We start from the raw sequence: 57,671 nt of genomic DNA on the forward strand, positions 1-57,671 counted from the left end.
TATCTATTTATCTTTACTTTGTTAAAATAATTATACATCCAAACTAAAAGAATACCATCAGATAGAATGGTAAAATTACTTAAATACCCACAACCCTTGCTCTTTAATATTCCAAATGAATAAGGATTTACAAAAGTAAATAATTTATACTCATCGGAATCAAGCATGTGCTCAGTGAAATTTTCAATCTTCAAATCATTCTCCACGGATGAAATTATTATAATCAATCGTATGATACAATAAATAGAATACAATTAAAATTGGTTAATTTATCTCTAGTTTGTCACTCGTTTAATATGAAAAAAACCTGGTTTCATAAAGTACTTAACTTTTAGTTTTTTATAGTTTTCAAATCTAATTTCTTCATATAACTTTGTATCATAATACTTCCATCCTGTATCTTTTTTAAAAAGAGATGGTTCAGGAGCAAGAAAGCGACCAAATGACTCAACCCCAAAATATCTTATAATATCAACACCATTAGCAGTGTTGATTTGAATGAAATCAAGTAGAGATGGTAAATAAATACAATTTACATCGACCTTCCATAAATATTCGCATGCGGACAAATTAAAACAATAATTGTAATAATCTGCTAGCGAACCATTATCAAGTAATTTTAACTCCGAAGCATAGCTATCTCCAGCACGAGCTAATATGTGATCATATTTATATACATGTACAGGACAACTTAAAGAGTTACTACCAATTAAAGCTGAAACTCTAGAAAGAGTTTCATCTGTAGATGCGTTATCTATTATGATAATTTCACTACAAATACTCTCGACAGATCTAATGGTATTTTCAATATTCGAAGCTCCATTCTTCACTCTAATTATAGCTGCAATTGAAGGCGATACACTTAATTTCTTTTTGTCAATCAGTTTAACTTTAAATTTTTTAACCTGGAAGTCAAAAAGACTTCTTGATATATCCAATTTAAAATCATTAACAGAGAAGAAAACTTTAGATATATAATAAAAATAAAACCTAATCAGTTTTTGTTTTAATAATTGCATTTTTATCAACCACCCTTAAGCATTTAGAACTGTTTGCATAATTAAATTTAGGGTTAGGAATCATAAAATCATCTCCATACCTATATGATAAATGCTCCTTTAAATTTCTTGGTGCTGATAACTTTAAACCTTTATAGACAATATTAGAAAAACCGTCGCAAGGTAAAATCAACTCTCTTGTATGGTAATTACCATTAAACCTATCGCTTTCATCAACCTCACATATAAAATCATACGTTCTTATAGCTGGAAATTCATGATAATTTTCAATAATAGTACAAAAGAAAAAATCAACACTTACACCATTTCTAACAAAAGAAAGCTCAAAAGCATCAGGGTTATCAATAGACATTAATTGATGTTTAAACTCAAATTCAATTTCATTCATCATACGAATAACTTTATTGATATCTAATGATGATAAAACACCAATATCAATATCTAAATCATGTTTAATAGGTCCGTTATCTCGATATAGCCCAAGAAGAGTCCCAAACAAAGGAAAAAAAACCTCTCCTTCTTTAAGAAATACTTTATTTATATCGCAAAGCACCTTGTGAAAATTACGCTTTAAAACAAATGATTTATATTTAAAATAAAATGATTTAAATAACAACCTATATATAGATCTAGTTATTAAAAAAAATTTAGACTTCATTAAATTACAACCTTACATTCAAATGCATCAAACAAACCTTGACATTATAACAAATAACACACGAACAAATTGAAGTGGTGATAAAATTACAGCAAAAAAAACTAATAGATATGAATACAATGCATTTACACTCTTAGATTTCAAAATTAACTTATTTGATAAGATATGTGTTCTTTGTAAAACACTATAGTATTTACAATCTCTAGGACTATAAGTATATTTTCTTTCATCTACATTGCTAATTCTTTCAAGTATATTTTTCTTTACTACAAAAATGTGGCTTAATAGCTGAGATGTATTGTCAACATTGCTTACACTAGAGTTATTAATTCTATTAAAAAAAAGAAATTCTGGTAATGTGTATAATTCCATACCTAATCGGTTGGCTCTAGATAAGAAGTCAAAATCTTCCGCTAAATACACACTATTATATCCATCCAAAGTAGACATTACAGTTCTTCTCATTAGCCACGTTGGGTGTGGTAAAGTTGAGCCAAATATTAACTTTTTCCTATGTTCTTCAGAACTTACTGGTGGCTTATATTCTTCTAAAAAATCGCCATTTGAACTAACTCTTATTACATAACAACCAACCAAATCAATTTCAGAATTTAACTTTAAGAAATCCATTTGTCTTTGTATTCTGTCCAAAGAACAGTAATCATCAGCATCCATTCTTGCAATAAAATCACCGCTTGATAAGCTAAAAGCCAAATTCAAAGATGCAACTAGGCCTATATTGTTTTCATTTAGTACAAAAATAACATTCTTATCTAGTGAGTTAATTAATTCAACTACATCTGTTCTACTTGGATGATCAATAATCAATATTAATTCAATGTTATAACCATGAAGCTTTTGTTCTAATATAGATAAGACAGCCTGCTCTATCCACTCAATAGGCTCCATGTAACAAGTCATTAACACCGAGACTTTTACATTATCACTCATAATTAAACTTAAACTTATTATAGGTTTCTTTCATCATTAAACCCGCAACAAAAAAATAAATCGGATCCCAAGGTTGAACGAGAGACAAGCCGACTATAAACATAGATATAAATATAAAAAACACAGATGGATTAGCTTTACATATAACACTCCAAAACAAAAAGTATAAAAACAACCCAATAACACCAAATTCACCCAATAGAATATATATCATTAAATGTGCATACATATACCCTGGAATCAAAGAATACACATAAGAACCAATATTTGAACCAAATCCAAACAATGAGTTAATTAGTTTTAAGTCATACATTTTAGTCCATAAAAACAGGCTTTCAATTTTTGATAAGAAACTCTTATCCGTTACTAACAAATTATTTACAGAATCACTTACAACAAAAACATAAGACAGAGCCGTAATTATTAGTAACAATATCAAATTTAAAACTAAAATCCGGACCTTGCTATTAAAGACATAACAAAATATGTAAAGCAATGAAATCACAAGTTGAGTAATAATTGCAGCTCTACTTAATGACATATAGATAAAAAATGTATATATAAGCAGGATGGAAAATCTTTTCTTGTTATTAATAACGACATTTCTAAATGTAATTAATGAAAAGACAAAGAGAAGCAATGCATAATTACCCGTATAATTAGAATCAACATACATCAAAGAGCTGAACTTATATTTATACAGAAAAAGTTCACTATTATCTCCCGCCATCATACTTGTAAATCGTTCGTATTGTGATTCATTCAAAAACATATCTGGATGAGAAAATCTCAAATAGCATTCAACAGAAAGGAGAACTATAGATATAAAAAAAATATAGCGTCTAAGTATAATGTTTTCGTACCAATTGAAATGTTTTAATGCCACATAGAAAGAAATATAACATGGCAGAATGTAAAGCACACTTCGAATAAAACTAAAATCAACACCTTGACTAATTAATATTGAATTTTGAATTAGCAATAAAATCAACACACTAATCAAAATCAATAAAAATCTTCTATCAATCTCTCTTGAAAGGAAAGTTAAATAAAAACCTATTATCACTATAGTTATACGTTTAAATACTAAATAATCACTTTCAAAAAACCCATGGAAATCGGTAAAAATGAGAAAGCAAAAAACAACTGTCAATATATTGAACATTATGCGCACTTACAAATCATCCAAATAATTCTATTAACAACACTTCTAGAGAAAACTCGCTCGGTTATATAATGTCTAGTTTTAAACTCTTTATGGCTAAAACTAAAATCTTTTGACTTGTTCTTATATTCACTTGACTTCTTAATTAATTGAATTTTGATTAAGTGTAGTAATAAACAACATGCAAGTTCATTTAAGCATAATTTCTTTACTATATTTTTTTTTATTCTATATTGCTCGTTTATAAATGCTTTCATCGTTGTTGGATTCAAACTTTCATTCTCATCAACTCTTAAAAAACCCAACCTCTTATTAATTTCAACCTGTCCATATAATCGCAAATAATCAAGATTGAATAGAAAGTCAGAAACCGGATATTTGTCATCATCGTAACCACCTACAAATAAAGCTTTCTCTCGATTAAACATAATGGCTAAAGAAGCAGAGTAAAACCTATCCGATATAACATCCTCGACATTTACGTCTCTCACTTTTAGTTTGTTTTCTCCTGTACTTTCAATATCTGGAATCTCTTTATAAAAGCTCTCTCTTTCAAAGCACACCATCTTATCCAAAGCTAAAAATTTAAATGCACTATTCAAAAAATCTTTATGCAAAATATCATCATCATTTAAAATGGTTAAGTCCACACCTCTTGCCAATTCAATACATCGATTCCAGTTTCCAAACATACCAATGTTTTGCTCATTTTTAAAATACCGAATGTTAGCGTTTGAATATGATGAAATGATATTTAGTAGTTCATCCTCATATTCACCATCAGCATCATTATCAATAATTACAACTTCAAATTTAACATTTGTTCTTTGATTAACTGCCGAATATATTGTGTCTTTAATTAAATGTGGTCGTTTGAAAGTTGGTATCATAATTGAAATTGTAGGTTTAGAATCCAAACAACTATCAAAAACAAGAATTGACTTAATATGTTCGTGTTTTTTAAAATTATTGCACTTAGTGTCTAGAACAAGTTTATTTGTCATTTCTTAAGTCCTTTAATACTTGTAATGGCCAGTACCAGTTGTTATATAAAAGTTGGATTGTAAATTGAGAAAACACAACCCCAACAAGACCAAGTGTTGATATATTAACCACCAACAAACTAACAAACACAATGAAAATACCAGAAATTAAAGACGCATATAAAAATGGGACTTTATTTAATGTAGTTAAATAAGTTGCGCTCATAGAGTGGTTCAACTCTAATCCATACATAAAAAGCATGAGAAGCAATATATTTTTCGGCACAAGCTCAGTATTTGTTGACATATAATCCAAAAGAGGCACGCCAATATAGACAAGTCCAAAAGCCCCAAAAACATATAGCAATGCAACTATTAAGAATGACTTTTTTACGATGCTTTTTATTTTCATCTTATCTTTTAAGCTTTGTAACGAATTTATCTTTGGCAAACTTAATGTAAAGTACATTGCGCTAACAGATGACAAAATACCAATAATTTGAATTGTTAGTCCGTAACTTGCTGCAACTGACAAGCCTAAGTAACTAGACGTTATAAATTGATTTGCTCTTAATATTAAAAAAGCACCAATACTGGTACCCCCTAGTTTCCAGGCAGATAACCAAACTATTTTTGTTTGTGATGTCTTTTCTTTTTTTATTGATGATAATTTTTTGACATCTTGTTCTTTCTCGTTATTCAAGTATTTGTATAATAAAAACCGTGTAACTAAAAGTGATGTAAAAGTTCCAACAGCCATAGACATTAAGCCATAATTTAAAACTAACAAAGGAACTGAAACTAATAGCATTAATAATTTAGAAAGCGCTGTAATTCTATACAGCACTGATTGTTTTCCCTTTCCAATAATTAGACCATTTAAATATGTGAAATAAAAATTAATGATGGTTGAAAGTGAGAAAACTAGCCACGCAACCAACTGTTCTTGTTTAAATTCTTCAAATGAGTTGAGATAATACGTCCCAACGCTCAAGAGTAATACTGCAACAGCGATTGAAACATACCGATATATGTTTTTTGAAGCAGAGACTAAATCATATAAAAGTTGATAATTAATTTCTTTCCCAGTTTCAGGTATACCTTCTGGGATCAATTCCTTTGCTCCTGAGTACACATAAGAAACCATTCGACTAATTGTAGGTTGAAATCCAAATTCAAGAAGTTGAGCTAGGCCTGCAATAGCTATAAATAGATACCAAAAACCCATATCTTCTGTTGTTAAATATATTATTGCTACTGGTATTATGATGACACCAGACCCAATGTTTAGAAATTGAGCTAAATAACCCCAGATTAGATCCTTTTTTGATATAGATTTAATCATAAACTGCATTCATACCACTAACAAAACTCTGATCACTCCAAAGGTAATCCCACTCACCAAATCGACCACAAGTTTTAATATTTACACTTTTAAGGTAATCTAGAATTACTTGCCTTCTATCTTCCATACCATGATCAAATACAACATTACCGAATGGTAAATGTTTATGATGCACAAAAAGAATATCTTCATTATCACAAATTTTATCCGCTAAAAGTTTCTCTACAATATTATTTTTTAAAACTTCTGGGTCAAACTTTTCTTTAGTGGACAAATTATAAATTTCAAATTGAAGTGATGACTTACCATTTGGTGCATTATCTCTTGATTTCCAAGATGGTGAATACGCTCTTGCAGCTAAGTTTTCTTCATCATAGATGTAATACCAAAGATATGGAGGTATATTGTCTTTACCAAAACCTATAGAGATCAAGTCAACTGTAGTCCACAACAGGCTCGTTGCTGCTTGTTTTACATTTTCTGGTACGGTATCTAATAGGCCAATTAGAGTTGGTAATGGTAATGTGCTAATTAATTTTTCATATTCATCACTCGTTTCATCTAAGAAATATACGGTTTGAGTTGACGTGTCAATTTTAGTTGCTTTTTTATTCATCTGAATATTACATTGTTCTGAAATCGTTCTTACAAACTCAAAATAACCACCAGTTTGAGGATAACGCATTTCTGACGCATAATAATGGTTATCATCTCTTTGTTCAAAAGCACCTCTTAGCAATTCAGTTATATCAGCTCGTCTTACTCTATTTCCTATCCAAGTAGTAGATAGTTTTCCAGCTTCTATCCCCCAGTATTTATCTGTGTATTTTTTAGGGTATCGATTCGAGATAGCATAGCCATACTGATGTTCTAGCCAATCTGCATAATTATTTATTTCATTCGATGGTCTTGCTGAAAATGAGCTAAGAAGTTCAACTTTCTCATCCGTTGTTAATGGAAATAGATTGTTTTGAATTGGATGCTTAAACCATTTACTATTTTCAATACAATAGGCGTTAGGTTTATGTGAATAAAACTTTGTTTTACAAAATAATTCTTTTACATAATCATTAGTTGTAAAACTTAAATGGATGGCATTATCAAACCTAAAGCCATCCACCATAAAGTTTGCTATTAACCCACCAGCTTTACTATTTTGTTCATAACAATCAACGTGATGACCCGCTTTTATTGCATGATATGTAGCTGATATCCCTGCAATTCCAGCACCTAATACTATTATTTTCTCCATTGTTCTTTCACTTCTATCATACTTTTAACAAAACTATCTAACTGACAGGGACTAGGAGTATATATACTATCGTCATTAACCACCTCTAATTTATAGTCACCTAACTCTTGCTTTCCTAATACCTCAACATTGATATTAGTATCGCCGTATTTACCAACTATACTCCCAATAATTCTAGCAAAGTTGGCAATCGACATCTCCGTTTCACCAAAAGCATTAACTACTTTTTCTTTACCAATTAAATCAAGACATTGTATAACATCATTAATTGATACAAAGTTTCTATACTGCTGACCACTACTATTTATAGTGATTTTTCTATCTAAATATGCAGATTTTAAAAATTGAAAAGGAACTAAACTCCAACGATTAAAACCTTCAAAATCACTAGGAGTACCGTAAATATTTGTTGGTCTAATTATCAAATACTTGAACGATCCTCCATTGCTTTTTGCTCTAATTATTTCTTCTGATAAATAATGCGTCAATCCATAATCATTAATCGGATTTATTTCACACTTCTGACTAATAATACCTTTTGTTACACCATACACATGGAAAGTACTAATATAAACAAAACTCTTAACATTTATTTTTTCAGCTAATTCAGTTAATTTACGTGTAAGCGTTACATTTATTCCGTATGTTATATCAATTGATTTATTAATATCAACTTCATTAACCGCAGCACAGTGAACAATTGTATCAATATTACCAACTTCAGTAGCTAATTTATCAATATCTAAGGTCAATAAATCTACAATTATGGTGTCTGTATTAGATCGACCAATCGTAATGACATCATTACCAGTAGCTAAATAGTACGCTTTGATTTCTTTACCAAGAAACCCAGAAGCTCCTGTCATTAGTACCTTCATACAAATGGACTCTCATAATTTTCTAATGTAGGAAATGATAAGTCTCTATCAGAAACAATAAGTTCGTTTAATTTGAGATTTTCAACATCCAATCCGACACTTGACCATAGAATACCTTTATCTTGTTCCGGAGCATATACATGATCAGTTTTATATAACAGAGTCGCCTGTTCTGATAGCGTTAAAAAACCATGAGCCAGACCTTTTGGTAGGTAAAGAAGTTGAGGTATTTCAGAACACAACTCAATTGAAAGCAGGCTACCGTATGTATTTGATGATTTTCTAATATCAACAAAGAAGTCTAATACTTTACCCTCTAAGCAAGTAACCAGCTTATTATGCGCTACTGGAGGCTCTTGAAAATGAAGTCCACGCAGAACATTTTGCTTTGAGACAGAGTAAAACTCTTCTTTAAGATTAAACTCGGAGATCGGAGTAGTTTCAAAATGGTTGGGGTGAAACGTTTTAATAAAAGCACCACGATGATCTTCAAACTTAGGGAGATCGATGAGGTAGCATCCTAAAATATCTAGTTGCGTTACATTCATAAAATAAAGCCAATGATTTCTCATTGACTTTCCATTTTCACTAATTCTTAGAAACTTACACCAAAAAACTCTTCAAACTTCTCAATCACAAAGTCTAAATGCTCATTAGTTAATCCTGGATAAACACCAATCCAAAAAGTCTGATTCATAATGATATCCGTATTGGTTAACTCACCAACTACGCGATATTCGACATCTTTGAAGTACGGTTGGCGTGTTAAGTTACCTGCAAACAATAAACGAGTACCTATCTTGTATTGGTCCATGAACTTTAAAAGCTCGACACGATCAATACCACTTTCTGGCTTTATTGTGATAGGAAAACCAAACCAAGATGGGTCAGACTTTTCTGTTGCTTCAGGCAAAATAATGAACTCTTCACAACCTGCTAAACCATCTTTAAGGTATTGATAATTAACTTTGCGTTGTTCAACAAATTGTTCAACATTGTCCATCTGTGCAAGACCACACGCAGCCTGCATATCAGTGATTTTTAGATTATATCCAAGGTGTGAGTATGTGTATTTGTGGTCATAACCCTGTGGAAGTGAACCTAACTGCTGGTCAAAACGTTTTTTACAGGTGTCGTCACAACCAGGTGCACAATAGCAATCACGTCCCCAATCACGGAAAGACTCAATTAACTTGCGTAATTCATGGTCTTTGGTAAATACCGCGCCGCCCTCACCCATTGTAATATGATGCGCTGGATAGAAACTTACTGTCGAAATATCACCAAACTGACCAACCATCCTACCATCATAAGTTGAACCTAAAGCATCACAACAATCTTCAATAAGCCACAGATTGTACTTGTCAGCAACACGGCGAGCTTCTGTTAAATCAAACACATTACCTAGTGTATGAGCTACCATAATCGCTTTAGTTTTATCGGAAACAGCTGCTTCAATCATTTCAGGCTTGATTTGATATGTTGGAATGTCAACATCCACAAAAACAGGCACTAAACCATTTTGTATTGTTGGGTTTACCGTAGTAGGAAATCCGGCAGCAACAGTAATGACTTCATCGCCTGGTTTAAGCTGGCGCTCGCCAAGCTTAGGTGACGTTAACGCAGTCATTGCTAGTAAATTTGCCGATGAGCCTGAAGTTGTAGTCAATACATAAGGAACACCTAAATATTCACCTAGACGCTTTTCAAACGCATCATTGAATCGACCCGTTGTTAACCAACCATCCAATGAGGCTTCAACCATCATTTTCAGTTCATTCGCGCCTAAAACCTTACCTGACGGTGGTACAACTGTTTCGCCTGGAATAAACATTTTTGGGGCAAATTCTATTGCAGCATACTGGTCAACCAAGTCTGCGATCTGTTTTCTAATTAACTCTTTTGACATTTTATTTTCCTGCTCTTGCTGCAATGTATTGTTGAATTTCTAATATAGTATGTTGCTTTATATCTTTACCACTTAGCCAAGCTTTTTGCCAATCGACTATACGCTTGAGAGTTTCTTCTAGTCCCCATATCGGTTGCCAATTCAATCGCATTTTAGCCTTAGAACAATCCAGCTTTAGATAATGTGCTTCATGCGGATGCTCACCTTCTGACAAGTACCAACTCGCATCATCTCCCCAGTGCTGCACGAGCTTTTCAACAAGCCACTGTACGGGTTGTGCATCTTCTTCACTTGGTCCAAAATTCCATCCTTCCGCAAATTTAGGGCCGTGCTCATATAAATGCTCAGCGACCGTGATATAACCCGATAACGGTTCAAGTACGTGTTGCCAAGGGCGAATTGCATGCGGGCTGCGAATTTCTACAGATTTAGAATTTGAAAAAGCATTTAGCATATCAGGGATTAAACGGTCTGCCGCCCAATCGCCACCACCAATTACATTTCCAGCTCGAACAGATGCAAGGGCACAACCATGTACATGATATTTTTCGGCATTAAAAAAGGATTGACGATATGAAGAAGCAACTAATTCGGCACAGCCTTTACTATTGCTATAAGGATCATAGCCCCCCATAGCTTCATCTTCACGGTAACCCCAAACCCATTCTCTATTTTCATAGCATTTATCTGAAGTGATGTTTACAACTGCTTTAACGCCACCAACTTGTTTCACAGCCTCAAGCAAATAAACAGTTCCCATCACGTTAGTCGAATAGGTTTCCATTGGTTCATCATAGGATAAACGCACCAGTGGTTGAGCTGCCATGTGAAATACTATTTCAGGTTTAAATTCAGAGATCACTTCTCTAAGGTGTGGGAAATCTCGAATGTCACCTTCTTCTGTCGACATACCAGACCACACTTTTGCTTCTTCAAACAAACTAGGAGAGGTTGGAGCAGGCAATGAATACCCTTTTACTATCGCTCCCATTTCCTGAAGCCACAATGACAACCAGCCACCTTTAAACCCAGTATGTCCGGTAATAAATACTTTTTTTCCTTGCCAAAAACTAGGGTTCATCATTTACTCCCAAATTTTCCAAGGTGCTTTGCCGTCTTGCCAAAGCTCTTCTAAATACACTTTATCTCTTAACGTATCCATCGGTTGCCAGAAACCATGATGCTCATACGCCATCAATTCGCCATCTTCTGCTAATTTGTTTAGTGGGTATTGCTCCCAAATACAACTGTCGCCATCAATCAGCTTTAACACCTCAGGTGATAATATAAAGAAACCACCATTGATCATTGCTCCATCACCTTTAGGCTTTTCTTTAAAGCTTTTTACTTGACCAGCGGCAATATCTAACGCACCAAAACGACCAGGAGGGAACGTTGCTGTTAATGTTGCGTTTTTACCGTGAGACTTATGAAACTCGATTGTTTTTGCAATATCTACATCACCAACACCATCACCATAAGTAAAACAGAATGCTTCTTCATCTTTTAAGTAATCAGCAACACGCCCTAAGCGGCCTCCAGTCATTGAGTTATCACCAGTGTCTACTAACGTTACTGTCCATGGTTCTGCACGTTTTCTGTGTACTTTCATTTCGTTGTTCTTCATATCAAATGTCACATCTGACATGTGTAAGAAATAGTTAGCGAAGTATTCTTTAATTACATAACCTTTATAGCCACAACAAATAATGAAATCATTTACACCATGCGCTGAATATTGCTTCATTATATGCCATAAAATGGGCTTACCACCGATTTCTACCATTGGCTTTGGCTTTACTGATGTTTCTTCACTTAAGCGTGTTCCTAAACCACCAGCTAAGATGACTGCTTTCATTATATACTCCAACTAACTCTAAAAATTATTTTGCTGGTGTAAATGCATCTGAAAAAAATGCATCCACCGGAAGATCATATTGTAAGAATAGGGCTTTCGCAGCCTCTATCATACTGAGGGAACCACAAGCGTAAACTTCAACATCACTTAATGAACTAAAATCTCGAACAACTGCATTTTGAACATAACCTTGTTGATAATCAGGCAGTGGTTCAAGCTCGCGTGATAATACTGCGGTAAATGATATATTCTGATTCTGATTGGCTAATGCGACTAACTTATGACAATATATCTCTTTCAGATATTGCATTCCCCAATAAATATAAATGTCACGCTTATCTTCTTTTGCTATGAGTTCTTCTACTATAGCTTTTACTGGAGCAATACCTGTACCTGTTGCTATTAAAATTAATGGCTTAACGTTATCTTTTACAAAGAAAGTTCCTTTCGGCCCTTCTATGCGCATTAATTGGTTTTCTTTTAGTTCACCAAATAACAGCTCTGACATTTGTCCGTTTGGTACCTTTCTAATGTGAAGCTCTAGCTCTTTTAATTCAGATTTAGCATTTGCGATTGAATAACTTCTCTTTACACCTTTAAAACTTAAGTCAACGTATTGGCCTGGTAGATAATCAAATTTAGCGGTTGGGGGAAACCGGAACTTAATCGATACGATATCTTCAGTAACATATTCAAAACTAGCAACTTTACATGGCATTGTTTGCTGTTTTATATGTGTAAGTTCTGGATAGTACTTTGCTTTTAGAACAACATCTGATTTTGCTTTTGATTGACAGGTAAGAATATTCCCTTGCGTTACTAGCTCACCATTTTCGTTTTCCACTATTCCTGAAATAACGTTAGCATTACAAGCACCACAGACCCCTGTCTTACAGCTATGCTCTAGCGGTATCGATTCTGATAATGCATCATCTAATATATTACCTTCCGATTTAAATTCGATATTACTTGGTAATAGTCGAATGTTTTGTTTGCTACTCATCCTTTATAAAACTTAACTAGAGTGTTTTTTTTATGCATTTCTTCATAACAAGATAAATCTGATAGTGAGTCAATTTCAAGCCAACCACCTTCCACTAATTCAGCTTTTACATTCCATCCAGAATCAATTAAAAGTTGAAGAAACGTTGTCATATACATATTATAAAAATCATTACCATCATAGATTTTTGCACGATCTAACGCCTGATAAAATTCAATAAACTCCGGAATTTTATCAGCTTTTACTTTAATTAATCCAGTGTACTGCCCTTGAATTTCCTCATAACAGCTAGGCTTTTTTCCTAATTCTGTTACGTAACCATTATCATTCATAATAAAAGTTTCTGCATCTTCAAGAGGATTATCTAAACGAAGTGACCATAATGATTTCCAATTTTTATCAACCATTAAAACGATATCGTCATCACACGATAACAATTGCTGTAGATTTTCTTCTTGATATACAATATCACCATAACTAATGATCAGATCTTCTTTACAGTTACGTATAAACTCAATAGCTGAAAATAAACTTTCTACCATGTTTGTTGATTCAAACCGTTCATTATAAGAAGTATTGAACCCTAATGTCACAATTTGTTCTGAACAGTATCCGGTTGCAATATGTATATCTCTAATGGAATTCAAAGTAAGTATATCAACCTGGCGCTCTAAAAGAGATTTACCCATTAAAGGAACTAAACATTTTGGTTTGTCATTAGTTATGGGACGTAGGCGAGTACCTTGACCCGCAGCTAAAATAAGTGCTTTTGTCATAATAAAATTTTTTTCATCAAATTTAAATCTAAAGGATCAAAGCCAATTACGCGCTCTGGATGCCACATGATACCAGCAACCTTCTTATTTGGATGCCAATAAGCCTCAATGTTTCCTTCAATATCTGTTGCAATAGGCTGAAGTTCCCTTCCCAATTCATCTTGAGAAATAGCCCAACTATGAAAACTATTTACTATTTTGGGTAATTCTATTATATCTTCAACTGGAAGTATTGGATGCTGTATTGCAACATGCCCCTCTACCGGATGCAGTTTCCCTCCAAAATAGTAATTAATAATCTGCATTCCTCTACACACACCAAAAATCGGCAATTCATTTTTCACAGCATAATCAATAAGAAATAATTCGAATAAGTCTCTTTCTGGTGCTCGGTCTACAGCATCTCCATCTAAGTGACATAAGCTATTTCCTCCAGTAAATACAATTCCATCTAGCCTTAGACTCTCAATCATCTTAGCCGCATTATCTGGTTGTAAATTAGGTAACAATATCGGTAGCATTTCCATGCTTAACAATAATGAATACCAATGCTGGTCTACAGCATCACGCCTTTCACCATACTCAGCAATGATGTCAACTCTTTGAGTTAAACCTACTCGTTTCATTCGATTATTCTCAAAATTTGTCCTAAGCAATCTAATTCAATCCGTGTAGCTGTCAAAAGGGAATCATATAACTTTTCTCCTACGCCGATTGCTGCAGGAAGTCCAATTTCAGCTGAACGAATAGCCATATGTGAATTAGCACCACCATACTGGGTAATAAGCCCAGCAATATCATGACCAAATAACCAGTCATATCCTGGGTCTGCTTGCGGGATCATAACTATTTTCCCAAAAAGGCGTTCAACATTGGTATTATCAATTATCGCTACATCTGAAATTATTTTCTCAACACCAATAAAATTTGGCATAGAAGAGTGACGTTCAAAGCTATAGAAATGTGCTGTACTATCAAGTATTGAAGGTAATTCAATAACCTTAGTTAATTGATACTCATCAATTCTCATGCTTATATTATCTTTAAGCGCATTTTTACTCAGCATATTAAGTTTAAGATGCTCAAGATCACTATAAGTAAGGAATGATATTTCTTGTCTCGATAATTTGAACTCTTCACCTATTATTACGCAATAATCTAATGCTTTACTCAAGTTACGAGTAAATTCAAATTTTACACGCTCACGCTCTTGAGTCGCTTTAATAAGGTAGTCAATAAATTCAGAAACACTAACCTCTGCACCTAACTGAAATAGGAGGCTTTTTATTGCATCAGACTCTTCATTAGTAAAAATCATTAAATTTCGGTCATGAAGGCTTTTTTTGTGTTCATTTGGAATGAGGTATTGTTCAGGATCTTCCCAATAAGCAGGGGTGGTTACTTCATAAGTTCCCGGCCTCAAATGGCCGTACTTCGTAAGCAAGTCTTCCTTAGTCACTAAGCCAATAAGAAAATCTGATTTATCTTTTTCGAATTCTCCCGCAACCGTATCGAAACTATTCAAAAACTGCATACGTCGAGCTTCAGTTAATCGACCACTGTTAACTAGGCTCTTCAACAATGTTGTTGCAACAAAACCAGCTCTTGCTGCATGAGCAAACGCTAGAGTTCCAAACTGTTTGCAATCATCAAGTAATGCGTAAATTTTATCTATAGTGCAAAGTTGAGAAGAGCAAATTAAGTCTTTTCGATGCCGTAATAATGCAACGGATGAAATATCAGACTCAAGCCTTGTTAAAGCTTCTCTTGTAATTACTTTTAGTCCCTCTTCTAAGAGGACTAAATCTGACTCAGTAACTCCGTAAGGAAGTAATCGTTTCTTGGCAGTTACCATGAACTCTGGAGTCCAAATTGTAAATGCGATATCAAATTCGATTTTATCGTGAAACTGTGGATTATCAGAAAGAATGTCTAAATAAGCATTTACTATTCTATCTGCTGAATCTGCAGGTAAAGTTGCAGGGATAAAAGAGTTAAAGCTTGCTCTAACATCAACATAAGGCTGCCCTGAAAAAGAGATAATTAGAGGATAAGGTCTAACATCTCGGTAGCCAAATTCTTGACGTTGTTTAGCCCAAATATCATTGGTTATCAATTGCTGATAAAGACTGAATGCCAGTGGTTTGGGTCTAGCACTAATAATTTCAGCAGGATTCCAATCTGGCATATTAGCAAACAAAGTTTTATCACCGCTAACGAATGGTAATTTCTTTTGCAGTGCTTGGTACCTATTAACGTCAGACTGTATCGAAGCTCCGATTTTTAAGATGTCCAACTCATAATTATCATGGTTAACTACAACTGGTCTAACCTGAAATATATGAACTTTCCCAACGGAATCTACAGCAAACTCAATGTCCAGTTTATCAAATCCGAGAAGCTGCTCAAGTTCTTGAATGGCTGTAAGAACGTCTTTTAATTCGGGGGCAATATTACTAATAGAGTGAGGCTGTAGTTTACTGACTAAAACCGTTCTTAAATCAGAATGAGTTCCAGCTGTAACAGATTCGGTTGATTTAGTGGAGTCATCAAAATTGAAGCGATAATAGGGCGCTCCTGATTCTAAAGTGCAGGTAAACACAACCCCAGCCATAGCCACATCTTGTAAAAACTCTTGAACAAGAACCTGATCACTGCCAACTACTGGAGTACCATAAGAGTCAACAACTTTGTCTATAGCCTCAGAAAGCTCCACTTTGTCTAAACATGTGACATTCAAAATACTTTCAAAGCCGCCAGCATTAGAAGAACGCCAATTATCCTCTGATTTTGAGCTACTTCTTACTACTAGCTTAGAACTTCCAAACTGGCTTTGTATTCGTTCAACAACACCATTCTGATTATTTTGCCAATCATGGGTGGTAAAGCTTTCTTGTCTTCCTATGTAACTCTTTTTAACAATGTTTTCTAGGCGTGCTAGAGTATCTGCTTTCGTGCCAAGAATAAAATTAGCTATATCAACTGGTGAATTAAACTCAGCCCAATCGCCCTCAACATCTTTATATGTAATAAGAAGATCTTTCGATTCGAAATACGAAATGATATCAAGCAAGTGATTTCCGATGGGTTTAGCGCTGCTATCATCAATTAGATTAATCATCTGAGCAACAGCATTTTCTCGTAGGTAAATCAATCCCGTGAATTCAACTTCTTTATTACCTACTGTTAACACTTCAGCTTTGCTTATGTCTTCAGGACTACGTGAAGCATATCTTTTGAGCCATAAACTATCTATTACAATAGTGACATCTGACTGAGATTCAAGTAAGTCATTAACATACTCTTTTCTAAATAACGTGTCAGTGTATGATATTACGACGGGCTTACCACTAAAAGGGGCATGTAGTAATGTATCAAGCGCTGTTGATGTTTCCCAATCAGGTATAATTGTAAAGTTTAAATCTGGGTATGCTTTTACTACATCGTCTACGTGATAACCGCCAAGGAAGTACGTACTTTTTGAAGGGACTGAATCTTCAAAACTATGAAGCTGCCAATCCATTGCTTTAGTGCTATTGGCAATGTGTTTTAATGCTGCGGGCTTGTTGCCACTTTGCGGTTTTCCTGCACCGAGGAAGTATAACTCTATGCCCATTTATCTTTCCAAAATTTAAATTATTCACGATTTAATCTCAGCATTTCAAACCAAGCTGAGACACTTTTAATCCATTTTGAGACACTCTAATCCGACTATCTCACTGTAATAATTTGAAAAGGCCTATTTTTGCAAACCCGCCCCAATAGGCCTACTATATAATCGAATGCACGATAAAATCTATCGGGCCTTTGTTTAAGGTCAATCAAGCACGCTACCGCCCTTAGGTTGCAACCCCTAAAAGCTGATGATTTCACCATATTGTTTTGTTCACCGAATCTCGGTTTAGTTTGCAATTTGTGCGATTGTCGACTCTCAGTCTAACTTGCTTGTTTAACAGTTAAATGAGCAAGAACTGTGTTGATCGCTTTCAGGCTCTAAAAAAATGGCAGCGATAATTTCATAGCTACCATCATTTATAATGACCTGGTTACCACCATGTAACGTTAAATCGATAGCGTTATTTTTTGAATTTTCATTTCTTCAATTGAGCAATCTAACACCATCTTTGGCTTGCCTAAAAATTAACGAAGTCATATACACCAAAGGTATTGTTTACTTTTGATACGTCACTTAAGATATATCTAAATAACCCCAAATATAGCCAGAAAACAACACTTACTGTACTTCAGCACTGTTTTTCTGCGAATCGTTTTTAAAACATCAATGGTCGGTAAGTAAGAGGTAATTATTTGATTACTAAAATTCAAGCTTGCTCGTTGTTCTTACTTCGATTTGCAACAAACATACACCAACATTTATAACCACCTGATGTCAGCGCTTTACCTGCTTTACCATGCTCGACATCACGTTGCTTGCCATTTTCAAGCTTACTATTATTAATAGTGTACTTGCCTCTCAAAATCATTCACGTACTGAGCTATTAATTAAAACGATACACTTATAAACTCCCGCATAATTTTACATGAAACAAAATTAAAAGGCTACCTCCCTACCTTTACCAAAAACAAGAAAAAACAAAAAAACCAATTAAAATCATAAACATAACAAAATCCCACTATCAGGTTTAGCTAATCAGCGCTACAGGCCATTGATAATGGTATACTTTGATAAATTATAAAACTTATGGGTAATTCTATGATCATCGTAACTGGCGGCGCTGGCATGATTGGCAGCAATATTATTAAGGCTCTAAACGAAAAAGGCATCAATGACATCTTGGTCGTCGACAACCTTAAAAATGGCAAAAAATTTCAAAATCTAGTTGACCTAGACATCGCTGATTACATGGATCGCGATGACTTCCTCGTGCAAATTATGTCAGGTGAAAATTTCGGCCCTATCGAAGCTATCTTCCATGAAGGTGCGTGTTCTGCGACGACTGAGTGGGATGGCAAATACATGATGCTCAACAATTATGAGTATTCAAAAGAATTGCTTCACTACTGTTTAGAGCGTGAAATTCCATTCTTATACGCTTCATCTGCAGCTACCTACGGCGAAACCGACACCTTTATTGAAGAGCCACAATATGAAGGCGCGCTCAATGTATACGGCTATTCGAAACAACAATTTGATAACTATGTTCGTCGAATCTGGCAAGATGCCAAAGCTCATGGTGAAACGCTTTCTCAAATTACCGGTTTCCGTTACTTCAACGTTTATGGTCCACGCGAGCAGCATAAAGGCTCGATGGCCTCTGTTGCTTTCCACTTAAATAATCAAATGAATGCGGGCGAAAACCCAAAACTGTTCGCTGGAAGCGCAACTTTCCAACGTGATTTCGTTTATGTTGGCGATGTTGCAGCAGTAAACTTGTGGTTTATGGAAAACGGCGTGTCTGGGATCTTTAACCTAGGAACTGGCAATGCGGAATCTTTTGAGGAAGTCGCTAAAGCGGTGATCAAGCATCACGGTAAAGGTGAAATGGAAAACATTCCATTCCCTGAGCATTTAAAAGGTGCATATCAAGAATTTACCCAAGCGGATTTAACTAAACTTCGCGCGGCTGGTTGTGATCATGAATTTAAAACGGTTGCGGAAGGCGTTGCAGAATACATGGCGCTGATTAATCGTTAATATCGATAGTGTAAAAACCGTTACTAACCGTAGAGGATCGAACAGTGAAAGTTGCTATCACAGGTACAGGCTATGTCGGCCTATCAAATGCAATGCTATTGGCGCAAAACAATAATGTTGTAGCTCTGGATATCATTGAAGAAAAGGTTACTTTACTAAACAAAAAACAATCTCCAATTGCTGATAGTGATATTGAGCGTTTTTTGTCAACCAAAGAACTTAACTTCAAGGCAACAACCAACCAAGAAGAAGCTTATAGAGATGCTGATTTTGTTGTTATTGCAACCCCCACTGATTACGATCCTCAAACGAACAACTTCAACACATCATCAGTTGAGGCCGTTATTCGTGATGTAATTGCCATCGCTCCATCAGCGGTGATGGTTATTAAGTCAACCGTACCGGTCGGTTACACAGAGCGTATCAAACAAGAATTGAACTGCCAGAACATCATCTTCTCTCCAGAATTTCTTCGTGAAGGCAAGGCGCTATACGACAATCTGTACCCATCACGAATTATTGTTGGTGAGCAAAGTGAGCGCGCAAAAACTTTTGCTAACTTACTTATTGAAGGAGCGGAGAAAGACAACATTGAAGTTCTGTTTACCAACTCAACAGAAGCGGAAGCCGTAAAGCTTTTCTCAAACACCTACCTAGCTATGCGTGTGGCCTACTTCAACGAACTAGATTCGTACGCGGAAGCGCACGGCTTGGACTCACGACAAATCATTGAAGGCGTAGGGTTAGATCCTCGCATTGGTAATCATTATAACAACCCATCATTTGGTTACGGTGGTTATTGCCTACCAAAAGATACTAAGCAGCTACTGGCCAATTACCAAGAAGTACCCAACAACATTATTGGTGCCATTGTAGATGCCAATAGAACACGTAAGGATTTTGTAGCGGAGAGTATTCTCAAACGCAAGCCGAAAACTGTTGGTATTTATCGTCTTGTCATGAAATCTGGCTCTGATAACTTCAGAGCATCTTCTATTCAAGGCATTATGAAGCGCCTCAAAGCCAAAGGAATTGAAGTGGTTGTTTACGAACCAGCAATTCAAGAAACGTATTTCTTTAACTCCCGAGTCATCACTGATTTCAACGAATTCATCCATTGTGCGGATATCATAGTATCTAATCGCATGAATGATGAGCTATTACCATTTGCTGATAAAGTCTACACTCGTGATTTATTTGGTAACGATTAAACCAAGTTGAACTCCAAACTGGTGAGTAAACCTTCAAATTACTCACCTTCTCTATCTGTACTCTAGGAAGCACCTTTTGTTGCGTGGTACACTTGCCCAAAACACATTCGACTAACTATTGCGCTAAGCGCCTATTGAGCAATCTATGTCAGCAGCTCCTCGCAACGATTTTGATGAAAAAGCCTATAACCCTACTTTTGAGTGGCACTTCTTAGCACCTAAGTACTGGCCTACTTGGCTAGGTGTCATACTCTCAGTGCCAATAGCGCTGCTACCATTGTCTTTTCATCAGTGGTTGGCAAAAAAGATAGCGAGCAAACTATCAAAATCAAACAAGGGTCCTGCGCATCGTACGCGAGTCAACCTGCAGCTCTGCTTTCCTGAAATGAGTTTTGAGCAGCGTGAAGCGTTAGTCTATAAAACGCTCTTCACCGCAGGGGTGTTTATACTTCGTTTCGTATTACTCTCTTTACGCTCAAAGACATGGCTACAGCAGCAATGTGAATTTGTAAATGAACATAACCTAACTCAGCTAACAGATGCTGGTGAGAATGTTATCTTGCTTGTGCCTCACTCCTGGGCAATCGACATCCCAGCCATTCTATTAGCGTCTTTAAATTTACCTGTTTCAGCTATGGCAAAAAAACAAAAGAACCCTGTGGCAGACTGGTTAATGCATCGACAACGAGTTCAATATGGCGGTCGAGTTTATGAGCGTTCAGGTGGCATTAAGCCATTTATTAAGTCGATAAAATCGGGTTATTTAGGCTATTACCTACCAGATCAAGATCACGGTGCTGAACTGAGTGAATTTGTTGATTTTTTTGCCACAACTAAAGCAACACTGCCAGGCTTAAGCAAGTTAGCAAAGCTATCTAAAGCTCATATTGTTCCTCTGTTTGCGTCTATCGACCCAAAAACAGGAAAATTCTCGATTGAAGTGCTACCCGCTTTAGACCTTCAAGCTTCCGAACAAGCCGATGCGCGCGCCATGAATAACGCTATTGAGCATTATGTTGAACCGAAACCTGAGCAATATATGTGGATTTTGCAACTTTTACTGACTCAACAAGATGACAGTAATTATTACAATCTTTTTAAATCTCGATACGATAGTGATTGGAAGGTTCGTTAATGAAAATTTTTGTGGTTAGTCTTACTCGCTCCCAAGAGCGCAGACAGCGAATTTCACAGCAATTGCTCGATGCTGGTTTTGAATTTGAATTTTTTGATGCCGTGGATGCTTCTCAAGAGCATTTTTTATACTCAAATAAAGCATCACAAAAACAAACTTTTCAGCGCAAAGGCTATGAGCTCAAACCTGGAGAGATTGGATGTTTTGCTAGCCATTACAGCTTGTGGCAAAAATGTGTAGAACTACAAGCACCAGTTGTCATACTTGAAGATAATGTTGATATCCAACCTCTCGCAGGAGATATCCTTCAAATCCTTGAACCCTATATTAATAAATATGGTTACGTAAAACTTGCAGCAACACAACCTAGTAAATTTACTCCGATTGAAGAGATAACAACTCGAACACAACTCGGTCAATATGCAAAAAAAAGCTGTGGGACCACCGCTTATGCACTTTCGCCTCAAGCGGCGCAGGCATTTATTGCCAATGCTGAGTACTTTCTTGAGCCTGTAGACGACTACATGGAAAAGCCATGGCGCCATCAGGTAAAAACCTATAGCGTGAAGCCTTCTCTATTTGAGCGTGCTGAAATCATTTCAACCATCAGTAGTCAAAACACGAAACGTAAAGAAAAGCAAAAGTTGGGTGTACTGCAAAAAGTCTACATTGAGATCTATCGAAGCTACGAATCCATCATGAAAAAGCTGTTTTGGAATCACAAAGCATGAATAAAATTTTAGTGATCGGCCCCTCTTGGGTTGGCGATATGGTGATGTCTCAGTCACTCTATATCACCTTAAGGAAACAACACCCTAACGCCATTATTGACGTGCTAGCTCCCGCTTGGTGCAAGCCTATCTTAGAGCGTATGCCAGAGGTAAACCGAGCAATTGAAATGCCTCTCGGCCATGGTGATTTAAATTTACGTGCTCGTTTCGATATGGGTAAAAGCCTCCGTCTCGAAAATTACGACCACGCGTTTGTGTTACCAAAATCAGCTAAATCCGCCTTGATCCCTTGGTTTGCTAAAATCCCAGTTCGTACCGGCTGGAAAGGAGAAATGCGCTTTGGTTTGCTCAACGATATTCGTCGCAATATGAAGGCTTTCCAATTCATGGTTGAGCGTTATGTTGCTTTGGCTTATTCAAAGGATACCATGCTTGGTTCTGGCTCACTTGGTGGACTCGAAAGCTTACCTCGACCAAAACTAACGATTGATAACAAAGAACAACGGCAAACCATGGCCAAATTTGGGTTGAGCATAGCGCAGGAAAGTATTGGCCTTTGCCCAGGAGCTGAATTTGGCCCAGCCAAAAAATGGCCTGAAGAAAAATACGCTGAAGTTGCCAATCATGTGGCCAGCCAAGGACAGCAAGTATGGTTATTTGGTTCACAGAAAGATATCGATACCTGTGAAAAAATCAGAAGCCTTGTAGGTGAGAAAAATCAAGCCAATATTCATGTTTTAGCTGGTAAAACATCATTGATAGAAGCTGTCGACTTATTGGCAGCATGCCGCACAGTCGTAAGTAATGACTCTGGCTTAATGCATGTTGCGGCTGCGGTTGGCTGCCATGTTATTGGTGTTTATGGTTCAACATCACCTAAATACACACCACCACTCGCTAATTCTGTGGATATTGCATCGATTGAATTAAAATGCCGCCCTTGCTTTAAACGAGTATGTCCTCTAGGGCATTTGCATTGTTTAAAAGAACTCTCAAGTTCAGTTGTTACAGAAAAACTATGAACATCAACAATCACTACAAGAAAAACATAATCCAATTTCTATTCGCTCTTCCGACCATATGGGCTTTTTCTGGACTTTTTTTATACGAAAATTCCGACAAACACTTTTTTATACTTTGTATCATAGTGTTCTTTTTAGGGTTATTTCAATTAGGCTTTAATGCCATTGTAGAACACATAAAAAACAGAAAGTTAACATGGATATTATTGATAGCTGTAATTTTTAGCGCTTTCACAAAACTAACCATGGGGGGAAGTTCATCAGAATTAAGGGTTCTTGGTGCTATAGCATTATATTCAATGGTGCTGCATAACTATGTAATTGAAAAAATAAAATCAAATCTAATATGGCTAATAGCTTTAGCTTCTGTCATATCTGTTAGTTACATAAGCTATCAAACTTTCGCATTGCAAATAGACCGAGAATATTGGTCTATAAACGCTATACCCTACACCACTTTCAGCGCGGCGATAACATCGATTGCAATCTACTTAGCTTTCATATCATCAGAAAAGAAACAACGGATTATTTCATTAGTTTCAGCATGCTTAGGGCTATCGAGCATCATAATTAGCCAGACTAGAGGGACTCTACTTGCTGTAACTATTGCAGCATTACTACTCGCAGCTTTGATGATTATTAAGTATAAAAAAAACAGCATATTCATTGTTGCATCCATTATTGCCATAAGTTTAGTTTCTTTTTTAAATTATGAGAAAATTGAACAACGCATTATACAAACAAAACATGAATATCACGCAATTACCAGTGGCAACCTCAATACCTCTATTGGTTACAGATTACAAATGTGGCAAGCCGGATGGGAGCTAGCTAAATCACCGACTATTTTTGGCTTAGGAAAAAACCACGTAGAAGCAAAGCAAGAATTATATGAAAGAGGGTTAATATCAAAGGCATCAATTGGTTTTAAGCACTATCACAACCAATACATATCCAGCCTAGTAATGAAAGGGATTGCTGGATTAATGATGACATTGGCATTTCTTCTAATGCCTCTATTTTATTATTTTAGACATAATGATAAGTCAATCCTCATCGCTATACTATGTTCTACTGTATATGCCGTTTCCGGGTTGACTGACATCCCCTTAATGCAACCACACCCATTAGCATTTTACTTAATCATTCTTTTGCTATTTTGCACGCCAAAAAATCATGACTCGAATACTATATAGCACCCTATTTTTTATTATCTGTCCATTTTTTTTGTATGGTCTCTTTAAAAGTAAACAAGATAAACCCTCATACAATTTTCGCTGGAAAGAGTTATTTGGTATAACGATGCCAACCAACGGCATGAGTCCTCTATGGATTCATGCTGTTTCTGTTGGCGAAGTTATTGCAGTAACGCCTTTAATTAGACGAATTAAAACTAAATACCCAGAATTACCCATTGTAGTTACGACAACAACAACAACTGGCGCCGCTCAAGTAGAAAAATTAGGTGCACTAGTTGAACATCGTTATATGCCTTTAGACTTTAGTTTTGCCGTAAATAGCTTCCTAAAAGCTGTTCAGCCTAGCCAATTGTTAATTATGGAGACTGAACTTTGGCCTAACACCCTTCACTGCGTTTCTCGACGAAAAACCCCAATAACAGTATTAAATGCTCGACTATCTCAAAAATCGGCGAATAACTATCGAAAGATACTTCCTTTATTCAATATTGCCGCTTCAGCTGTAACTAGATTTTTATGCCAAAGCACCAGTGATTCACAAAGATTCGTTGAATTAGGAGTCCCAAGTAAAAAAATTCACGTAACCGGATCAATAAAATTCGATATCTCCATTAATAATAGATGTATCGAAGATGCGAAACAATTACGGGAAACGTTAGGACAACAAAGGAAGATCTGGATAGCGGCTAGCACCCATCAAGGTGAAGATGAGCAAGTTCTCAACGCTCACAATAAGATCCTTGAACGATTTCCCGACGCTTTATTAATATTGGTACCTCGTCATCCAGAACGATTTAGTTCTGTACATGAACTATGCCAGCAAGCCGGATTTTCGATCGTGCGCCGCTCATGTAAAACAGAACTATCAGGCAGTACTCAAGTATACTTAGGTGATACTATGGGTGAAATGATGTTATTACTTGGGGCAGCGGACTTGTGCTTTATGGGTGGCAGTCTAGCCGGAAATAAGGTTGGAGGTCATAACATCATAGAACCGATGGCTCTAGGTAAATACACACTCACTGGCCCAAGTTATTTTAACTTTCAGGCCATTATCGATGAGTTTCTTACTGAGAATGTAATGAGTGTCGTTGATGATGAAAACGAGTTGAGTGATAAATTAATCACACTTTTTTCTCAACCAGAACAAGTCCCTACTTCAAGTACAATCAAGCAAGCAGTAGAAAAGCAAGTTGGTGCTATAGATAGAACCATTCAATATTTGAATCTTTCTTAGACATTATGTTGACCAAGCACTAAAGAGCGTATTGAAACCACAATCGTCAAATTCATGGTTTGCTTTCTTCGCTTCTTTTATAAAAGAGCGCTTTAAGCGAGCCATATTTTCGCTCTTCCAATCATCACCTTCTTGCTGCTGACACTTATCAAAATCGATAATCCATACCTTATCTTGCTTATCTAGTAGTATATTATGGATATTGAGGTCGGTATGATTCACACCAGCGTCATGCATTTTCCGGATTTCTAGGCCAATTCGTTGATAGATTTCCGCTGGTAATGGTTTTTCCTGCAAAATACTCACAAGATCTCTGGCTTGAGGAATACGCTCACTCAAGAGATCAGCTTGATAGGTTAGCCCTGATTTAACCGCACGAGCGGCAATAGGCTTAGGTACATTAACACCAGCTTCTCTCAGGCTAAGCAACAACGAAAACTCGGCTGCGCTGCGCGTTTTATCCCAGCCAGAAAACCAGTAATTATCTTCAACTAGTTTTCCGAATAAGCCACCGCGGCGGTAATGGCGCAATGCACCTTGCATAGAGTCGAGTTGGACAAACCACGTCGTCCCTCGTCCTTTTGCACTACCAACCACTTTGTTATTTGCCTGCCAATAGTTGGCGTCAAAAATAGCAGCGTCACTAGCATCAATAATATCGCTATCGAACCAAATGCACTGGTTTTCTGTTTTAATCATCTCAATCATCGTGCACTCCGGCAATGGCTTAAAATACGTAGCGAGTTAAAATACATAATGGCTTAAAAGGATATAGCACCAAGTAAAAGCGGCAAAAATCAAAGCCACTAGCACTGCGGCTGAGCCGATATCTTTTGCTCGTCCACTCAGCTCGTGATGCTCAATACCAATTCGGTCCACGACGGCCTCTATAGCTGAATTGAGCAATTCAACAATCAGAACTAAACAGACAACACCAAGCATAAGAATACGTTCAACAACACTAACGTCAAAAACGCACACTAGAATCGATGCGACCAATAACAACGCCAACTCTTGACGTATCGCCGCTTCATACTTAAAAGCCGCTTTTAATCCTTGCATCGAGTATTCTGTTGCTTTGAAAATGCGTTTTATTCCCGTGTTGCCCGGCTTGCCTGTCATTCTATCGTCTCACTCAAGTAATCTATGATAAGGCTTTATGGTATCTCAGCCCTCAACGCTGGATATTTTACATTTATCTTAGGTATCTGCATAATCTAGCGAGTTGGTATCTTTACTCTTCAGGCATTTAATATGTTCGCTGCTCCACCTAAATCTCTATGCATACTTCGCCTCTCTGCTATCGGTGATGTGTGTAATACCATCGCAACGGTGCAAGCCATTCAAAAGCAATGGCCCAATACCCAAATAACTTGGATCACTGGCAAGCTTGAGGCGCAGTTGCTGGCAGCAGTAGCAAACATTGAAATCATTGTGTTTGATAAGAAAGCCGGTTGGCAAGGCTACAAAGAATTGTGGCAACAGCTGAAAGGCCGAGAATTCGACGCCTTATTACACATGCAGTACGCAATTCGTGCCAGCATCGCCACCCTTGGTATTAATGCCAAATATAAGCTCGGCTTTGATAAACAGCGTAGCCAAGACTTTCAGACGTTGTTTACCAACTGCAAAGTGACCTCTCCCTCATCATTACATGTGGTCGACGGCTTGATGGCCTTCGCTACAAAAATTGGTGTTGAGCTAAATGAACCTGATTGGTCACTCAGCTACGCTAACACTGATAGACAGTGGGCAGAGCAAAATATTAACCTTGAAAAGCCGAATCTATTGGTTGTGCCTGGAGCAAGCAAAGCCTATAAAAACTGGCATGCACAAGGTTATGTTGAAGTAATTGAGCATGCTCGCCAACTCGGCTGGAATGTCATTCTCGCGGGTAGCCCAGCTCAAGTAGAAATCGATTTAGCACAAGACATTCAAGCATTACTTACTGCGCCATGCCTTAATTTAGTGGGTGAAAGCAGTATTATGCAAATGCTCGCGTTAATCGATATTGTCGATATGGTGATCGCGCCAGATACAGGACCAGCTCACATGGCAAACGCCATGCAAACACCTATCATTGGATTGTATGCTCACCATAACCCTAAACGTGTCGGCCCTTATCGCTACCTAGACTACACCGTTTCCGTTTATGAAGAAGTTATCTTTGATGAAACCGGTAAATACAGTGTGGATTTAGATTGGCGTACCAGAGCAAAAGATGAAAAAGCGATGCATCGCATCACGAGTGCTCAGGTAATCACAATGTTTGATCGCGTTGTAGAAGATTTGCATCTTCAAACTCAGTAAACTTAGCGTTCTCAAATTGACTCAAAAGGAAGACTTTCTTGTCTAAACCAACTTTAGCCGTTGCTCTCATTGTAAAAAATGAAGCAAAGCACCTACAAGCATGCCTAGATACCGTCAAAGGTTGGGTTGATGAGATCGTCCTGCTCGATTCTGGCAGTACAGATGCCACCGAAGAAATTGCGCGTCAATACACCGACAAATTCTACACCAATTCAGAGTGGCCAGGATTTGGTAAGCAACGTCAACTTGCCCAGCAACACGTCACTTCTGATTATGTGCTTTGGCTTGATGCTGATGAACAAGTCACTCCTGAATTAAAAAACAGTATCTTAGCGGCGGTAGAAGCAAACAAACCCAATGTGCTTTACAAAGTAAATCGCCTTAGCGCCGCCTTTGGCAAATTCATTTATCACTCTGGTTGGTCACCGGACTGGATCGTGCGCTTATACCGCACCGAATACACCCATTACAATGACGCGCTTGTGCATGAAAAAGTAGCAGATGATGGCTTTCAAACCATTAAGCTAGATGGGCGTTTAAACCATTACACGTACGAGCATTTACATCACTACATCAATAAAACCACAGGCTACCTAAAAGCCTGGACAGATGAGCGCGAAGGAAAGAAAAAATCCGGCCTGACGACCGCGATTGTTCACGCCCTTGCCAGCTTTGTTAAAATGTACATTATCAAGCGTGGTTTTTTAGATGGTAAGCATGGCTTTATCCTCGCATGGCTTTGCATGCACTCAACCTTCGTCAAATACATCGATCTCTACTTACGTGAACAGGCTAAAAAGTCATGAAAACCACTTTAATTATTACCACTTATAATTGGAAAGAAGCCCTTAAAGCGGTACTTGAGAGTGTTAAACGCCAATCTGTAATGCCTGATGAAGTGATTGTTGCCGATGATGGTTCTCGTGATGATACAAAACAGATCATCGACCAATTTAGCTCAACTTTCCCGGTTCCATTAATTCACAGTTGGCACGAAGATAATGGCTTCCAACTCGCAATGAGTCGTAATAGAGCAATAGCAAAAGCGAGTGGTGATTATCTGATCATGGTCGATGGTGATATGGTGCTATCACCAACCTTCATCCAATCCCATAAACAAGTCGCACAAGCCAATCGTTTTGTTCAGGGTGGCCGAGTTCTGACAGACGAAGCCTGTAGCCAAGAAATTATGCATCACGGATTAGTACCCTCTATTTTCACAAAGGGTATTCGCAACCGTAAAAACTGCATTACCAACCGTCTACTCAGTAAAGTATTCTCATATGTACGCAATAACGACAAAGCGACTCGAGGATGCAACATGGCATTTTGGCGAGCAGATGTGATCGAGGTGAATGGTTTCAATCAGGACTTTGTCGGTTGGGGTAGAGAAGACAGTGAATTCGTTCATCGCATGCTCAACGCGGGTAAAGAACGCTTATATCTTAAATTCTCCGGCGTGGGCTACCATCTTTACCATAACGAAAACTCTCGAGCCTCATTAGCTGAAAACGACGCCATCTTAGAAAACACCATTCACAATAAACTCACTCGCTGTGAGAACGGCGTTGATCAATTTACAGCAGGAGTATGTGATGAGTAAAAATGTTATTTATCCCGGAACATTCGATCCCATCACTAATGGCCACCTGAATTTGATTGAACGAACAGCCAGCATGTTTGATTCCGTCACGATTGGGGTCGCAGCAAGCCCGTCTAAGAAAACTATGTTTACGTTAGAAGAACGGGTTACACTGGTTAAAAGCTCATGCGCCCATCTTAGCAATGTCTCTGTCATTGGCTTTAGTGGCCTACTAGTTGATTTTGCAAAAGAACAACAGAGTGACGTACTGATTCGTGGACTACGCACCACAATGGACTTTGAGTACGAATTTGGCCTAACCAGTATGTACCGTAAATTACTGCCCGGCTTAGAAAGCATATTTTTAACGCCGGCGGAAGAGTTTGCCTTCTTGTCTTCAACCATTGTCCGAGAAGTCGCAACCCATGGTGGTGATGTCGCCCAATTTGTGCCAATTTCGGTCAATAGTGCCATTTTAGCTAAACTAAAATCAGTATGAAAAAACTAAAATACTACTTATCAAATGGATTGCTGCCCCATCTACCAGCCGCTTTATTTCGATTTGTTAGAGTAAAAGTTATCGCTCAACGCGATAACTTCAATCAATCTTACTTAAATGACCGCGTTAACTATTACTGCAAATACAATACAAGCTTCACGTTAAGCGATGTGGATTTAGTCAAAGTTAAAAACTTCAAACAGACAGGTGGCAGCGCTTACTACTATGATTTACTCAAAGTGATTAAGTGCTTCCCACAAAAATTTGCCTTTAAGTATGTCAATGGGGATGTCATCGATGTCCCTTCAGAGCCAAGCTTTTTAAAAAGTCGTCCCATTGAAGGTGACAATCAAAACTCAGTATTGTTGAAACTGAATGCGGTTCGACACTATGTCTTTATCGATAGTGATAAACCCTACCGTGAGAAGAAAGATATGCTGGTATGGCGCGGGACAGGCTTTAGGCCTAACCGACGATTATTACTAGCCACTCACTGCGCTAATCCACGCTGTAATGTTGGCCGTGTTGATATAAAAGATAGTGATCCAAGGCAACTCAACTACGTGAAAAAATCCATGACCATTGCTGAGCAGCTTGAATATAAGTTCATTCTCAGCCTAGAGGGAATGGATGTCGCTACTAATCTAAAATGGATCATGTCCTCAAATTCGCTGTGCTTCACACCAAAACTTCGTTATGAAACATGGTTTATGGAAGGTAGGCTGCAAGCGGGTAAGCATTTTGTTGAAGTCAAAAATGACTTTTCCGATCTGGATGAAAAAATGGACTATTACCTCTCACACCCTGAAGAAGCAGAGGCCATTATCCAAAATGCTCAACAATGGGTAGCTCAATTCAAAGATACGAAACGTGAGCGTCTCATCTCACTTCTGGTGGCACAGAAATACTTTCAAAAATCAGGGCAAATGCTATAACGATTTTAAAACCTCACAACTGACAGTGTGAACAAAAAAACGTATTTCTTTGCCCGATCTTGAGCGCTTCAATCTCTTCACCACAATTTGGGCAAGGCTCGCCGGCTTTGCCATAAACTTGCAGTTCTTGTGCAAAATATCCCGGTTTACCATCGGCTTGAGCAAAGTCTTTTAAGGTCGTGCCACCTTGCGTGATTGAGGTGGTCAAAACCTGTTTGATATCAGCAACTAAACTCCCCCACTCAGCGAGTGTTAAACTGCCAGTCGTGCGAGTGGGATGTACTTTCGCGCTAAACAAAGATTCACTGGCGTAAATGTTACCCACACCAACCACGACTTTGTTATCCATAATAAACTGCTTTACTGTAACGCGTTTATTCAATGCTTTTTGCAGCATATATTCCGCATTAAACTCATCTGTCAGAGGCTCTGGCCCCATATGGCTAAGTACAGCATGTTCGCCATCTTGGCTAAACAGCCAGGCGCCAAAACGACGTGGATCGTTGTAGCGCAGTAACTTACCATTGGTCAGCAGTAAATCCACATGATCGTGTTTGCTCGGCGGGAACTCCGCATCGAGTACCCGTAGCGAGCCAGACATACCTAAATGTACAATCGCACAACCTGCATCGGTTTCAATGATTAAATATTTTGCCCGACGACGAATATCACGAATCACCTGCCCTTCCAGTTGTTTCAGTTCAGCAGGAATATCCCAACGTAGCTTAGGCGTGCGAAAAGTCAGACTACGAATCGTTTCGCCGACCAAATGAGGCGAAATACCCATCCGACTCACTTCAACTTCTGGTAATTCAGGCACAATAATCTCCGTTATTTCTCTGATGATGGATGACGAATCGGCAATAGATAGCTTGGTTCAACCGTCACTGCGATCCATTTCTCTTGCCAGTTCTTTAATAACCAAAACTGAGGTAACTGGTAATAAGTGATCCTTTGCGGCTCTTCTTGATCGTCATACCACACCTCTATTGACTGCGGTGAGGTTAAGCTCGCTTGGAGAGATTGAAAATTTTCATCGGTTATTTCCGTTCCAACCAAGGTTTTCCAGCGTTGAGCGAGCTCTTGAGCGGTAATAGATGAAGGCGGATCCAATTGCCAACTACCCTGCTCATCGGTTAATGACCATAGTGTTGCATGTAAAGCTTGTAGATCTTGATTGGGATTGAGTAGATAAGGATGCTCACTTTCAGTTGTGTCATCTAACAAGTAGGTTTTGATCAATGTGGGCAAGTTAAGCACCAACATAAAAATCAACACGCCTAAAATCAATCTGTTATTCCAGCGACGACGCCCTTGAGTCAGTTTGGACATATCAATTCCTTATGATTAGTAGCTAAAGCTAAAATACGGCTTAGTAAGCCTAAACCGTAATAAGAAAATGCTTTGCTTTATTTCGCTTTATAATTGAATCGGATCATCTCTCAATTCATCTAAGTCAATCAACTCTCCCTCACCATTATTCACTATCGGCTGATCTTGGTAGGATGAGAAAAAAGATGGCAATACATCCAATCGTTGGCTAGAAACCCCCATGAGCTCCGAAAGCGCTTTAATGAGTGAGAAACCATTGCGTGGTGACGAAATCAACTCTCTCGATTCAAATGAAGAACCAGTAATAAACAACGGCACTTGGTAAGATTGCTTAATCGCGGGATCGTGACGTAAATTTTGTCCGTTATCTCGATGCCCTAAACCATGATCAGAAACATACAGTAAGCTATAAGGCAGTGCTTGCTGTTGAGCCATTGAGTCAATATCAGCTAAAAGAGAGTCGGTCTGTTTAATCGATTCAATATAACAAGAGATTTTGTCACCGTTAAAGTCAAATTTAACTTCACCCTCAATGCGATCACAAAAGCGCGGGTGCGAACCAATCAAGTGCACCACGATCAACTTGGACTTACCACTGCTGGCCAAAGCTTGCTGAATACTTGTCAGTAGTGTCGAGTCATAAACATTTGAATCTCTGAAACTACCGCTGCGAGTAAATGACACATGATCAGCGTAATTCGCAATTGCACTGATCCCAGTATCAAATTCGCCCATCCGCCCTTGATTAGAGATCCAGAACGTTTCAATATCAGCAGCCCTTGCTAAGGTGTTGATATTATTATTTAACTCAATATTAAGCCCATCATTCAACGTAACGAAACGCATTACCGAAGTAAATGTATTCGGCCCAGGAGAAAGAAAATCCTGCCAAAGCTCACCCTTTGCTGTCGACATAAATGGCGTATTATCTAGCGAAAAACCATAGGCATTCATATAGTCTTTACGAACACTTTCGCCAATAACAAAGATGGTATTACTCTCATGTTGCGGCTTACTTGTGATCACCCAAGATGATGGAATCTCTTTTTGCGCCATAATCTGCGCATTGTATTGATGATACTTATCGTATGAGTCATACCAGTCGTAAAAAAAACGAACTGGTGCATAACGCATATTCGAGAGCAGTGCTTGGGTATAATTGTCCTCAATGTTTCGATCCATGATCGTTCTAATCGGTTTATCGAGCAATAAAAACGAAAACAAAACCAAACAAAATGCCGACGTTTTCACACCTTGGATTTTAGGAATAATCTTAAACAAGCCAAAAGATATCACTGCAAAAACTACAGCTATAGCCAACGTACTGATTTCTAAATCTTGGAAGAACTCTAAAGCTTCAGAGGAATTGGTTTCAATAAGCGAGGAGACAATGGTTAGATTAGGGTGAGCATAATTCCATGACACTGGAATGTAAAATGTGGCCGTAAGTACCAGAGCAGCGAACAGCCAAGAACCGAATCGGTTTGTTTTCATCCATGCAACCGTAATTGACAGTAAAATCAAACTGTCCAATTTAGCCTCATAACCCAGCGCAATATTGATAATCCAAGCCAAAACAACGAGTGCGCCCAGTTTTAAGCCACTTACCAACCATTTCATGCCAATCCATCCTTATGACTACTTAGTACATATAATAAAAAACCCAGCTCGAGAGCTGGGTTTTATCGTTCAAACTTCTAGTAGAAGCTTCAAAGAAGAATCAATTACTTGATTTTGCCTTCTTTGTACATAACGTGTTGGCGAACTACTGGATCAAATTTCTTGATCTCAAATTTGCCAGGCATATTACGTTTGTTCTTGTCAGTTGTGTAGAAGTGACCAGTACCAGCAGATGATACTAGACGAATTTTCTCACGAACGCCTTTCTTTGCCATTGCCTATTTTCCTCTTAAACGTTTTCGCCACGTGCACGAATGTCAACAAGAACAGCATCGATGCCTTTCTTATCAATAATGCGCATACCTTTTGCAGTAAGGCGTAGTTTAACAAAACGTTTTTCGCTCTCTACCCAGAAACGATGAGTTTGTAGGTTCGGCAGAAAACGACGCTTAGTAGCATTTCGTGCGTGTGAACGGTTGTTACCCGTTACTGGACGCTTACCAGTTACTTGGCATACTCGTGACATATAATGTCTTCTCCAAAATCGTTTCAGCTCGATATCAACCTTGGTGGCCGAACCTCTTCTATTTCTTAAACAGAAGGATAGAGGTTTAGATCCGCTATAGAAAGTCTATACAAGGCTATCAAAGGTCGCGCATTATACTAACTTGGTTAGCATTGCTCAATACCCGAACAGATCCTTTTTGTAGATTTCTGTGATCTTTTTTTAAGCAGAGCTGAATTTAGTCTAAAAAATGTCGATGGATTGTACTTAGATTTAGCCGAACTCACAACTAAAATTGTGATTCATATCCACCCGCGCTCCGCAAAAGAAACCACTTCGCCGTCCCCCACCACAAAATGGTCCAGCACTCGCACCTCGACTAAGGCCAATGCATCGCTTAATCGGCGGGTAATGCGGCGATCCGATTGGCTGGGCTCAGCCACGCCTGAGGGATGGTTGTGCGCCAGAATCAATGCCGCTGCATTATGCTCTAAGGTGCGCTTAACCACCTCTCTGGGGTAAACCGAGGCGGAATCTATCGTGCCTTCAAACATCAATTCACCGCGAATCACTCGATTCTGACTATCGAGAAACAAGATATAGAAGCCTTCACGCTGGCGATCGCGCAATAAACTCGACAAAAATAACTTAGTTTGTTGCGGGCTGGTCAGGGCATCGCCTCGCTTGAGCGTCTCATTAAGATAGCGCTGACTCATCTCCAAGCTGGCTTGCAGTTGTACATACTTTGCTTTACCCAACCCTTTCTGAGTACAAAACTGCTCTTCTGAGGCGGCAAACAAGCTTCTCAACGAACCAAACTCACGTAGTAACCGATCCGCCAACTCCAGCACATTAATCCCTTGGGTGCCGGTACGAAGAAAAATCGCCAGTAACTCAGTATCCGTTAAAGAAGCGGGGCCATGCGAAAGCAGTTTTTCACGCGGCATTACGTTATTGGGTAAACATTTTGTCGGCATGATGCTCAGCCACTCTCGATTGTGCGTCAGAGTGGTCATTGAACAAAATAAAAAGCGAAAGCGGTAATTGGCTTTCGCTTTTCCTATCAGAGATAACGAAACAATGTAATTGCGTGCGTCATCAAAGTTTGAAGTGCCCAACCAAGCGATGCATCTCATCGCCCGAGCTGGTCAATTGAGAACTGATCGACTCCGACTGCTGTAAAGTTTGATTAATTTCATTGACGATGTGCTGAATCTCAACCAAGTTGCGATTAATCTCTTCCGCTACTGCGCTTTGCTCTTCCGCCGCAGAAGCCGTTTGTAGCCCCATATCACGAATAGTGGATACCGAAAACTGCACCGCCGCCAACGTATCTTGGATTTGATTAGACTCCTGCGCCGTCTGTTCTCCACGTTGTTGACTGGTTGCCATAGTTGTCACCGCACGCGAAACGCCACTTTGTAGCAGTTTCAACATGTCACCAATCTCATGGGTGCTGTTTTGCGTGCGGCTCGCCAGCGAACGCACCTCGTCGGCCACGACGGCAAACCCACGGCCTTGCTCGCCAGCTCGCGCCGCTTCAATCGCCGCGTTCAGTGCCAACAAGTTCGTTTGCTCTGCTATTTCACCAATCACTTGCAACACCTTGGTGATCTGCTCTGTTTGCGCACTTAAGTCTGAAACGGCTTCTGATGTGAGGTTAACGTCTTTGACTAATTGGTTGATGCCTTCAATCGCGTGGTTCACTTCTTGTTGGGCATCTGATATCTGATCATTGGCATCATCGATCGCTTGTGCAGTGGCGTTGGTGTTACTGGCCACTTCTTTGGCCGTCATGCTCATCTCAGTTACGGCAGTGACGACCTTATCGGTTTCTAAGCAGTGGCGCTGCATTTGTCCACTTGCTTGGCTCGTTTGCCCATCCAATTGCCCCGCTGCCGCTTTTACCGAACCGGCACTACTACGAATATCGGAAATAATCGGGTGGAGCTTATCCATAAAATCGTTAAAAGCCTGCGCCACCTCTCCCACTTCATCCTGACTTTCAACTTTTAAACGCGCCGCTAAGTTACCTTCACCCGCCGCAACATCTTTCAGTGATTCCGCTATGTGTTGTAGCGGCCTCACACCACGAGAAATGACCACGCTTATCACGGCGCAAGTAATCAACAAACTAATAAAGGATAATACGATGGCAGAAAAAGTCTGCGTGTTGAGTGCTTGCATGCGTGATTCACGATACGCGGCGACTTGAAAATCGATATCATCAATATAGATACCGGTTCCCAATACCCAATCCCATTTTTTGAGATATTCGGCATAACCAAGCTTCGGCGCTTGAGCATCAATCGTTGGCTTATGCCATGAGAAATAGAGGAAACCATCGCCATTTTTAGACGCATCAATCAAACCTGAAATCACGCCTACACCGTTTTCATCTTTCATTCCCATCAGGTTCTTACCTTCAAGCTCTGGCTTAATGGCATGTAAGGTATTAACCCCTTGTGAATCATAAGCGAAAAAGTAGCCATCACTTTCAAAGCGCATCGCTTTGAGAATCTCTTTGGCTTGCTGTTTATTTTGACCATCAACATCGGTGTCATAGAGCGGTTTAATTGCCGTCACACCCATCATCAGAAACGCTTTCAGTTCACTTTTCTTTACTTCGATAAGCTCTTGGCGATAAGTGGTCAGCTGACTATCGAGGCTTTTTAAACCGTTGAAGTAATAAACCATCGTAATCAAAGTGGTGATCAATACCAACGGTATGATGGTAACCAGTGTCAACTTACTGCGGCTCTTAAGCGAAAATCCCATATTCTTTACCTGTCTTTTGTGTTCCCCCACCCCAATCATGAAAGTTATCTGATTGGTTCACATACTTTTTATATTGCGTTAACTCTATTTTTTATCTGTGAAGTAAGTAACGAATTAGTACTAGTTAGGTGAACTATTGTTCACTAGTTTGACTTAGGTTTGTTTCGGCGGAGGTCATCACACTTAATCCCATCGGCGGTTGTGATATTATCGGCAGCAGAAATTTGGAGATTCAAACATGCAAACACTCGCAGGAAAAAAAATCCTACTTGGTATTAGTGGCGGTATTGCGGCTTATAAATGTGCCGAGTTAACCCGTCGCCTGATTGAGCGTGGCGCTCAAGTGCAAGTCGTGATGACGCACGCAGCCAAAGAGTTCATTACCCCGCTCACCATGCAAGCCGTTTCGGGCAGACCGGTCTCTGATAGCTTATTAGATCCCGCCGCAGAAGCGTCAATGGGCCATATCGAGCTGGCTAAATGGGCGAATTTGGTGCTACTTGCTCCTGCAACGGCAGATCTAATTGCCCGTATGGCCGCTGGCATGGGGAATGATCTGCTGACAACGTTAGTACTTGCTAGCGATGCACCGATTGCTGTCTCTCCTGCGATGAATCAGCAGATGTACCTAAATTTAGCCACTCAAGAGAACATTGCGACGCTTGCGCGTCGTGGCATGCACATCTGGGGACCCGCAGCTGGCGAGCAAGCCTGTGGCGATGTCGGCCCAGGCCGCATGTTAGAGCCAATGCAATTGGTCGGCTTGTGTGAGCAATTTTTTGCCGATAAGCCACTCAAAGGCAAATCGATTCTGATCACCGCAGGTCCTACTCGTGAAGCGATCGATCCTGTGCGCTACATCAGTAACCACAGCTCAGGCAAGATGGGGTTCGCCTTGGCTGACATGGCTCAAAAACTGGGCGCGGATGTAACACTTATCAGCGGCCCGGTAGCATTAGCTACCCCACAAGGCTGCCAACGCGTGAACGTTGAAAGCGCTTTGGATATGCACCAAGCGGTGATGAATCACGCCCAGCAAAGTGATGTCTTCATTAGCTGTGCAGCAGTCGCCGATTATCGCCCAGAAACCGTAGCCGACAATAAGTTGAAGAAAACGGCAGATAATGATGCGATGACGGTGAAGATGATCAAGAACCCTGACATCGTGGCTAGCGTCGCCGCCATGACAGAAAATCGCCCATTTACCGTCGGCTTTGCTGCGGAAACGCAAAACGTAAAACAGTACGCACTAAGCAAACTTGAGCGTAAGAATCTCGATATGATCTGTGCGAATGATGTCTCGCTTGCTGGGCAAGGGTTCAATAGTAACGATAATGCCATTACCGTATACTGGAAAGAGGGTGAGCAATCACTTACTCTTGCATCAAAACAACAGATTGCGCAGCAAATTTTGCAGATGATTGCCGATAAACTGTAATCTGAAATTCTTAATTTTTTTGAGCTAATCACCCTGCTTTGATCCTGCTTTGCTTAAGTAGGAAGTAGGGTGAACATTTCTTTGCTAAATAAGTGGTAATAAAAGGAAGCGTTGATGGCTGTAACAAGAAAAACCAATCGCCGAGAAGAGATCTTACAAGCGTTGGCACAAATGTTGGAATCTAACGAGGGTGCCTCTCGTATTACAACTGCAAAACTGGCGAAACAAGTTGGCGTTTCTGAAGCAGCGCTTTACCGACACTTCCCAAGTAAAGCACGCATGTTTGAAGGCTTGATCGAATTTATCGAAGAGTCTTTAATGTCGCGCATCAACCGCATTTTAGATGAAGAAAAAGACACCCTTACACGCATTCGCTTGGTGCTACAATTAATACTCGCCTTTGCTGAGCGTAACCCGGGCCTTACCCGTATTCTCTCTGGTCACGCGCTGATGTTTGAAAATGAGCGTCTACGTGAGCGTATTAACCAGTTATTCGAGCGAATTGAAACCTCTTTGCGTCAGATTCTGCGTGAGCGTAAACTACGTGAAGGCAAATCGTTCCCGGTGGATGAAAGCATCCTCGCCGCGCAATTGCTTGGTCAGGTAGAAGGCAGCCTCAATCGCTTCGTGCGTTCTGACTTTAAATATCAACCGACCGCTAACTTTGACGAATACTGGGCCCTGCTAAAAAATCAAATTGAGTAACGGGTAGCCATCAATTATTCAAATCTAAACATGCAACTCTGTTTGGGATAGTGACTTATGAGTAACGATAAATACGCCAAGCCAACCTTTTCTTTATCACTGTTACACCCGCGCAATTGGGGTGTTTGGTTGGGGTTTGGATGTTTAGCCATCATCGTCAATATACTTCCTTACTCACTGCTCTATCGCTTTGGTCGATTTATCGGCCACATCGGTATGAAATATGGCAAAAGCAGAGTTCATATCACGCAACGCAATCTTGAGCTCGCTTTTCCACAAAAGAGCGAGCAAGAGCGCCAAGCCATCGTCGAAGAAAACTTCAAAAATACCGGCCTCGCCCTAATTGAAACCGGCATTACTTGGTTTTGGCCAACATGGCGATTCAAGCGCATCATCATCAATAAAGATACCGAGCAGCTACGCCAATACACCGAAAATAAACAAGGCGTGCTGCTGTGCTGCGTACACGCGCTCAACTTAGAGATCACGGCACGCGCATTCGCCGTATTAGGCTTAGGTGGCTACGGCGTTTTTCGCCCACACAATAACCCCGCTTACAACTTCATCCAATATTGGGGCCGCACCCACAATGGTAATAAACTGATTGATCGCAAAGACATCAAACAGATGATTCGTGTCTTGCGCGACGGTGAGCACCTCTTCTATTTACCCGATCATGACTATGGCCGTAACAAATCAGTCTTCGTGCCATTTTTTGCCGTCGAAGATGCCTGCACTACCACCGGCACCAGCATTCTTGCCTACACCAGCAAATGCAAAATCATCCCGGGTTCTGGGTTTAGAAACGAGCAAGGTAAATATGAAATCATTGCCGATATCTCTATCGAGCAAGATTACCCACAAAAAGACGAAACAGCTGCGGCAGCATACATGAATAAATACGTCGAGATGATTATCCTACGCGCACCATCGCAATGGATGTGGCTACACAAGCGTTTTAAAACCATGGCTGACCAAAACAAGAAAAAAGCCTGTCGCTATCAGTAAGCACTATCAAAACAGTAAGCAACATCGAAACAATATACGACAGCAAAAAAAAACAAAAAGGGGCTGATGGATATCCATCAACCCCTTTTCTTTTTAATCAAACCAGATCCCCGACTCGTCATTCCTGCTCTCTAGGATGACCAATGGACGATGAGCCATAAACAACGCTCTCATTGGCCGTCACTTGCAACAGTGAGCAACGAACGTAGTAGCAAATCTCGTTTTAAAAAATTTGCGATTAGATGCCGTATTGTGCGCGGTACGCTTTTACTGCTTCTAGGTGCTCAGCACTGGTGCCTTTCTCTTCAAGGTAAGTGATCAGATCGGTCAAGCTCACAATTGAGATGATTTCACAGTTAAAATCACGCTCCACTTCTTGAATCGCAGACAGCTCACCTTTGCCTTTCTCTTGACGGTCAATCGCCACCAATACGCCCGCAAGGTCTGCACCGTTCGCTTGAATGATTTCCATAGATTCACGAATCGCCGTACCTGCTGTAATCACATCGTCCACCAGCATAATGCGGCCTTCAAGTGCGCTACCGACTAAGTTGCCACCTTCACCGTGATCTTTGGCTTCTTTACGGTTAAAGCAGTAAGGCTTATCCATATCATGGTGATCAGCCAGTGCAACCGCTGTCGTCGTCGCAATTGGAATGCCTTTGTAAGCAGGGCCAAACAACACATCAAACTCGATACCAGAGTCTGCTAGCGCCGCCGCATAAAAACGACCTAAACGCGCCAAATCACGGCCAGTATTAAACAGGCCAGCGTTAAAGAAATACGGGCTCTTACGGCCTGATTTCAAAGTAAACTCACCAAACTTTAAAACTTCCTTCTCTAATGCAAATTCAATAAATTCACGCTGGTATGCTTTCATCTCTTACTCTCTAAATAAAGGTCTAGTGCTCTAAACTATTCATAAACAATAACGAAACATTTTCTAAATAGATGGTTTCAAGGCTAGGCAGCAAGATTCCTCATCCCTATGAGCATACTCCAGTATGTGATTAGGGTGAGGAAGCGACGCTAACAACGCATTGATGCCATCTATGACGAAAATAAAAAAATAGCCTCCGAAAGGAAGCTATAAAATGATTATTCTGCCAACGCCGCCTTCTGCGCCGCGACAATATCTGCCACACCTTTGGTTGCCGACTCTAATAGCGCCAGCAATTGTAGATGAGTGAACGGTTCGCCTTCTGCCGTGCCTTGCACTTCGATCATGCGACCGTCTTCGGTCATCACTACGTTCATGTCAGTGTCTGCTGCTGAATCTTCAACGTACTCAAGATCACACAACACATCATCACCCAGCAGACCCACTGAAACTGCCGCAACATGGCCTTTCATTGGGTTTTTCTTCAACTTGCCTTTTTCAATCAGGTGTTGGAATGCATCTGCTAGCGCAACACTTGCACCAGAGATAGACGCAGTACGTGTACCGCCATCTGCTTGGATAACATCACAGTCAACTGTGATCATAAACTCGCCCATCGCTTTTAGGTCAACCACAGCACGCAAGCTGCGCGCGATCAGGCGTTGAATTTCCATGGTACGGCCGCCCTGTTTACCGCTTGCCGCTTCACGACGGTTACGCGTATGCGTTGCACGTGGCAGCATGCCGTATTCAGCCGTTACCCAGCCTTTACCCTTGCCTTTCATCCAATGCGGTACGTTTTCTTCAATAGAAGCGTTACAAAGAACCTTGGTGTTACCGAACTCTACGAGTACAGAGCCTTCTGCATACGCAGTATAGTTACGAGTAATTTTGATTGGGCGAATTTGATCCGCCTTGCGGTCATTTGGACGCATGGGCATGTACCTTAATAAGCAGGGGAAACGTTTGGTTGGGGCAAGATTATAGCGGAAAAGAGTGGGACTGGCGAGTAAAGCGACATGCTCAAATCCCTCTCATCCTCATAAAGCAATAATAGACAGCAAGATTGCTACGCCAACTGTGCTACTATCTCAGGGTTAATTTTCAGCATATATAAGACAGGAAAATTCGATGATCTACAGCATGACAGCTTATGCCCGTAAAGAAGTGAAAGGCGACTGGGGCACAGCAGTATGGGAAATTCGCAGCGTAAACCAACGCTACCTTGAAACCTACTTCCGCCTACCAGAACAGTTCCGTGGCCTAGAGCCAATCCTACGTGACCGTTTTCGCAAACGTCTAGCGCGCGGTAAAGTAGAATGTCACCTACGTTTTGAAGCAAACCCTGCAGCGCAAGGCGATCTGACCATCAACGAAACGCTAGCCAAACAAGTAATCAATGCAGCAAAGCAAGTGATGGCACTAACCGGTGATGACAGCCGTATTAACCCATTCCAAGTCATGCAGTGGTCTGGTGTAATGGAAACCCCAGAGCAAGACATGGACAGCGTAAACAAAGACCTTCTTGCTGGCTTTGATGACGCCATCAACGAGTTTATCGAAGCGCGTGGCCGTGAAGGCGACAACATGAAAGCACTGATCGAGCAGCGTTTAACCGCCATCACTGATGAAGTAGTGAAAGTACGTGCGCGCATGCCTGAAATTCTTGTGTGGCAACGTGAGCGCCTACTGGGTAAATTCGAAGATGCGAAAGTTGATCTTGATGGCTCACGCGTTGAACAAGAGCTGATCTTACTGGCGCAAAAATCAGATGTGGCGGAAGAGTTGGATCGCCTAGATTCTCACGTAAAAGAGACTTTGGCTGTAATGAAGAAAGGTGGCGCTTGTGGCCGTAAACTGGACTTCATGATGCAAGAGTTCAACCGTGAATCAAACACGCTAGCGTCAAAATCAATCAGCACCGACATCACCGCATCAGGTGTTGAGCTAAAAGTTCTAATCGAACAGATGCGCGAACAGATCCAGAATATCGAGTAATCGTTTTACGATATTCACAATGAAAAAAAGCCCTGAACTGTTTTAAGCAACGGTGCAGGGCTTTTTAATTTTAGGCACGCTAGAATCTAACGCTCAATCTTTTGTGCTTTAAACGCTGGCTCATCAGTGCTAGCAACCGCATCTTGCACTGGAACGATCTGCAGTTCCCACTCATTACGTTCTGCAGTCTCTTTTAGCACGCTGTACACAGCTGTATTGCACAGCTCAAACGATAAGATTGGATCATTATTGTTCAGATAGTGACCGGTAAAGATAGAAGTAATCAAATCACCCACGCCCACAGGCTGGCGCACAAAATCCAATAGTGGACGTGTAATCAAGAATAGCCCTTCATCACACGCCATCAGCATGGTGAAATCTTGCTTAGAAGCACAGTGTAGGTGCTTAACCAAGACAATCTTTGGCCCCATGGTTAACGCAAGCTGACACGCTTCAATCGCACTGTCCAAATCATGAATTTCAATACCGGTAAAACGCGCTAATTCAAATTGGTTTGGCACAATGATGTCCGCTTTTTTCATGACTCGTTCACACAAAGCTTCGGTCACTTCAGGGCTGACGATACATCCTTTTTCCGGATCGCCCATCACAGGATCGCACACGTAGAGCGCTTGCGGGTTGTGTTGCTTAACGCGCTCAACGGTTGCCAAAATTTCATCGGCTTGCACACCGCTGCCCATGTAACCAGAGATCACTGCTTTTACTTTACGCGCGGCATCGATATTGATTAAACCATCGGCCAATGCCGTGATATCACCTTGCTGCATCACCTTACCCGTCCAACCTTGGGTGTATTGGGTATGGTTAGAGAATTGCACGGTGTGAATCGGCCACACGATATGCCCCAAACGTTGCAGTGGGAATACCGCTGAACTGTTGCCGGCACAGCCATAAACAACGTGAGACTGGATGGAAAGAATACCTTGCATAACTACCTCAAAAGCGAGCTTTAACGCTCCTAACACTGACTATCTAGAGTACAGACGACTCACGTTGTGTTTTAAATGCGTATCAACGATATACCCGTCTTATCTGCAAATGCGTGCGGGTAACGAAATTAACTGTGAGTGATTAGTTTGAACCAAAAATCCGATGACGTCATCGCTTAGTGTCTGCGTTAGCGCAACTATTCTGATTAATTCATCAATAACTCTAACTCACTCACTAAAAAGCCCCGCAATTGCGAGGCTCTAAGCGACCATGTTCGACTATTCGTCTTTTTCGGTGGTGCGTCCGTCGATGTATGGCCAATAGTGGTGACCAACACGGATCAATAAGGTTGCGGCGGCAAGAATAAAGGCTGCCAATGATAGCCATACAATCAAGGTGGCATCGAGCTCTTTCATTCCCAGAGTGATATAACGAGCAATCGCCATCATGGCGATATAGATCGGGTAGCGCACCGGGATCTTACCGTTCATCACAAACTGCTGCACCATTGCCAGCACTTCAAGATAGATAAACATCAACAAGATATCAGTTAACTGCACGCGCCTTTCGACAAAAACATGCACAAACTCTTCCACCATTGCGAATAAGGTGGCTAGCGTAATCGCGACCAAGAGTATCGCTTCCAAAATATGGAATACTTTTAAAAACGGTCGACTAAACGACTTGGGAAGATTAGAAGGCATGGTTCAAGCTCATCAATAATTAACATCTAATGGTTAATTTTATCACGGCTTTATGAAAGTAGGATGGCCTTGCAAAGCACAAGGCCATTTATTTTGCGGTTTTAATACCAATAACGGCTGTTCGGATTACAACAACACTAAGTATGCAAGGAACACCAACGACAATACATAAATTGCTGGGTGTACTTCTTTCGCTCGGCCAGCCACAACCATGGCAAAACAGTAGCTAATAAAGCCCATCGCCATGCCGTTCGCTGGCGAGAAGCTCAACACGGTAAACATGATGGTAAAGAAAGCTGAAATGCGTGACTCTTTCTGATCCCAGTTGATTTGGCCTAAACGACCAATCATATAGATCCCCACCACGACCATCGCAGGAGCCACCATCGCCGCGGAGAAGATCGAGAACAGCGGGTAAAGGAATAGCGACAGCATGAACATGCCCGCCACCAATACTGCAGCTAAACCGGTCTTCGCACCTTGCGAAGAAGCAATACCCGACTCAGAGAATGCGGTAATCGACGTGGTACCCAAAATAGAACCAATTACGGTACCGCCCGCATCGGCAACCAGCGCAGAACGAGCGTTTGGCACTTTGCCATCTTCATCAATAATACCGGCATCACGGCCTACGCCAATGATGGTGCTAAGGCCATCAAAGAAATCGACAATTAGGAAGATCACCACAATAAACAGTAAATCAAACCACTTATCCATGGTAATGCCCGATAAATCGAAAATCGCACCGAAGGTGCTGTCCATGCTCGGCGGCATTGACACGATTTGATCCGGAATTGGCGCGTAGTTGGTGCCCAGCATGACATCCGCGATGACCGTTAATACGATAGCTGATACAAAAGAGATAAAGGTCGCTAACTTAATATCACGCACCATACAACCGAGGGCGATAAAGATACTGATGTAAGCAATCAATACCTGCGGATTAGCGATATCACCCATGCTGACCAGAATGATTGGGTTAGAAACGATGATGCCTGCATTTTTCAAACCCAAAAACGCAATAAACAGACCCAAGGATACCGTGATCGACAGTTTCAGATCTTCAGGCAGTGATTCAATCATCGCCTTACGAATATTGGTCATCGACAAAATCAGGTACAGCACACCAGAGAGGAAAATACCGAAAAGTGCTTCGTGCCATACCACAGCCACTGAACCGCTGAGCAACATGCCTTTGAAAAAGCCATTCATACTCATGCCCGGTGCCAGCATCACTGGGTAGTTACCCCAAATACCCATAATCAAGGTCGCAATCGCCGCTGAGATTGCCGTCGCCGTAAACACCGCGCCTTTATCCATCCCCGGAATACCACCCAAAATCGCTGGGTTGACCGCGAGAATGTAGCTCATCGCCAAAAAGGTAATAAAGCCAGCGTACAGCTCAGTGCTAACCGTGGTTTTTCGTTCTGAGATCTTAAAGATCGACTCTAGAATGCCAGAAGATTTCTGGGCTTTGAGGGTAGATTCGACACTCACAATGTAACCTTACAACTTAATAAAATAGAAGATGGGTACACATGCTGATATAGAGAAAGTTCGCCTAAAATAAGCCAACTTACTGTAGTCATCGAGATAGGCTCGATGGTAGAGACGTCCAGTCCAATTCACTAGACATATACAGCACGTAATCGTTTGCGCGGATTGTAAGGGTTTAGAGTAAAAGTTCAACGCTTTTTAACTTGTGATTGCGAAATAATGCAAACGATTGCTTTGATTGTTTCATTACATACACCATTTTTAATCAACCACACACATATCAATTAGCCACGCACTCCCTTTACCTAGCCACCAATGATAGCCATCAAGCGAAGATCCTTCTTCTGGCCGTTTTTGCATGGCTTTAACCGGTGAAGCCATTTCTTTTCCTTGTTATGATCCTTGTGATCGTGCTACTCTTCGCCTCCATTTTTCTGACCTCATTTTCACTATTTACGTGATTCTTCTTGGTCAGTGCTATCTTTAAACAGTCGACTCTTCTTTCGGCACCATCCAACCAAATGTGGAACGTTACATATGGGCAAAGGTACTCTATATATCGTCTCGGCACCGAGCGGCGCTGGTAAATCTAGCTTGATCTCAGCGATGCTGGAAACCAATCCAACATACGCGATGAAAGTATCTGTATCTCACACGACGCGCGGTATGCGCCCAGGTGAGCAAGATGGCGTGCACTATCACTTTGTGCAAAAAGAACATTTTGAAGAGTTGATTGAAAAATCAGAATTTCTTGAGTATGCCGAAGTATTCGGTAACTACTACGGCACTTCTCGTGTATGGATCGAAGAAAACCTTGAAAAAGGCATCGACGTATTCCTTGATATTGACTGGCAAGGCGCTCGTCAAATCCGTGAGCAAATGCCACTAGCGCAAAGCATCTTCATTCTACCGCCATCAAATGGTGAGTTAGAGCGCCGCCTAAACGCTCGCGGCCAAGATAGCGAAGCCGTGATTGCAAAACGCATGGCGGAAGCAAAAGCAGAAATTTCTCACTATAACGAGTACGACTACGTTATCGTGAATGATGACTTTGATACTGCATTGATGGACTTTAAAGCTATCATCCGTGCAGAAAGATTGAAGCAAGATAAGCAAGCTGCTAAATATAAAGGCATGCTTGACGCTTTACTGGCTGAGTAAGGGTCTCCCAAAAGCCATTCACAGATGAGACAGCGCTGTGGCTAGAATATAGTCGCGTAAGCCTGTATAATTTCTCGTCATTCAAAATTTTAGTTAACTATTTGGAGTCCTCATGGCACGCGTAACTGTTCAAGACGCTGTTGAAAAAGTTGGCAACCGTTTCGACCTAGTACTGATTGCGGCTCGCCGCGCTCGTCAAATGCAAACTGGCATGAAAGATTCACTAGTGCCAGAAGAGAACGATAAACCAACGGTTATCGCTCTACGCGAAATCGAAGAAGGTCTTATCACTAAAGACATCCTTGATGCACGCGAGCGTCAAGAGCAACAAGAGCAAGAAGCAGCAGAACTAGCAGCAGTAAGTAGCATCGCTCACACTCGCTAATCTGACTTTCTCTACAACTCTTTCCTAGGCCTAAAGTTTGTATCTATTCGATAGCCTCAAAGACGTTGCCCAAGAATATCTAACAGAGCCTCAAATTGAGGCTCTGCGTCAATCTTATGTGGTAGCGAAAGATGCCCATGAAGGGCAAACTCGCTCTAGCGGCGAGCCTTATATCATCCACCCTGTTGCGGTTTCTCGCATCTTGGCCGAAATGCGCCTTGATATTGAAACGCTCCAAGCGGCTCTACTTCACGATGTCATCGAAGATTGTGATGTCACCAAAGAAGATCTAGAAGAAAAATTTGGCACGACCGTTGCCGAACTTGTGGATGGTGTTTCTAAGCTGGATAAGCTTAAATTTCGTGATCGCAAAGAAGCGCAAGCAGAAAACTTTCGCAAAATGGTCCTTGCCATGGTGCAAGACATTCGCGTTATTCTGATCAAACTCGCTGACCGAACCCACAACATGCGTACGCTCGGCGCTCTCCGCCCGGACAAAAAACGTCGCATCGCTCGTGAAACCCTTGAGATCTACTCTCCTCTCGCCCACCGCCTTGGTATCCACAACATTAAAACCGAATTGGAAGAGCTTGGCTTTGAAGCGCTCTACCCAAATCGTTATCGTGTTTTAAAAGAAGTGGTCAAATCAGCGCGCGGTAATCGTAAAGAGATGATCCAACGTATTCACAGTGAAATTGAAGGCCGCCTTGAAGAAGTAGGCCTGACTGCACGTGTTGTCGGCCGCGAAAAAAACTTGTTTTCCATCTACAACAAGATGAAAACCAAGGACCAGCGATTCCATACCATCATGGATATCTACGCTTTCCGTGTGATTGTTGATGCTGCCGATACTTGTTATCGCGTACTTGGCCAAGTCCATAGCCTCTACAAGCCACGTCCGGGGCGTGTTAAAGATTACATCGCGGTACCAAAAGCCAACGGCTACCAATCTATTCATACTTCAATGGTCGGCCCTCACGGCGTACCGGTTGAAGTGCAGATCCGTACTGAAGATATGGATCAAATGGCGGATAAAGGTGTTGCGGCGCACTGGTCTTATAAAGGCAATGGCGATCGCACGGGCACCACAGCGCAAGTCAAAGCTCAGCGCTGGATGCAAAGCCTACTTGAGCTGCAGCAAAGTGCTGGCAACTCATTTGAATTTATTGAAAACGTAAAATCCGATCTATTCCCAGATGAGATTTACGTCTTCACACCAAAAGGTCGTATTGTTGAATTGCCTGTCGGCGCAACTGCGGTCGATTTTGCTTATGCGGTGCATACCGATGTCGGTAATACCTGTGTGGGTGCGCGTGTTGATCGCAATCCATACCCACTAAGCAAATCGCTGAAAAACGGCCAAACGATTGAGATTATTTCCGCCCCTGGCGCACGCCCGAATGCTGCTTGGTTGAACTATGTCGTCACCTCACGTGCGCGTACTAAGATCCGTCAAGTGCTGAAAACCATGCGTCGTGAAGAGTCGATCACTCTCGGTCGTCGCTTGCTCAATCATGCTTTGGGTGAGCTATCGCTCTCAGACATCAGCGATGAAAATATCAACCATGTACTGAAAGAGCTGAAGATCAATACGGTACAAGATCTGCTGGCCGATATTGGTTTGGGTGAATTGATGAGTATCGTCGTTGCTCGCCGCCTATTGGGCGATGCAGACGAACTGACTGAAGTCGAATCTACCAGCGATACTCCGAAGAAGAAAATGCCAATTCGTGGTTCAGAAGGCATTTTGCTCACCTTCGCTAACTGTTGTCACCCAATTCCAGATGACCACATTATCGCTCACGTATCGCCAGGTCGCGGCCTAGTGGTGCACCGCGAGACTTGTCCAAATGTACGTGGTTACCAACGTGAACCAGATAAGTACATGGCGGTTGAATGGTCTGACGATTATGATCAAGAGTTCAGCACCGAACTTCGTGTTGACGTACAAAACCGTCAAGGCGCTTTGGCTGAGCTAACCAACGTGATCTCAAAAACCGGTTCTAATATTCACGGCCTTTCTACCGAAGAGCGTGATGGACGTTTGTATACCGTTACGGTACTACTCACCACCAAAGACCGTGTTCATTTGGCTGGCATTATGCGTCGGATTAAATCGATGCCGTACACTCTCAAAGTTCGCCGTCGTAAGAACTGATTAAATATCTTTACTGGCCCTTGAAATACCTCATTTCAAGGGCTTTTATTTTTAGTGCGTAGATTATGAATTTAGAACGATATAACCGTATCCAACAAGTGCTCAAAGCACGCCAAACCGACCTGACTTTCTGCTTAGAAGAAGTGCATAAGCCAAATAACGTTTCTGCGGTAATTCGTACCGCCGACGCAACAGGCATCCATAAAATCCATGCTGTATGGCCAGCGAAAATGCGCACCCTTACTCACACCTCCGCTGGCGCGCGCAATTGGGTCGAAGTGGATACGCACAGCTCCATCGATGATGCTATTGGCGAGCTAAAAGCCCAAGGCATGCAGATTTTAGTGACCAACTTATCGGACACGGCTGTCGATTTTCGCCAGATTGATTACACCAAGCCAACCGCCATTATTCTTGGTAGCGAGAAAGTCGGCGCATCTGCTCGCGCGAAAGAGTTAGCAGACCAAGACATCATCATCCCGATGATGGGCATGGTGCAATCGCTCAACGTTTCGGTTGCCAGTGCGGTGATCATGTACGAAGCGCAGCGCCAACGTGAAGCGGCCGGTATGTACGATCGCGAAACCAGCCCGCTGTCTGAAGAAGTGATCAATCGCATTCTGTTTGAACGCGGCCACCCCGTTCTGGCCAAAGTCGCTAAGCGTAAAAAGATGCCTTACCCACCATTGGATGACGAAGGCCAAATCGTCGCCGATGACGATTGGTGGGCAGAGATGCAGAAGAAATAGAAGCGAGAATCGAGAGGCGAGAGGCTGGAAAAGAAGCCTGAATCGAGAAAGAGCGAGAATTGAGAGCGCTTCGCTTCGAGAAATAGATTTAGAAGCGATAGCATTCCGTTACGAGAATTGGGAACTTCTAGCCCCTTCTCGACTCTCGATTCTCGATTCTTTACTTTTCTCTCGCTTCTCAGCTCTGCTTTTGCGCACTCACTTTCCCCTGTACAAAAACACAGCCAAATGGTTAACTAGCTTTATCTTCGTTAACGAGCCTGTGTTATGTCGCAACTTCTTTCTGCTGTTCCTCTTACTTCCCTGACGGGTGTTGGTGCCAAGGTGGCCGAGAAGCTCGAAAAAGTTGGCCTCAACAGCGTGCAAGATCTGCTGTTTCACCTACCACTGCGTTACGAAGATCGCACTCGCGTTTACCCAATGATCAAACTGCATGCCGGCCTATGGGCAGCAGTGCAAGGTAAAGTGATGAGCGCTGATACCCTATTTGGTAAACGCAAAATGCTGACGGTGAAAATCAGTGATGGCAATGGCACGGTTGCGCTGAAGTTTTTTAACTTTACCGCCGGCATGAAAAACAATTTTACCGAAGGCAAAATCGTCCACGCCTATGGCGAAATCAAACGCGGTAACTACGGTTTGGAAATTATCCATCCCGATTACAAGTTCTACGCGCCCAACCAGCCAGCAGAAACCGAACAAAGCTTAACGCCCGTCTATCCAACCACTGATGGCCTACGCCAACTGACCTTGCGGAACTTAACCGATCAAGCGCTCGCTTTATTAGACAAAGCCGCGGTGCAAGAACTACTGCCCAATGGACTCTACCCACAGCAAATCACTCTTGCTCGCGCATTGCATACCATTCATCGTCCAACACCAGATATCGATTTGGCGCAGTTTGATGAAGGCAAACATCCCGCGCAGATTCGTTTGATCATGGAAGAGCTGCTGGCTCAAAATCTCTCGATGCTCGCCGTGCGTAGCAAAGGCCAACAAGATGTGGCGCTCGCGCTGCCGGCGGTCAATCAACTTAAACAGCAATTGTTAGCGCAACTGCCCTTCTCGCCCACCAATGCGCAAGCGCGAGTGGTGGCTGAGATCGAACAAGATCTGGCAAAGCCACATCCTATGATGCGCTTAGTGCAAGGCGATGTTGGCTCAGGTAAAACCTTAGTCGCAGCATTAGCGGCGGTGCGTGCGATAGAACACGGATACCAAGTGGCGTTGATGGCTCCGACTGAACTACTGGCCGAACAACACGCGATCAACTTTGCTCAATGGTTCGACTCAATGGGCATCAAGGTCGGTTGGCTGGCTGGTAAACTCAAAGGCAAAGCCAAAGAGGCGCAACTGGCTACGATCGCCAGTGGAGAGGCACAAATGGTGGTTGGTACTCATGCTCTGTTCCAAGAGCATGTCGCTTTCCATAATCTAGCTTTAGTTATTATTGATGAACAGCACCGTTTTGGTGTCCACCAGCGTTTAGAACTGCGCGCCAAAGGCGAAAAGCAAGGCAGTTTCCCACATCAGTTGATCATGACCGCGACACCAATTCCGCGTACTTTAGCGATGACTGCTTATGCCGATCTAGAAACCTCGGTGATTGATGAACTACCACCGGGCAGAACCCCAATTCAAACTGTTGCGATCCCTGATACCAAACGTGATGACATCATCGAACGCGTACGCAATGCCTGCTTAAACGAAGGTAAACAAGCTTATTGGGTATGTACCTTGATTGATGAATCAGAAGTACTCGAAGCCCAAGCGGCAGCGGATACCGCCGAAGAGCTGCAACGTATCCTACCTGATGTCAAAATTGGTTTAGTGCATGGCCGCATGAAGCCAACCGAGAAACAGGCTGTGATGAAAGCGTTCAAAGATAACCAGTTGCACCTTCTGGTTGCCACCACCGTAATTGAAGTCGGTGTGGACGTGCCAAACGCCAGTTTGATGATCATTGAAAACCCAGAGCGCTTAGGTCTGGCACAATTACACCAATTACGCGGCCGTGTAGGCCGAGGAACCGTCGCAAGCCATTGTGTATTGCTATATCACTCCCCACTATCAAAAACCGCTCAGAAGCGCTTAGGCGTGCTGCGAGAAAGTAACGATGGCTTTGTGATTGCACAGCGCGATTTGGAAATTCGTGGCCCGGGCGAACTGCTTGGCACTAAACAGACTGGTATGGCCGACTTTAAGATCGCTGACTTGGTGCGTGATCAACGCTTAATCCCCGAAGTTCAGCGCATTGCACGTCATATTCACGACCAGTACCCACACAATGCCAGCGCGATCATCGAACGTTGGCTAGGTGAGCGCGACATTTACGCCAAGGCTTAGAGCATAGCTAAAACGCTAAAGCACTAACGCAATTGTCATTCCCTACCGCGCGACAGCGCGTGATAGGGAATCCATCTTTTCTTAACGTATGTATTTAATAAGATTCCCTATCACGTTCGTTCCTCACTGTAGGGAATGACATTAATTGGACCTCAAACCGAACCGCGCACCATCATTCTGCACAACTGACTCAGTCCGCATTGTTTCACACATAAAAAAAGGCCCTGCATTAAGCAGGGCCTTGGCTTACCAACAACATAAATTTGCTTGTTCAGTGATTACTTCACTGATGTCACGCGGCTTGCTTTCTCACCGGTGGCTGAAACAGAACGAATGAAGACTTCACCTGTTACTGCAGGACGTTGACTGTCTGCGTAAGTTAGCCAGTTGTCACCATCGATTGAGTATTGCAGCTCAATACCAGGGAACGCACTGTTCATTGCCAACTTGCCGTTTTCAATTTTCGCACCCGGTACTGGTAGACGGTAATCAATGCCCGCTTTTTCTAGTTTCGCCAGTTCACGTTGACCTAATACGTTCGCAAAGCGGTTGTAATCTTGATTACGTGCTTCTTTGTCGACTAGGTTGGTGTTTTGCGAGTATTCAACGCCCACTTGGTAGTCGTTTTCCCACTCAGCTTCATGCCAAGCACGCTCAGCGGCTGCAAGTACGCGAGGGAATACCATGTATTCGTATTGCTCATCAGTACGCACAGTTTCAGACCAAAGTTGCGCTGATAGACCGTAGAACGGTTTCGCTTCAATGGTGCCTTTACCAGTGAAACCATTACCATCGCGGTCTAAAGAGGTTTCCGCGTTTTGTGGCATGTTTTCCGGTGCAAAACCAAACATCTTACGAGTATCGGTTGCACGAGTTGCCCAGTAGTAACCGCGCTCTTGAGGATCCGCTTCGTACGGCATGTCCATGTAAACGTAGTCTGGGTTAGAAACAATTACGTCGTAGCCTTTTTCAGACCATTCATACACTGAAGACGTACCGCCCCAGTAAAGAACATCCCAGAAGTTTACGCGGGTATTTTCGGTTGCGAAGGCTTTCTCGCCACCTTCACTGTATTTCAAGCCATCTTGCCAAGCTTGGAAGTTCGGAATGCCTTTCTCGGCAACAATCTTCGACACTTCTTCCGCAAAGTAACTTGGTAGATGGCCGTAATCGCTCACTGTACCGTTTTCAATTAGGGTCTTACATTGTGGCGATTTGGCGAATGGCTTGTCTTGTTGAGACAGGTCAATCGTGCCTTTCCAGTTTACTTTATCTTGTGCATTTACATCTTGGAAGCCTGCGCCTAACTTGATGTTCTTCGCTTCATCACCACCAAAGTGCCATGTGGTTAGAGGCGCACCAGCTTCGGTGTGCATCGCCGCAACTTCAGAGATCACTTTGTCGACAAAACGCGTTGAAGAATCAAGACACGGGTTGATAAAGCTGTGCTTATCGTAGAACTGAACCGTGGTGACGTTCGAGCTATCTTGCGGGTCCATCAAACGGTATTCGTTCGCTTGTTCTGTTTGGCCAGCAGCCATCAGGCGATCGTAACGCGCTTCCATTGATACAACCGCAGAACGCGCGTGCGCTGGCATATCAATTTCAGGAATCACTTCAATATTACGAGCTTTCGCGTACTTCAGGATTTCAACGTAATCGGCTTTGCTAAAGTAGCCTGAGCCAAAGTTATCCGAAGTAGGACCAGAACCTAACTGTGGTAACAGACATTGTTGCTCATCAAGGTCAAAGCAACGCTGGCCGCCGATATCAGTTAACTCAGGAAGGCCTGGAATTTCTAAACGCCAACCTTCATCATCCGTTAAGTGAAGGTGCAGCTTGTTCATCTTGTAAGCCGCCATTTGGTCTAGCGTGGCTAGAATGGCATCTTTACTGTGGAAGTTACGCGCCACATCCACCATCACACCACGGTAATCAAAGCGTGGCGCATCAATGATGCGGATTTCTGGTAGTGTCGCCTCTTCGCCAACAAGGCCAAAGATTGATTGTACGCCGTAGAACAGACCTGCTTGGTCAAAAGCAACGATCTTAATGCCCTGCTCGCCAATCACTAACTCGTAAGCACCCGCTTTCGCTAGGTTCTCTGGGAATTCACTCGGAACAATCTGGGTCTCAACCGCAAGCTCACCTGCAAGGTTGATATCTAATAGTGCACCGCGTGCTTGTAATGCTTTAAATTGCTCAGCGCTGAACAACGCACTTGGTAGTGCAATGCCTTTCGCAACACTGACTGAACCTGTGCCCGCTTCAACATGTAGCGGCGTTGGCAGCAATGTGGTTGATACGTCTTGCTGAGCAAGATCAGCGTTCTTCTCAAAGCGCGTCACAGCATTAGCAAAAACGTTGTTGTCATCTGGTGTACGTTTTAGGTTGTCACCTTCAAGGCCAGAAACAAAGCTAGAGACATCTTCTGTATTCAGCGATGCAATCATCTTAGGCTCAGCATCAGGTGCCGTCACAAATGCGCCCGGTAGAAAATCGGTCGCAAATAATTGCCAGTACTCACCAATCAAACCCAATTCAACTTTTTCACCAGCGGCGAAACCGTCGAACTTATCGGTTGGCTCAAGCTTGTGCAGATCACCCGTAACTCGAGTAACTTTGAACTGATCGCTATCCACGTCCAAAATCAAACGAATACTGTGGAAATAAATCGTCCAATCTTTTGCGTTAACCGCTTCACCTTGGTTTTCTAAGGTCATCATCACTTTATTACATGATGCCCATTCTGCGCCAAGAGCATCACAAGCTAAACCATCGTTAGCACCGTGATTGGTCAACACTTGATAATTGATATCTAAGTTATCTGCTAGTGAATCTACCACTTGTTGTGGGTTTTGCAGTGAAGAACAACCGGCCAAAGTTGCTAACACTGAAACTGCGATCAAAGTTGGTTTCAACATCTTACTCACCCTGTAAACACTTACCTAAACAAACAGCTAAAACAGCTGCACTTACCAAAAAAAGTAAATCCAATGACGTCAAAATATAGGGAGTTATTTTTCGCCGTAAAATTAATCGACGAAATTTGGTGATCCAGTTCAAATTGGCCAGTTAGACAAAAATATAAAAACTTTATTTTCAATAACTTAAGAGCAACGTCAAAATCATTAAAAATCTTTTGACGATATTTCTGCGATCCACATCACTCCCACTGATACATCAATCAATAACTTAACGCGTGAATTACGCCATTTTCACTTAATCAAAACGGCTTCTCGTTAAATTCTCTCAACAAAAACGTGAATAAGATCGCCATTTTGGCGTCGTCAACGCTCGTCAATATTATGATTTTGACGGTTTTTCTGGCTGAAAATATCAAGTTAAGCATGGCTGGATAGGACTTTTGTAGCAGTGTTGATGAGGAGATTCGCGCATAAAAAAGCTCGCCGCAGCGAGCTTATTGAACATAGTTACTAAACATAGGTATTGAATGAAAGCGATAAACGACGACTCAGTCTTTGACCAATAAAATATCGTGCCATGGCAGTTGTTCATCCCCCAGTACAATAAAGTTGGGGTTTTCTAATGTATCGCGCTCATTGTAAGAGAGCGGTTCAAGCAAGGTACTTAAAATGCGACCGCCCGCTTCTTCAACGATACATTGCGTCGCAGCAGTATCCCACTCACCGGTAGGACCTAGACGTAAGTAACAATCAACCGCGCCTTCAGCAACCAAGCAGGCTTTCAATGCGGCCGAGCCCAACGGCACCAAATCGTAGTTCCACGCGCTACTCATGCGATCGGTAATACGATTGATATCTTGGCGGCGACTGATCGCTATCGCGATAGGTTGCTGTGGCCCTTGATGTTTATGAGTGGTAATGCGTACGCTCTCACTCATATCAGGAATTTTCCACGCACCTTTGCCTTGGTAGGCATAGTAAGTCACGCCCGAAACTGGCCCATACACCACGCCCATGATTGGTTTATTATTTTCAATCAACGCAATGATGGTGGCGAAATCGCCACTACGTGCAATAAACTCTTGTGTACCATCGAGCGGATCCACCAGCCAGTAACGATTCCATTGCGAGCGTTGTTCTAAGCTAATATCCGCCGCCTCTTCCGACAGCACGGGAATGTCTGGTGTCAACTCAGACAACTTCTCAACAATAAAC

54 protein-coding genes and 1 riboswitch (1 of these 55 running past the window's edge) are annotated in these 57,671 nt (G+C 41.3%); of the genes, 21 read left to right on the forward strand and 33 right to left on the reverse strand.

Annotated features, from left to right (window positions below; all coding sequences use genetic code 11):
- The 17 genes from RH86_RS20725 to RH86_RS10690 all read right to left on the reverse strand — a co-directional run.
- On the reverse strand, positions 1-194 hold a 194-nt coding region (locus RH86_RS20725), incomplete at its 3' end, for a hypothetical protein (RefSeq protein ID WP_009386177.1).
- An 81-nt stretch (positions 195-275) separates the two neighbouring features.
- The gene (locus tag RH86_RS10615; protein ID WP_009386178.1) at positions 276-1,019 is read right to left on the reverse strand and encodes a hypothetical protein; all 744 of its coding nucleotides are present in this window, start codon (positions 1,017-1,019) and stop codon (positions 276-278) included.
- Positions 991-1,677: a hypothetical protein gene (locus RH86_RS10620; protein WP_009386179.1), complete on the reverse strand. Its 687-nt coding sequence runs from the start codon at positions 1,675-1,677 to the stop codon at positions 991-993. Before RH86_RS10620 ends, RH86_RS10615 begins: the two co-directional genes overlap by 29 nt.
- Before the next feature lie 27 nt (positions 1,678-1,704).
- Complete coding sequence (locus tag RH86_RS10625; protein WP_009386180.1) at positions 1,705-2,628, reverse strand: glycosyltransferase; 924 nt, start codon at positions 2,626-2,628, stop codon at positions 1,705-1,707.
- Complete coding sequence (locus RH86_RS10630) at positions 2,621-3,793, reverse strand: hypothetical protein (protein ID WP_009386181.1); 1,173 nt, start codon at positions 3,791-3,793, stop codon at positions 2,621-2,623. Before RH86_RS10630 ends, RH86_RS10625 begins: the two co-directional genes overlap by 8 nt.
- Positions 3,793-4,797, reverse strand: a complete 1,005-nt coding sequence (locus RH86_RS10635; protein ID WP_009386182.1) for a glycosyltransferase family 2 protein — start codon at positions 4,795-4,797, stop codon at positions 3,793-3,795. The genes RH86_RS10630 and RH86_RS10635 overlap by 1 nt, the downstream gene beginning before the upstream one ends.
- Complete coding sequence (gene wzx, locus RH86_RS10640) at positions 4,787-6,121, reverse strand: O-unit flippase-like protein (protein WP_009386183.1); 1,335 nt, start codon at positions 6,119-6,121, stop codon at positions 4,787-4,789. The genes RH86_RS10635 and wzx overlap by 11 nt, the downstream gene beginning before the upstream one ends.
- A complete protein-coding gene (locus tag RH86_RS10645; protein WP_009386184.1) occupies positions 6,114-7,373 on the reverse strand; it encodes a protoporphyrinogen/coproporphyrinogen oxidase in 1,260 nt (419 codons plus the stop codon). Before RH86_RS10645 ends, wzx begins: the two co-directional genes overlap by 8 nt.
- The gene (locus RH86_RS10650; protein ID WP_190275910.1) at positions 7,361-8,239 is read right to left on the reverse strand and encodes an NAD-dependent epimerase/dehydratase family protein; all 879 of its coding nucleotides are present in this window, start codon (positions 8,237-8,239) and stop codon (positions 7,361-7,363) included. Before RH86_RS10650 ends, RH86_RS10645 begins: the two co-directional genes overlap by 13 nt.
- 8 nt (positions 8,240-8,247) lie before the next feature.
- Complete coding sequence (locus tag RH86_RS10655; RefSeq protein WP_009386186.1) at positions 8,248-8,823, reverse strand: dTDP-4-dehydrorhamnose 3,5-epimerase family protein; 576 nt, start codon at positions 8,821-8,823, stop codon at positions 8,248-8,250.
- A gap of 23 nt (positions 8,824-8,846) precedes the next feature.
- Positions 8,847-10,160: a lipopolysaccharide biosynthesis protein RfbH gene (gene rfbH / locus RH86_RS10660; protein WP_009386187.1), complete on the reverse strand. Its 1,314-nt coding sequence runs from the start codon at positions 10,158-10,160 to the stop codon at positions 8,847-8,849.
- Between the two features lies 1 nt (position 10,161).
- Positions 10,162-11,241 carry a CDP-glucose 4,6-dehydratase gene (gene rfbG / locus RH86_RS10665; RefSeq protein ID WP_086026445.1) on the reverse strand — a complete coding sequence of 360 codons (1,080 nt, stop codon included), beginning with the start codon at positions 11,239-11,241 and terminating at the stop codon, positions 10,162-10,164.
- Positions 11,242-11,244: 3 nt separating this feature from the next.
- A complete protein-coding gene (rfbF, locus tag RH86_RS10670) occupies positions 11,245-12,018 on the reverse strand; it encodes a glucose-1-phosphate cytidylyltransferase (RefSeq protein ID WP_009386189.1) in 774 nt (257 codons plus the stop codon).
- Between the two features lie 25 nt (positions 12,019-12,043).
- On the reverse strand, positions 12,044-13,021 hold the full coding sequence (locus RH86_RS10675) for an FAD-binding oxidoreductase (protein ID WP_009386190.1): 978 nt from the start codon (positions 13,019-13,021) through the stop codon (positions 12,044-12,046).
- The gene (locus RH86_RS10680) at positions 13,018-13,797 is read right to left on the reverse strand and encodes an NTP transferase domain-containing protein (RefSeq protein WP_009386191.1); all 780 of its coding nucleotides are present in this window, start codon (positions 13,795-13,797) and stop codon (positions 13,018-13,020) included. Before RH86_RS10680 ends, RH86_RS10675 begins: the two co-directional genes overlap by 4 nt.
- The gene (locus RH86_RS10685) at positions 13,794-14,423 is read right to left on the reverse strand and encodes a gamma-glutamyl-gamma-aminobutyrate hydrolase family protein (RefSeq protein ID WP_009386192.1); all 630 of its coding nucleotides are present in this window, start codon (positions 14,421-14,423) and stop codon (positions 13,794-13,796) included. The genes RH86_RS10680 and RH86_RS10685 overlap by 4 nt, the downstream gene beginning before the upstream one ends.
- On the reverse strand, positions 14,420-17,413 hold the full coding sequence (locus RH86_RS10690) for a PEP-utilizing enzyme (RefSeq protein WP_009386193.1): 2,994 nt from the start codon (positions 17,411-17,413) through the stop codon (positions 14,420-14,422). Before RH86_RS10690 ends, RH86_RS10685 begins: the two co-directional genes overlap by 4 nt.
- A gap of 1,098 nt (positions 17,414-18,511) precedes the next feature.
- Here RH86_RS10690 and rfaD point away from each other — a divergent pair.
- The 7 genes from rfaD to waaA all read left to right on the forward strand — a co-directional run bounded on the left by rfaD (position 18,512) and on the right by waaA (position 25,988).
- A complete protein-coding gene (gene rfaD / locus RH86_RS10695) occupies positions 18,512-19,453 on the forward strand; it encodes an ADP-glyceromanno-heptose 6-epimerase (RefSeq protein WP_009386195.1) in 942 nt (313 codons plus the stop codon).
- Between the two features lie 44 nt (positions 19,454-19,497).
- Entirely contained in the window at positions 19,498-20,664 is a 1,167-nt protein-coding gene (locus tag RH86_RS10700) for a nucleotide sugar dehydrogenase (protein ID WP_009386196.1), read from the forward strand.
- Positions 20,665-20,809: 145 nt separating this feature from the next.
- Positions 20,810-21,799: a lauroyl-Kdo(2)-lipid IV(A) myristoyltransferase gene (gene lpxM, locus RH86_RS10705; protein ID WP_009386197.1), complete on the forward strand. Its 990-nt coding sequence runs from the start codon at positions 20,810-20,812 to the stop codon at positions 21,797-21,799.
- Complete coding sequence (locus RH86_RS10710; protein ID WP_009386198.1) at positions 21,799-22,530, forward strand: glycosyltransferase family 25 protein; 732 nt, start codon at positions 21,799-21,801, stop codon at positions 22,528-22,530. The genes lpxM and RH86_RS10710 overlap by 1 nt, the downstream gene beginning before the upstream one ends.
- Complete coding sequence (waaF, locus tag RH86_RS10715; protein WP_009386199.1) at positions 22,527-23,552, forward strand: lipopolysaccharide heptosyltransferase II; 1,026 nt, start codon at positions 22,527-22,529, stop codon at positions 23,550-23,552. The genes RH86_RS10710 and waaF overlap by 4 nt, the downstream gene beginning before the upstream one ends.
- Positions 23,549-24,748 carry an O-antigen ligase family protein gene (locus tag RH86_RS10720; protein WP_009386200.1) on the forward strand — a complete coding sequence of 400 codons (1,200 nt, stop codon included), beginning with the start codon at positions 23,549-23,551 and terminating at the stop codon, positions 24,746-24,748. Before waaF ends, RH86_RS10720 begins: the two co-directional genes overlap by 4 nt.
- Positions 24,729-25,988: a lipid IV(A) 3-deoxy-D-manno-octulosonic acid transferase gene (waaA, locus tag RH86_RS10725; RefSeq protein ID WP_009386201.1), complete on the forward strand. Its 1,260-nt coding sequence runs from the start codon at positions 24,729-24,731 to the stop codon at positions 25,986-25,988. The genes RH86_RS10720 and waaA overlap by 20 nt, the downstream gene beginning before the upstream one ends.
- A gap of 3 nt (positions 25,989-25,991) precedes the next feature.
- On the opposite strand, the gene RH86_RS10730 is transcribed toward waaA, so the two are convergent.
- Both RH86_RS10730 and RH86_RS10735 read right to left on the reverse strand, forming a co-directional pair.
- Positions 25,992-26,696: a 3-deoxy-D-manno-octulosonic acid kinase gene (locus RH86_RS10730; RefSeq protein ID WP_009386202.1), complete on the reverse strand. Its 705-nt coding sequence runs from the start codon at positions 26,694-26,696 to the stop codon at positions 25,992-25,994.
- Positions 26,697-26,732: 36 nt separating this feature from the next.
- Complete coding sequence (locus RH86_RS10735; protein ID WP_009386203.1) at positions 26,733-27,110, reverse strand: diacylglycerol kinase; 378 nt, start codon at positions 27,108-27,110, stop codon at positions 26,733-26,735.
- Positions 27,111-27,242: 132 nt separating this feature from the next.
- Here RH86_RS10735 and RH86_RS10740 point away from each other — a divergent pair, with 132 nt between their 5' ends.
- Genes RH86_RS10740 through RH86_RS10760 form a run of 5 tightly spaced genes read left to right on the forward strand, consistent with a single transcriptional unit; the run spans position 27,243 to position 31,314 of the window.
- Positions 27,243-28,298, forward strand: coding sequence for a glycosyltransferase family 9 protein (locus RH86_RS10740; RefSeq protein ID WP_009386204.1), 1,056 nt, complete (start codon positions 27,243-27,245; stop codon positions 28,296-28,298).
- Between the two features lie 38 nt (positions 28,299-28,336).
- Positions 28,337-29,104, forward strand: a complete 768-nt coding sequence (locus RH86_RS10745) for a glycosyltransferase family 2 protein (RefSeq protein ID WP_009386205.1) — start codon at positions 28,337-28,339, stop codon at positions 29,102-29,104.
- Complete coding sequence (locus RH86_RS10750; RefSeq protein WP_009386206.1) at positions 29,101-29,901, forward strand: glycosyltransferase family 2 protein; 801 nt, start codon at positions 29,101-29,103, stop codon at positions 29,899-29,901. The genes RH86_RS10745 and RH86_RS10750 overlap by 4 nt, the downstream gene beginning before the upstream one ends.
- Complete coding sequence (gene coaD / locus RH86_RS10755; protein ID WP_009386207.1) at positions 29,894-30,379, forward strand: pantetheine-phosphate adenylyltransferase; 486 nt, start codon at positions 29,894-29,896, stop codon at positions 30,377-30,379. Before RH86_RS10750 ends, coaD begins: the two co-directional genes overlap by 8 nt.
- Positions 30,376-31,314 carry a glycosyl transferase family 90 gene (locus RH86_RS10760; protein ID WP_009386208.1) on the forward strand — a complete coding sequence of 313 codons (939 nt, stop codon included), beginning with the start codon at positions 30,376-30,378 and terminating at the stop codon, positions 31,312-31,314. The genes coaD and RH86_RS10760 overlap by 4 nt, the downstream gene beginning before the upstream one ends.
- A 13-nt stretch (positions 31,315-31,327) precedes the next feature.
- Here the strand turns inward: RH86_RS10760 and mutM are convergent, their stop codons facing one another.
- The 7 genes from mutM to RH86_RS10795 all read right to left on the reverse strand — a co-directional run bounded on the left by mutM (position 31,328) and on the right by RH86_RS10795 (position 37,549).
- Positions 31,328-32,134, reverse strand: coding sequence for a bifunctional DNA-formamidopyrimidine glycosylase/DNA-(apurinic or apyrimidinic site) lyase (gene mutM / locus RH86_RS10765; protein ID WP_009386209.1), 807 nt, complete (start codon positions 32,132-32,134; stop codon positions 31,328-31,330).
- An 11-nt stretch (positions 32,135-32,145) separates the two neighbouring features.
- Positions 32,146-32,646: a hypothetical protein gene (locus RH86_RS10770; protein WP_009386210.1), complete on the reverse strand. Its 501-nt coding sequence runs from the start codon at positions 32,644-32,646 to the stop codon at positions 32,146-32,148.
- Between the two features lie 87 nt (positions 32,647-32,733).
- On the reverse strand, positions 32,734-34,266 hold the full coding sequence (locus tag RH86_RS10775; RefSeq protein ID WP_009386211.1) for a phosphoethanolamine transferase: 1,533 nt from the start codon (positions 34,264-34,266) through the stop codon (positions 32,734-32,736).
- A gap of 104 nt (positions 34,267-34,370) precedes the next feature.
- Complete coding sequence (gene rpmG, locus RH86_RS10780) at positions 34,371-34,541, reverse strand: 50S ribosomal protein L33 (RefSeq protein WP_005596979.1); 171 nt, start codon at positions 34,539-34,541, stop codon at positions 34,371-34,373.
- A gap of 14 nt (positions 34,542-34,555) precedes the next feature.
- Positions 34,556-34,792 carry a 50S ribosomal protein L28 gene (rpmB, locus tag RH86_RS10785; RefSeq protein ID WP_004728407.1) on the reverse strand — a complete coding sequence of 79 codons (237 nt, stop codon included), beginning with the start codon at positions 34,790-34,792 and terminating at the stop codon, positions 34,556-34,558.
- A gap of 281 nt (positions 34,793-35,073) precedes the next feature.
- On the reverse strand, positions 35,074-35,748 hold the full coding sequence (gene radC, locus RH86_RS10790) for a RadC family protein (protein WP_009386212.1): 675 nt from the start codon (positions 35,746-35,748) through the stop codon (positions 35,074-35,076).
- Positions 35,749-35,869: 121 nt separating this feature from the next.
- Positions 35,870-37,549: a methyl-accepting chemotaxis protein gene (locus RH86_RS10795; RefSeq protein ID WP_009386213.1), complete on the reverse strand. Its 1,680-nt coding sequence runs from the start codon at positions 37,547-37,549 to the stop codon at positions 35,870-35,872.
- Positions 37,550-37,787: 238 nt separating this feature from the next.
- Here RH86_RS10795 and coaBC point away from each other — a divergent pair, with 238 nt between their 5' ends.
- The 3 genes from coaBC (at position 37,788) to RH86_RS10810 (ending at position 40,700) form a co-directional block, all read left to right on the forward strand.
- On the forward strand, positions 37,788-38,987 hold the full coding sequence (gene coaBC, locus RH86_RS10800) for a bifunctional phosphopantothenoylcysteine decarboxylase/phosphopantothenate--cysteine ligase CoaBC (RefSeq protein WP_009386214.1): 1,200 nt from the start codon (positions 37,788-37,790) through the stop codon (positions 38,985-38,987).
- A 114-nt stretch (positions 38,988-39,101) separates the two neighbouring features.
- Entirely contained in the window at positions 39,102-39,692 is a 591-nt protein-coding gene (slmA, locus tag RH86_RS10805; protein WP_005596971.1) for a nucleoid occlusion factor SlmA, read from the forward strand.
- A 57-nt stretch (positions 39,693-39,749) separates the two neighbouring features.
- Positions 39,750-40,700 carry a Kdo(2)-lipid IV(A) acyltransferase gene (locus RH86_RS10810; protein WP_009386215.1) on the forward strand — a complete coding sequence of 317 codons (951 nt, stop codon included), beginning with the start codon at positions 39,750-39,752 and terminating at the stop codon, positions 40,698-40,700.
- Positions 40,701-40,938: 238 nt separating this feature from the next.
- Here the strand turns inward: RH86_RS10810 and pyrE are convergent, their stop codons facing one another.
- Together pyrE and rph are read right to left on the reverse strand one after the other, a co-directional pair.
- Positions 40,939-41,580, reverse strand: coding sequence for an orotate phosphoribosyltransferase (pyrE, locus tag RH86_RS10815; RefSeq protein WP_009386216.1), 642 nt, complete (start codon positions 41,578-41,580; stop codon positions 40,939-40,941).
- 218 nt (positions 41,581-41,798) lie between these two features.
- Entirely contained in the window at positions 41,799-42,515 is a 717-nt protein-coding gene (gene rph, locus RH86_RS10820; protein ID WP_005596964.1) for a ribonuclease PH, read from the reverse strand.
- A gap of 196 nt (positions 42,516-42,711) precedes the next feature.
- Here rph and RH86_RS10825 point away from each other — a divergent pair, with 196 nt between their 5' ends.
- Entirely contained in the window at positions 42,712-43,578 is an 867-nt protein-coding gene (locus RH86_RS10825; protein ID WP_005596962.1) for a YicC/YloC family endoribonuclease, read from the forward strand.
- An 86-nt stretch (positions 43,579-43,664) separates the two neighbouring features.
- Here RH86_RS10825 and pdxY read toward each other — a convergent pair whose 3' ends face one another.
- The 3 genes from pdxY to RH86_RS10840 form a co-directional block, all read right to left on the reverse strand.
- A complete protein-coding gene (gene pdxY, locus RH86_RS10830; protein WP_009386217.1) occupies positions 43,665-44,528 on the reverse strand; it encodes a pyridoxal kinase PdxY in 864 nt (287 codons plus the stop codon).
- Positions 44,529-44,807: 279 nt separating this feature from the next.
- Positions 44,808-45,233 (reverse strand): phosphate-starvation-inducible protein PsiE, encoded by a 426-nt coding sequence (locus RH86_RS10835; protein ID WP_005596958.1) that lies wholly within the window; start codon positions 45,231-45,233, stop codon positions 44,808-44,810.
- Positions 45,234-45,359: 126 nt separating this feature from the next.
- Entirely contained in the window at positions 45,360-46,730 is a 1,371-nt protein-coding gene (locus RH86_RS10840) for an NCS2 family permease (RefSeq protein WP_009386219.1), read from the reverse strand.
- A gap of 65 nt (positions 46,731-46,795) precedes the next feature.
- Positions 46,796-46,895: riboswitch (purine riboswitch) on the reverse strand.
- A 372-nt stretch (positions 46,896-47,267) separates the two neighbouring features.
- On the opposite strand from RH86_RS10840, the gene gmk reads away from it, so the two are divergent.
- From gmk to recG, 5 genes are all read left to right on the forward strand, one after another.
- Positions 47,268-47,891 carry a guanylate kinase gene (gmk, locus tag RH86_RS10845; protein ID WP_005596953.1) on the forward strand — a complete coding sequence of 208 codons (624 nt, stop codon included), beginning with the start codon at positions 47,268-47,270 and terminating at the stop codon, positions 47,889-47,891.
- 112 nt (positions 47,892-48,003) lie between these two features.
- Complete coding sequence (rpoZ, locus tag RH86_RS10850) at positions 48,004-48,276, forward strand: DNA-directed RNA polymerase subunit omega (protein ID WP_005596951.1); 273 nt, start codon at positions 48,004-48,006, stop codon at positions 48,274-48,276.
- A 37-nt stretch (positions 48,277-48,313) separates the two neighbouring features.
- Positions 48,314-50,434, forward strand: coding sequence for a bifunctional GTP diphosphokinase/guanosine-3',5'-bis pyrophosphate 3'-pyrophosphohydrolase (spoT, locus tag RH86_RS10855; RefSeq protein ID WP_005596949.1), 2,121 nt, complete (start codon positions 48,314-48,316; stop codon positions 50,432-50,434).
- A gap of 65 nt (positions 50,435-50,499) precedes the next feature.
- Positions 50,500-51,183, forward strand: coding sequence for a tRNA (guanosine(18)-2'-O)-methyltransferase TrmH (gene trmH, locus RH86_RS10860; RefSeq protein WP_009386221.1), 684 nt, complete (start codon positions 50,500-50,502; stop codon positions 51,181-51,183).
- A 267-nt stretch (positions 51,184-51,450) separates the two neighbouring features.
- Complete coding sequence (gene recG, locus RH86_RS10865) at positions 51,451-53,529, forward strand: ATP-dependent DNA helicase RecG (protein ID WP_009386222.1); 2,079 nt, start codon at positions 51,451-51,453, stop codon at positions 53,527-53,529.
- Between the two features lie 278 nt (positions 53,530-53,807).
- Here the strand turns inward: recG and RH86_RS10870 are convergent, their stop codons facing one another.
- Together RH86_RS10870 and cysQ are read right to left on the reverse strand one after the other, a co-directional pair.
- The gene (locus RH86_RS10870) at positions 53,808-56,453 is read right to left on the reverse strand and encodes a beta-N-acetylhexosaminidase (RefSeq protein ID WP_009386223.1); all 2,646 of its coding nucleotides are present in this window, start codon (positions 56,451-56,453) and stop codon (positions 53,808-53,810) included.
- A 551-nt stretch (positions 56,454-57,004) separates the two neighbouring features.
- Positions 57,005-57,671: the 3' portion of a 3'(2'),5'-bisphosphate nucleotidase CysQ gene (gene cysQ / locus RH86_RS10875; protein WP_005596941.1), read on the reverse strand. It continues 161 nt past the right edge of the window; 667 of the gene's 828 nt are visible here — the last part of the coding sequence; its start codon lies off the right edge, out of view — the gene reads right to left on this strand; it ends in the stop codon at positions 57,005-57,007.

This window comes from Vibrio sp. N418, assembly GCF_000222565.1.
Classification (GTDB): domain Bacteria; phylum Pseudomonadota; class Gammaproteobacteria; order Enterobacterales; family Vibrionaceae; genus Vibrio; species Vibrio scophthalmi.

Bases quoted from the DNA above. Each gene is read 5' to 3' on its own strand.
- RH86_RS10835 (WP_005596958.1), bottom strand. From the start codon at position 45,233: ATGCCTTCTAATCTTCCCAAGTCGTTTAGTCGACCGTTTTTAAAAGTA.
- rpmG (WP_005596979.1), bottom strand. From the start codon at position 34,541: ATGGCAAAGAAAGGCGTTCGTGAGAAAATTCGTCTAGTATCATCTGCT.
- RH86_RS10825 (WP_005596962.1), top strand. From the start codon at position 42,712: ATGATCTACAGCATGACAGCTTATGCCCGTAAAGAAGTGAAAGGCGAC.
- rfbH (WP_009386187.1), bottom strand. From the start codon at position 10,160: ATGTCAAAAGAGTTAATTAGAAAACAGATCGCAGACTTGGTTGACCAG.
- RH86_RS10630 (WP_009386181.1), bottom strand. From the start codon at position 3,793: ATGTTCAATATATTGACAGTTGTTTTTTGCTTTCTCATTTTTACCGAT.
- RH86_RS10635 (WP_009386182.1), bottom strand. From the start codon at position 4,797: ATGACAAATAAACTTGTTCTAGACACTAAGTGCAATAATTTTAAAAAA.
- RH86_RS10730 (WP_009386202.1), bottom strand. From the start codon at position 26,696: ATGATTGAGATGATTAAAACAGAAAACCAGTGCATTTGGTTCGATAGC.
- RH86_RS10690 (WP_009386193.1), bottom strand. From the start codon at position 17,413: ATGGGCATAGAGTTATACTTCCTCGGTGCAGGAAAACCGCAAAGTGGC.
- waaA (WP_009386201.1), top strand. From the start codon at position 24,729: ATGACTCGAATACTATATAGCACCCTATTTTTTATTATCTGTCCATTT.
- radC (WP_009386212.1), bottom strand. From the start codon at position 35,748: ATGCCGACAAAATGTTTACCCAATAACGTAATGCCGCGTGAAAAACTG.
- RH86_RS10710 (WP_009386198.1), top strand. From the start codon at position 21,799: ATGAAAATTTTTGTGGTTAGTCTTACTCGCTCCCAAGAGCGCAGACAG.
- RH86_RS10615 (WP_009386178.1), bottom strand. From the start codon at position 1,019: ATGCAATTATTAAAACAAAAACTGATTAGGTTTTATTTTTATTATATA.
- pyrE (WP_009386216.1), bottom strand. From the start codon at position 41,580: ATGAAAGCATACCAGCGTGAATTTATTGAATTTGCATTAGAGAAGGAA.
- rfaD (WP_009386195.1), top strand. From the start codon at position 18,512: ATGATCATCGTAACTGGCGGCGCTGGCATGATTGGCAGCAATATTATT.
- waaF (WP_009386199.1), top strand. From the start codon at position 22,527: ATGAATAAAATTTTAGTGATCGGCCCCTCTTGGGTTGGCGATATGGTG.
- RH86_RS10810 (WP_009386215.1), top strand. From the start codon at position 39,750: ATGAGTAACGATAAATACGCCAAGCCAACCTTTTCTTTATCACTGTTA.
- rfbG (WP_086026445.1), bottom strand. From the start codon at position 11,241: ATGAACCCTAGTTTTTGGCAAGGAAAAAAAGTATTTATTACCGGACAT.
- RH86_RS10675 (WP_009386190.1), bottom strand. From the start codon at position 13,021: ATGAGTAGCAAACAAAACATTCGACTATTACCAAGTAATATCGAATTT.
- RH86_RS10650 (WP_190275910.1), bottom strand. From the start codon at position 8,239: ATGACAGGAGCTTCTGGGTTTCTTGGTAAAGAAATCAAAGCGTACTAT.
- coaBC (WP_009386214.1), top strand. From the start codon at position 37,788: ATGCAAACACTCGCAGGAAAAAAAATCCTACTTGGTATTAGTGGCGGT.
- RH86_RS10750 (WP_009386206.1), top strand. From the start codon at position 29,101: ATGAAAACCACTTTAATTATTACCACTTATAATTGGAAAGAAGCCCTT.
- RH86_RS10770 (WP_009386210.1), bottom strand. From the start codon at position 32,646: ATGTCCAAACTGACTCAAGGGCGTCGTCGCTGGAATAACAGATTGATT.
- gmk (WP_005596953.1), top strand. From the start codon at position 47,268: ATGGGCAAAGGTACTCTATATATCGTCTCGGCACCGAGCGGCGCTGGT.
- trmH (WP_009386221.1), top strand. From the start codon at position 50,500: ATGAATTTAGAACGATATAACCGTATCCAACAAGTGCTCAAAGCACGC.
- lpxM (WP_009386197.1), top strand. From the start codon at position 20,810: ATGTCAGCAGCTCCTCGCAACGATTTTGATGAAAAAGCCTATAACCCT.
- RH86_RS10870 (WP_009386223.1), bottom strand. From the start codon at position 56,453: ATGTTGAAACCAACTTTGATCGCAGTTTCAGTGTTAGCAACTTTGGCC.
- pdxY (WP_009386217.1), bottom strand. From the start codon at position 44,528: ATGCAAGGTATTCTTTCCATCCAGTCTCACGTTGTTTATGGCTGTGCC.
- rpoZ (WP_005596951.1), top strand. From the start codon at position 48,004: ATGGCACGCGTAACTGTTCAAGACGCTGTTGAAAAAGTTGGCAACCGT.
- wzx (WP_009386183.1), bottom strand. From the start codon at position 6,121: ATGATTAAATCTATATCAAAAAAGGATCTAATCTGGGGTTATTTAGCT.
- recG (WP_009386222.1), top strand. From the start codon at position 51,451: ATGTCGCAACTTCTTTCTGCTGTTCCTCTTACTTCCCTGACGGGTGTT.
- RH86_RS10655 (WP_009386186.1), bottom strand. From the start codon at position 8,823: ATGAGAAATCATTGGCTTTATTTTATGAATGTAACGCAACTAGATATT.
- RH86_RS10760 (WP_009386208.1), top strand. From the start codon at position 30,376: ATGAAAAAACTAAAATACTACTTATCAAATGGATTGCTGCCCCATCTA.
- RH86_RS10645 (WP_009386184.1), bottom strand. From the start codon at position 7,373: ATGGAGAAAATAATAGTATTAGGTGCTGGAATTGCAGGGATATCAGCT.
- coaD (WP_009386207.1), top strand. From the start codon at position 29,894: ATGAGTAAAAATGTTATTTATCCCGGAACATTCGATCCCATCACTAAT.
- RH86_RS10775 (WP_009386211.1), bottom strand. From the start codon at position 34,266: ATGAAATGGTTGGTAAGTGGCTTAAAACTGGGCGCACTCGTTGTTTTG.
- RH86_RS10625 (WP_009386180.1), bottom strand. From the start codon at position 2,628: ATGAGTGATAATGTAAAAGTCTCGGTGTTAATGACTTGTTACATGGAG.
- rph (WP_005596964.1), bottom strand. From the start codon at position 42,515: ATGCGTCCAAATGACCGCAAGGCGGATCAAATTCGCCCAATCAAAATT.
- rpmB (WP_004728407.1), bottom strand. From the start codon at position 34,792: ATGTCACGAGTATGCCAAGTAACTGGTAAGCGTCCAGTAACGGGTAAC.
- RH86_RS10680 (WP_009386191.1), bottom strand. From the start codon at position 13,797: ATGACAAAAGCACTTATTTTAGCTGCGGGTCAAGGTACTCGCCTACGT.
- RH86_RS10735 (WP_009386203.1), bottom strand. From the start codon at position 27,110: ATGACAGGCAAGCCGGGCAACACGGGAATAAAACGCATTTTCAAAGCA.
- RH86_RS10685 (WP_009386192.1), bottom strand. From the start codon at position 14,423: ATGAAACGAGTAGGTTTAACTCAAAGAGTTGACATCATTGCTGAGTAT.
- RH86_RS10795 (WP_009386213.1), bottom strand. From the start codon at position 37,549: ATGGGATTTTCGCTTAAGAGCCGCAGTAAGTTGACACTGGTTACCATC.
- rfbF (WP_009386189.1), bottom strand. From the start codon at position 12,018: ATGAAAGCAGTCATCTTAGCTGGTGGTTTAGGAACACGCTTAAGTGAA.
- slmA (WP_005596971.1), top strand. From the start codon at position 39,102: ATGGCTGTAACAAGAAAAACCAATCGCCGAGAAGAGATCTTACAAGCG.
- RH86_RS10740 (WP_009386204.1), top strand. From the start codon at position 27,243: ATGTTCGCTGCTCCACCTAAATCTCTATGCATACTTCGCCTCTCTGCT.
- RH86_RS10620 (WP_009386179.1), bottom strand. From the start codon at position 1,677: ATGAAGTCTAAATTTTTTTTAATAACTAGATCTATATATAGGTTGTTA.
- RH86_RS10720 (WP_009386200.1), top strand. From the start codon at position 23,549: ATGAACATCAACAATCACTACAAGAAAAACATAATCCAATTTCTATTC.